Below are 57671 nucleotides of genomic sequence, written 5' to 3' on the forward strand. Positions count from 1 at the left end.
TCTATCGCAAGCGTCAAGCTCAATCCTTGCGCAAGCGAAACAAGCGCCAAACTCAGCGCTAAGTCTGCTAGGTTAATTTCAAACCTAAGACGAGAACCTCATTGGCTCGTGGTGAGAGATGAGCGAGTAAACCCAGCTTCGGCTGGGTTTTTTTCTGTCTTTTGGGGCCCCAGGATTTCTGCGAATCACGACATTAGAGCTTCATCACATTTCAGTAAGCCAAAGAAAATAATCGCAAAAAATTGAAAATTTCTTCTAAAGGATATTCATCGGTCGCCGTTAAAGGGACTGAGAGAAATGAGATGTACCTAAGTGAGGTGAGAGACACGACGGTACATTCACTAAAGCCTTAAGGAGATCAATTATGGCGATTAACGTTAATACTAACGTTTCTGCGATGACTGCACAGCGTTACCTAAACCAGGCAGCTGACGGTCAACAAAAATCAATGGAGCGTTTGTCTTCGGGTTATAAAATCAATAGCGCGAAAGACGATGCTGCAGGTCTACAGATTTCAAACCGTTTGAATGCACAAAGCCGTGGCCTAGACATGGCAGTGAAAAACGCAAACGACGGTATTTCTATTGCACAGGTTGCTGAAGGTGCAATGAATGAATCTACCAACATCCTACAACGTATGCGTGATCTTTCGCTTCAATCGGCGAACGGCTCTAACTCAAAAGCAGAACGTGTAGCGATCCAAGAAGAAGTAACAGCGCTAAACGACGAGCTAAACCGTATTGCTGAAACTACCTCTTTCGGTGGTAACAAGCTTCTAAACGGTACTTACGGTACTCAATCTTTCCAAATCGGTGCGGACTCAGGTGAAGCAGTGATGCTTTCTATGGGTAACCTACGCTCAGACACTTCAGCAATGGGTGGTAAGAGCTACGCAGCAGAAGAGGGTAAAGACGCATCTTGGACTGTTGGTGAGAAAACAGAGTTCAAAATGAGCTACACCAACAAGCAGGGTGAAGAGAAAGAGCTATCAATCAGCGCTAAGCAAGGCGATGATATTGAGCAGCTAGCGACATACATCAACGGTCAAAACGATGATGTAAAAGCCTCTGTTGGCGAAGATGGCAAACTACAAGTATTTGCTTCTTCTCAAAAAGTTGAAGGTGATGTTGAGTTTTCTGGCAACCTAGCAGACGAGATCGGCTTTGGTGGCCCGAAAGACGTAACAGTGAAAGACATCGATGTAACCACAGTAGCTGGCTCTCAAGAAGCAGTAGCGGTTATCGACGGTGCTCTTAAGTCCGTAGACAGCCAACGAGCTTCACTCGGTGCTTTCCAAAACCGCTTCAACCACGCAATCAGCAACCTAGACAACATTAACGAGAACGTTAACGCGTCTAAAAGCCGTATTAAAGATACTGATTACGCGAAGGAAACCACTGCGATGACTAAGTCGCAAATTCTTCAGCAAGCAAGTACTTCAATCCTGGCTCAAGCGAAGCAGTCTCCATCTGCAGCGCTAAGCTTGTTGGGCTAAGTGGTAAACCCAGCCTGAGGTCAACACCTTAGTGCTGGGGCACCAAAGCGATAGATTCTATCGTTAGCCCATAAGGTGGAAGGGAGATTGTAATGGATATATCCTCCTACGCATCGAACATCCAGCCTTACGGCACGCCAAATGGCACAAAGTTTGCAAATAAAAATGGCAATGATATAGGCACGTCTAGCCCAGCAAATTCAAATGGTGAGATTTCGCCGCAAAAAGCGAAAAACACCGAATACGACTTCTCTGTTCAAGCTGCGATCGAGATGGCTGAAAGCCGTCAAGAACTGAACAAAGAAGAACGTGAAAAATTGGTCGCACAAATGAATGAATTTGTCACGTCCATAAACAAAGGAGTCGCATTTCGAGTGGATGAAGAATCCGGACGAGATGTGGTGACGATTTATGAAGCCAATACCGGTGACGTGATTCGTCAAATTCCTGATGAAGAAATGCTAGTGGTATTGCGTCGCCTAGCTGAGCACACAGCCAACAGCGGGTTGTTGACTGAAAAAGTGTAAGTCGTTTTTAGAGGTGATTTGATGAGTTTAGGCCCTTTGGGGATGTCTGGCGGCATGGATATTAATTCCATGGTCAGCAAAATTGTGGATGCCGAACGCGTACCAAAGCAGCAACGCATCGACAACGAACGCACGACAATTAATGCCAGTATCAGTGCTTACGGACGACTCAGAGAATCATTGGATACGATGAAAAATCTCATGGCGAACTTTCGTCAGGAGAAAGCATTTGCCGTTCGCACTGTCGAAACGACCGATGACAATATCGTATCTGCCACGGCAACCACAGATGCTATCGCTGGCAAATATGCTATCGATGTGTTGCAGCTTGCTCAGAGCCATAAAGTCGCTTCTGACGTATTGCCAGAAGACGCAAAATTTGGCCCTGGTAAGCTGCAGATTTCGCTTGGTGATGAGCGTTTTAATATCGATGTTCGTTCCCGATCTAAGCTCATCGATGTCGTACGTGGCATCAATGGCGCTAAAGATAACCCTGGCGTTCGTGCATCTCTTATTAACGACGTCGAAGGTCCACGCCTTATCCTTGCTTCTAACCTCTCTGGTAAGGATCATCAAATCAGAGTCAGTGTGGAGGCAGAAAAAGGCAACCCTCTTAAATATTTCGAATACCAAACACTTGAAGACCGCGTCAACGCGCTTGAAGAAGCTCGTTCAGCGGCGGAAGATGTCTTAGGTCCTCTTAAATTTCCGGAACAACCAGCAGAAGAGCTGGATGCAAACGGCAATCCTCTACCTCCAGAAGAGCAAAAAGCGGCAGACGATGTACAAGATGATGCATCGCAAGCGCCAATCTCTGCGGCGGGTGCAGAAGCAGCCAAAGCTGGTCAAGAAGCCATTGATGAAGCCAACCGACGCGCGAGTTTACGCCCTGAAGACAGAATTCCAGGGTGGACAGAAACTGCGTCAGGTACTTTGTTGGACTCTTATGAAGAACCAGAGCTCGAACTCGACGAAAAGGCAATAGAGAAGGCACCAGATGTACCAGGCTGGAATAATGCCGCATCGGGCACCCTAACCGATTCTTACGTTACGACGAAAGAGGCTAAGCAGCTTCTTGAGCAAGAAAAAGCGGAAATCGAGCAAAAAATTGCGAGTGAAAAGCAAGCGTTAGACGAAAAAGTGGCACGTGGTGAACTTTCCGAAGCGCAAGCTAAGCAAATTCATCGCGCTAAACTTGATCCTCAAGAACGTGAGCGTCTGGAAAAAATTGATGAAGCAGAAGCGAAAATCGCAAAGGCACAATCTGCTTTTGAAGAATACCTTGGAATGACAGAAGTACAAGCAGGGCAAGATTCAGAAGTTCTGCTTGATGGCGTGGCAAAGCTATCTAGCCACAACAATGTGATTGAAGATGCGATCGAAGGTGTTGATTTAACACTAAAAGGCAAATCAGAACCGAATAAACCGCCTGCTGAAATTGGTGTCGAGTACGACCGTCAAAGTGTACGCAACGATATCGAAAACTTTGTGGCAGCGTATAACTCGTTTTATCAAACCTCCCAAGCGTTGGCGAGTGTGGATCCGGTAACTGGTCAAAAAGGGCCGTTGTCAGGTGACAGCACCGTACGCAGTGCAGATTCACGATTAAAATCGGTTTTTTCTACTCGAATCGATAAAGCACCTGAAAACCTAAAGTCCTTAACAGAATTTGGCATTACGACCACACGTCAAGGCACACTAGAAATCAACTATGACATGCTAGACCGCCAGTTGAACAATAACTTCAACGAGTTAGAAAAGTTCTTCGGTGGCAACACAGGTTTTGCTAAACGAGTAGAAGATGCGATTCACGGTATCACAGGTATTACAGGCAGTATTCGTACTCGAGAAAAAAGTCTCACAGAACAAAATTACCGTTTGAGTGACGATCAAGCGGCATTAGATCGCCGCATGGAAAGCCTAGAGAAGCGTACTCATGCGAAGTTTACCGCGATGCAAGATGCGACCGGTAAAATGCAGGGCCAGTTGGGCGCTTTGATGAGTGCGTTGGGTTAATAAATGCAAAAAGAACTCATGGAAATTAGTGATATAGATCAACTAATTACGCAAGAATTAGAAAAAATTGATTTTAATGCTGAAGAAATTCTTCGCTTGGTCGATATCAGGGAACGGTTATTGCAAAACCTGTTACCAATTATTCATCAAAATCCTTTGGTTAAGCAGGATGCAGAGTGGCAAGCATTGCTAACTCGTACCAAAAGAATTGTCGAGCTGATGCAATCGGAAACGTCAAAGGTCGGAAAAGAGCTCCATAAGTTTCGTTATGGCCAGCGTTCACTTCAGCAGTACAAAAAATTTATTTAAAAGAGGATTACTATGCGCGGTTCTTTGCAAGCATACAAAAAGGTATCAGTCGACAGCCAGCTTAGCGCGGCTTCTCCGCACAAAGTCATTCAAATGCTTATGGCTGGTGCGATTGAGCGCCTTATTCAAGGTAAAGCAGCCATGCAAGCAGGCAATATTCCAGCAAAAGGTGAGCGCTTAGGTAAAGCGTTAGACATCATTATCGCGCTACGCAGCTGTCTATCTATGGATGACGGTGGTGATATTGCTTCAAACTTAGATTCACTGTATGAGTTTATGATCACGCAAATTTCTGCTGCTAACCATCAAAATGAGCCTCAGCTGATCGACGACGTTATCGATATTATCCGTGAGATCAAGTCCGCTTGGGACCAAATCCCAACAGAGTTTCATAATCTTACCGCTGCTGAAGTTGGTATTTAATAGTCAAAACAATGCGTTAAGATACTAGACGAATATATTTGTCAATTGCGCAACGAGTTGTGTAGCAAAGTTTCTATCAAGCTCACACCTCTCCATTGCTTGGTTGCCTTATTTTTATATTCAAATAAAATAGAAGCCATTAGTAGCCCTAATGGCTTTTTTGTTGCTGATTTTCCTATTTTGTCTATCGTAAATTGAGTGTGGTGGTTCTGCCTTCTTTAGCACCCAATTGCGCAAATCAAGGTTTGGCCGCAACGCACCTAAAATAAAGGCAATCATTCTTACTTATGCATGGTTTGGCAAAGCTGCTTGTAATTGATGATGACGCATCAAGTCGTTTAAATTTAAGCAATATATTGGAATTTGTTGGAGAAAATTGCGAAGCGGTCAGTTCTGATCAGCTCAGCGATGTTGATTGGTCTAGCGTATGGTCGTGCTGTATTGTTGGTAATATTCCAGCAGGTCAAGCGGCGAGTACGGTTATCTCTCATTTAAACAGCGCTTACCACATCCCTCTTCTAGTCATGGGCCGTTTTCCTTTGCCTGTTGATGATCTTCCAAATTTTGTTGGTGAACTAGAGCTGCCGCTTAATTACCCACAGCTTAGTGAAGCGTTACGCCACTGCAAAGATTTTCTGGGGCGAAAAGGAGTGAATGTTGTTGCTAGTGCACGCAAAAACACGCTTTTTCGCAGCTTAGTTGGTCAAAGTAGAGGTATTCAAGAAGTTCGACACCTGATTGAGCAAGTATCAAACACGGAAGCAAACGTGTTGATCTTAGGTGAGTCCGGTACGGGTAAAGAAGTTGTTGCGCGTAACATCCACTATCACTCTTCATACCGCGATGGCGCATTTGTACCTATTAACTGTGGTGCAATACCGCCTGAGCTCCTAGAAAGCGAATTATTTGGTCACGAAAAAGGCGCGTTTACTGGTGCGTTAACTGCCCGTAAAGGTCGATTTGAGCTCGCAGATGGTGGCACTATCTTTCTTGATGAGATTGGCGATATGCCAATGTCGATGCAAGTAAAGTTGCTTCGTGTATTGCAAGAACGCTGCTTTGAACGTGTAGGTGGCAATAGTACCATCAAGGTAAATGTTCGAGTTGTGGCGGCGACACACCGTAATCTAGAAAATATGATTGAAGAAGGCACGTTCCGAGAAGACTTGTTCTATCGTCTGAACGTGTTTCCAATTGAGATGCCAGCGCTGAAAGAGCGCAAACAAGATATACCATTGCTGCTGCAAGAACTGATGACACGTTTAGAGGCGGAAGGCGGACAACCTATCTGCTTTACACCTCGTGCAATCAACTCACTGATGGAGCATAACTGGCCGGGCAACGTACGCGAGTTGGCTAATCTTGTTGAGCGAATGATTATTCTGTATCCAAATAGCTTGGTGGATGTAAACCATCTACCAACCAAATATCGCTACAGTGACATCCCAGAGTTCCAACCAGAGAGCAATCCATTTGTTTCGGTGGAAGAGCAAGAGCGTGATGTATTCCAAGATATCTTCTCTGAAGATTTTAGCTTTGAAGATCAAGACGACCTTGATCACAGCATGAACGCCCCGCAAGCGCTGCCACCGGAAGGGGTTAATTTGAAAGAGCTGCTGGCTGATTTAGAAGTTAATATGATCAGCCAAGCATTAGAAGCGCAGGGTGGCGTTGTTGCAAGAGCGGCCGACATGCTGGGTATGCGACGTACTACGCTGGTGGAAAAAATGCGTAAGTACAACTTACAGCGCTAGGTAAAGTGAAGTTTTAAGACGATATCTGAATAATCACTTGGGCTGGTTAACATCGCTTTTCTGGCATCCAAAACCGTTATCTCTGAGTGTCAACTTATTGTCGATGGCTTAACGTCCTGATAAATATAAAAAATAGCTTGGTACGCTAATTGCTTACCAAGCTATTTTAGTTTTAGCGGCGATATTTCGACAGGCAGTAATGGATAACAACACCAATCAATCCCATTTAGATTCCGTAGAGAATCAGGTTGAGCGCTACAAACAGGTGCTCGATGTGATGCCTGCTGGAGTGATTTTGCTCGATACGTACGGAGTAGTGCGTGAAGCAAATCCAGAAGCGCACCGAATTCTTGAGATTCCACTGGTTAACGAAAAATGGTTCAACGTTATCCAGGCGGTGTTTGACCCACGTGAAGATGATGGCCATGAAGTTTCCCTGCGGAATGGCCGTAAAGTTCGACTCGCCATCTCGGCGTCCACAACAGGTCAATTGATCCTGATTACCGATTTAACCGAAACCCGTTTACTTCAAGCTCGTGTCAGTGATTTACAGCGCTTATCGTCGTTAGGACGTATGGTTGCGTCGCTTGCTCACCAAGTAAGAACGCCGCTGTCGAGCGCTATGTTATATGCATCCAATTTGGGAGCGCCAAATCTTCCTCCAGCGACAAAAGATCGCTTCCAAACCAAATTAATGGATCGACTGCACGATTTGGAAAAGCAGGTTAATGATATGCTGCTTTTTGCTAAAGGTGGTGATAATAAAGTCATTAAGCCATTCACGATTGCCCAGTTGGTAGCGGAATATCAGCCGATGGTCGAAACCGCGCTAAAAAACAACAGTATTGATTACTGCCTAGAAGTGGAAGAAGAACAAACTGAGCTACTAGGCAATGCGAACGCCATTGCATCCGCATTAAGTAATCTGGTCATGAATGCGATTCAAATGTCTGGTAAAGAATCGCAAGTCGATATTTTTTTCCGCCCGGTAAATGGTGAGTTACGCATTTCTGTGCAAGACAGCGGACCGGGAGTGCCCGAAGAACTGCAAGCCAAAATCATGGAGCCATTTTTTACCACACGTTCTCAAGGAACTGGATTAGGGTTGGCAGTTGTTCAAATGGTTTGCCGTGCCCATGACGGTCGATTGGAACTTATTTCAGAGCAGGGTGATGGAGCCTGCTTCACCATGTGCATTCCGCTAGAGCGAGTGCAAACAGAAGCGCAATAAGCGGCTTTTGGTAATAACAATTTCTGGAGAATCATAATGGCGCAAAGCAAAGTGCTGATCGTAGAAGACGATGAAGGTCTTCGTGAAGCCCTAGTCGATACTCTGGCTCTGGCAGGGTATGAGTGGTTGGAAGCGGACTGTGCTGAAGATGCACTGTTAAAGCTGAAATCGAATACGGTTGATATCGTCGTTTCTGATGTGCAAATGGCGGGTATGGGTGGCTTAGCTCTGCTCAAAAGCATCAAGCAGAATTGGCCTAACTTACCAGTATTGCTAATGACGGCGTACGCCAATATTGAAGATGCCGTGTCGGCAATGAAAGACGGCGCGATTGACTACATGGCGAAACCATTTGCACCAGAAGTGTTGCTAAATATGGTCAGTCGTTATGCACCGATAAAAAGTGATGACAACGGTGACGCTATCGTTGCTGATGAGAAAAGTCTGAGCTTACTCGCGTTGGCCGATAAAGTGGCACGTACAGATGCGAATGTTATGGTGCTAGGTCCGAGTGGCTCAGGTAAAGAAGTGATGTCGCGTTATATTCACAACGCGTCAAATCGTAAAAATGGTCCTTTTGTCGCAATTAACTGTGCCGCGATTCCTGACAATATGCTCGAAGCAACACTGTTTGGCTATGAAAAGGGCGCATTTACTGGTGCTGTTCAGGCATGCCCAGGAAAGTTTGAACAAGCGCAAGGTGGCACAATCTTGCTTGATGAAATCAGCGAAATGGACTTGAACCTGCAAGCGAAGTTGTTGCGTGTTTTGCAAGAGCGAGAAGTAGAGCGCCTAGGCAGTCGCAAAAGCATCAAGTTAGATGTTCGTGTGTTAGCGACTAGTAACCGTGATCTTAAGCAATACGTGTCAGAAGGAAACTTCAGAGAGGACTTATATTACCGCCTGAATGTATTCCCAATTGCGTGGCCTGCACTTAAAGAACGTAAAGGCGATATTGCACCGCTTGCCAAGCATCTTGCTGAGCGTCATTGCAGCAAAATGGGCATGCCAGTGCCTCAATTCTCGACCGTTGCGTTAGAAAAACTATTGCAATACCCTTGGCCGGGTAATGTTCGTGAGTTGGATAACGTGGTTCAACGAGCGCTGATATTAAGTGAAAATGGCGACATCGATGCTGAGCACATTTTGCTTGAGGGCGTAGATTGGCAAGATGCCAATAGCTTACAACACGTGGTGCAAAATGCAGATATGGTCGTGCCCAATGTTAAGCCAGTTGCTCAAGCTGAGAGTGTCAGCCGCCCAGTAACTGGTGGAGAAGGCTTAGGCAGCGAGCTGCGCGATCAAGAATACGCCATTATTTTAGAGACTTTGGTTGAGTGTAATGGTCGACGCAAAGAAATGGCGGAGAAACTGGGTATAAGCCCTCGAACCTTGCGCTATAAGCTTGCCAAAATGCGTGATGCTGGTATAGATATCCCGAATTAACACAGACAACGGCCATAAGACGAAAAGTGTAAGTAAATTGATTGCTAATGTCTTATGGCACGTTAATTGCTTTGTCAATAATCAGTTTTGTTAATAGTCAATCTTTTGGCTTAGAGGTGCTAATGAAAATTGATGGTATTCAGGCAGAAATGCGCGCCATGATGGTAGAAGCAACCAATACGGCTCCTACTGCAAGTGGGGCGAAAGTTGGAGCGGATTTTAACGATCTCCTAACTAAAGCCATCAATAACGTGAACACACTTCAAAAAGCATCTGGTGATTTACAAACCCGTTTTGATCGTGGTGATGCCGATGTATCCCTTTCTGACGTTATGATCGCTCGTAACAAGTCTAGTGTCGCTTTTGATGCGACGGTTCAAATTCGCAATAAACTCGTTGAGGCATATAAAGACCTCATGAACATGCCAGTGTAATTTAGGTAATAAGTGTGGCAGACAAGTCTACAGATTTAACCGTCACTGAAGGCGGCTCAGATGGTGCACTGGTAGCAAGTTCCGATGTGGATGTGGAGAGTCAAAATCCAGATCTAGAGGAGCGCAGTGCGTCAAAATTCGATATGGCAGTGGGCGACCTCGATTTACTTCGTCAGGTTGTGCTTGTGCTGTCGATATCCATCTGTGTTGCATTGATCGTGATGCTGTTCTTTTGGGTCAAAGAACCGGAGATGCGCCCACTTGGTGCGTATGAGACCGAAGAATTGATCCCCGTTCTGGATTATCTGGACCAGCAGAAAATCAATTATAAGCTTGATGGCAATACTGTTTCTGTTGAATCGAGTGAGTACAACTCGATCAAACTTGGCATGGTTCGTTCCGGCGTTAACCAAGCTACAGAAGCAGGCGATGATATTTTGCTGCAAGACATGGGTTTTGGTGTTTCACAACGTCTCGAGCAAGAGCGTCTCAAACTCAGTCGAGAGCGCCAATTGGCTCAAGCAATTGAAGAAATGAAGCAAGTTCGCAAAGCACGAGTGTTATTGGCACTGCCAAAGCACAGCGTGTTTGTGCGTCATAACCAAGAAGCTTCTGCGTCGGTATTTTTGACATTGTCGACAGGCACGAACCTTAAGCAGCAAGAAGTGGATTCTATTGTCGACATGGTGGCTAGTGCCGTGCCGGGAATGAAAACTTCTCGAATTACCGTCACAGATCAGCATGGCCGCTTACTCAGCTCAGGCTCCCAAGATCCCGCTTCTGCGGCACGACGCAAAGAACAAGAATTAGAACGCAGCCAAGAGCAAGCGCTGCGCGAAAAAATTGATTCCGTACTATTACCGATTTTAGGTTATGGCAACTATACGGCGCAGGTTGATATACAAATGGATTTCAGTGCGGTTGAACAAACTCGCAAACGCTTTGATCCGAACACCCCTGCGACCCGCAGTGAGTACGCACTCGAAGATTACAATAACGGTAACATGGTAGCGGGTATTCCGGGTGCGTTGAGTAATCAGCCTCCAGCGGATGCCTCAATTCCGCAAGATGTGGCTCAAATGAAAGATGGTTCTGTCATGGGGCAGGGTTCAGTTCGTAAAGAGTCCACGCGTAACTTTGAGCTAGATACCACCATCAGCCACGAGCGAAAGCAGACCGGGACGGTGGCTCGTCAGACCGTTTCTGTTGCGATTAAAGACCGTCGTCAAGTTAACCCTGATACGGGTGAAGTGACTTATACCCCAATGTCCGAATCTGAAATCAATGCCATTCGCCAAGTATTAATTGGTACCGTCGGCTTTGATCAAGGTCGTGGCGATTTACTGAATGTATTGAGTGTAAAGTTTGCTGAGCCAGAGGCTGAGCAGCTAGAAGAACCACCAATTTGGGAGCACCCTAACTTCAGTGATTGGGTTCGTTGGTTCGCAAGTGCATTAGTGATTATTGTGGTTGTGTTGGTTCTGGTTCGCCCAGCAATGAAGAAATTGCTTAACCCTACCAGCGATGATGAAGACGAAATGTACGGACCAGACGGCTTGCCGATTGGTGCGGATGGTGAAACTAGCTTGATTGGCAGTGACATCGAAAGCAGCGAACTGTTCGAGTTTGGCTCAAGTATTGATTTGCCAAACCTTCATAAAGATGAAGATGTATTGAAAGCGGTTCGCGCTCTGGTTGCGAATGAACCTGAACTGGCTGCTCAAGTAGTGAAAAACTGGATGAATGACAATGGCTAACGATATCGTACCTCAAGATGACAACGCCGCGGGAATGCCAGTAGAGCTGGATGTTTCAACCATTACTGGCGAAGAAAAAGCGGCAATTTTGCTACTGAGCCTTAATGAACAAGATGCAGCTGGCATTATCCGTCACCTAGAACCAAAACAGGTTCAGCGTGTTGGTAGTGCGATGGCTCGCGCGAAGGATCTCAGCCAAGACAAGGTATCTGCTGTTCATCGTGCGTTTTTGGAGGATATCCAGAAATACACCAACATTGGTATGGGCAGCGAAGACTTTATGCGTAATGCACTGGTTGCCGCTCTTGGTGAAGACAAAGCCAACAACTTGGTTGACCAGATCCTACTTGGTACGGGATCAAAAGGCTTGGATTCTTTGAAATGGATGGACCCACGCCAAGTGGCGAGCATTATTGTCAATGAACACCCACAGATTCAAACTATCGTACTGTCTTATTTAGAAGCAGACCAATCTGCAGAGATTTTGTCTCAGTTCCCTGAGCGCGTGCGTTTGGATCTGATGATGCGTATTGCCAACCTTGAAGAAGTTCAGCCATCAGCATTGGCAGAGCTGAACGAAATCATGGAGAAACAGTTCGCGGGTCAAGCGGGTGCACAAGCAGCCAAAATTGGCGGCCTGAAAGCAGCAGCGGAGATCATGAACTACCTAGACAACAACGTCGAAGGTTTGTTGATGGAACAAATTCGCGATCAGGACGAAGACATGGCGACGCAAATCCAAGACCTAATGTTTGTCTTCGAAAACTTAGTCGAAGTGGACGACCAAGGTATTCAGAAGTTGCTGCGTGACGTACCACAAGACGTGTTGCAAAAAGCACTCAAAGGTGCAGATGACTCGTTACGTGAGAAAGTCTTCAAGAATATGTCTAAACGTGCTGCTGATATGATGCGTGATGATATAGAAGCGATGCCGCCAGTACGAGTGGCAGATGTAGAAGCCGCTCAGAAAGAAATCTTAGCAATTGCCCGTCGAATGGCGGATGCTGGTGAGCTCATGCTATCTGGCGGTGCTGACGAATTCTTATAATTTCTATTGCTTCGCAATTATCCTATTGCGGAGCACCCTCACTTCTTAATCGAACACACAATAGGTAACCCATGGCTGGCGATAGAAAACGTGGATTTATCCGTCCTGATGAAGATGATTCGATGATCGAACCTCAACGTTGGGGGCTGCCTGATTATGGCGAGCCTAAAGCCAAACAAGCAAAACAAACCGCGTTCAACTATGACCCGGGATGGGTGCCGAATTTTGATGAGCCTGAAGAAGAGCAGCCACTTGCGCTAACCGAAGAACAAATTGAACTGATTAAGCAAGGTGCTTATCAAGAAGGCTTACATCAAGGTCAGGAAGCTGGCTTTAAGCAAGGTTACGACAAAGGTAAAGAAGAAGGGTTGCAAGCCGGCCATGCTGAAGGTCTTGAGCTCGGAAAAGCTGAAGGGGTGACTGCAGGGCAAGAATACATTCAGCAGCAAGTTGAAACCTTTATGAACTTGGCCAATCAGTTTGCTCAACCTTTGGAGTTGATGAATGCTCAGGTTGAAAAGCAGCTGGTGGATATGGTGCTCTGCTTAGTCAAAGAAGTGGTGCACGTTGAAGTACAAACCAACCCTCAAATTATTTTAGATACAGTGAAGCAGTCGGTCGAAGCGCTACCAATATCAGGCCACCCTATTACCTTGCACCTGAATCCAGAAGATGTCGCGATTATTCGTTCAGCTTATGGTGAAGAAGACCTTAATTGTCGCAACTGGACGTTAGTTGCTGAGCCATCGCTCAATCGAGGTGACGTCCAGATTGAAGCCGGTGAATCAAGCATTAATTATCGCATGGAAGAACGCGTCAAAAGCGTATTGCACAGCTTTTGTGGCGCAAACCGTCATCAAGAGGGTGAGTAATCCATGCAAGCACTCGCTGACCGCTTAAAAAGCTACAAAGTTGAAGGCCTTACGACGCGCCCTGTCGCCTCTGGCAAACTGGTGCGTGTGGTTGGGTTAACGTTGGAAGCAACCGGCTGTCGCGCACCAATTGGCAGTTTATGCTTAGTGGAAACCATGTCAGGTCAGATGGAAGCTGAGGTTGTCGGCTTTTCAGGTGACGACCTATTTTTAATGCCAAGCGAACAAATTACGGGCATTTTACCTGGCGCGAGAGTCACCCCTTTAACCAGTGACGCTGGTTTGCCTGTCGGCATGGAGTTACTTGGGCGCGTGATAGACGGGGTTGGGAATCCACTTGATGGACTTGGCCCTTTGTATACCGATCACCGTGCCTCTTTTAATGCCGAGCCGATCAACCCGTTGGCTCGAAAACCAATTTCTGAACCGCTCGATGTTGGCCTAAAAGCCATCAATGGTTTGTTGACGGTTGGTAAAGGTCAGCGTATCGGTCTGTTTGCAGGTTCTGGTGTGGGTAAATCGGTCACGCTTGGCATGATGACGCGAGGCACCACCGCACAGGTTGTGGTCGTCGGCCTGATAGGTGAGCGTGGACGTGAAGTTAAAGAGTTCATCGAAGAGATCCTGGGTGAGGACGGTCGCCGCCGCTCAGTGGTGGTCGCGGCGCCTGCCGATGCTTCACCTCTAATGCGCTTAAAGGGGTGCCAAACGGCATTAACGATTGCTGAATACTTCCGGGACCAAGGGTTAGATGTTCTGCTATTGATGGACTCGTTGACTCGTTTTGCACAAGCACAGCGCGAAATCGCACTTTCTGTTGGTGAGCCGCCAGCGACGAAAGGCTACCCGCCTTCTGTATTTGCCAAGCTGCCAGCGCTGGTTGAGCGAGCGGGTAATGGAAGTGCCGAACAAGGCTCGATTACGGCGTTCTTTACCGTGTTGACCGAAGGGGATGATTTGCAAGATCCGATAGCGGACGCATCGCGAGCCATTCTTGATGGCCATATTGTACTTTCTCGTGAAATGGCGGATGCAGGCCATTATCCGGCGATTGATGTCGAGAAGTCGGTGAGCCGTGTTATGCCGCAAATCACGACCGAAGAGCACGTTCTGATGTCAAAAGCGGTGCGACAGGTCTTGTCTATTTGTCGCAAGAATCAAGATTTGGTCTCGATTGGAGCGTACAAACCGGGTACCGATCCTGCTATTGATGGCGCATTTACTTTGAAACCGAAGTTAGACGAATACTTGCAGCAGAGCATGAAAGAATCGGTGCCATACGATATGTGCGTCAATATGCTTAGAAACATTTTGGGTGGGTGATAGCGCATGAATAATGCGATGGAGTTTCTACTTGAGCAAACTAAGGATCGTGAAGACCAAGCTGTGCTTGCACTGAACAAAGCGCGTTCTGAACTCGAAGATTATTACCGTCAGGTTGAACAAATTGAAAAGTATCGGCTTGATTATTGCCAGCAACTCGTCGACCGTGGTCAGGCGGGCCTAACGGCAAGTCAATATGGACACTTAAATCGATTCCTTACCCAGCTAGATGAAACTTTATCTAAGCAAAAGCAAGCAGAAAGTCATTTCAAAGAGCAGGTTGAAAACTGTAAAGAATATTGGTTAACCGTGCGTAAAGAACGCAAATCCTATGAGTGGATGATAGACAAACGCGAAAAAGAGAAACAACTTGCTGAAGCTAAGCGCGAACAAAAGCAAATGGACGAGTTTTCCACCTTACTTTACAGTCGAAAACCACATCGTTTCTAAAGGTTATCGGTTCGATATTGCATTACGGTGTTGCAGCTGACTACATCTCTACCGATTCAAGTAAGGTAACTTTGATTGAGTCTTGTTCAATTAACTCAAACACCTTCGGTCGAATCTCGCGAACCCACCACTCGTTGTATGTTTTTTCGTAGAGAGCCTGGCGTGCTTGTTCATTGTCGAACTCTCTAAGCCAAACAAAATAGTCATGTCCATCATCACCAGTGTGGACGTAAGTATTCAGTACACGCATGCCTTGTGAACGTTGATAGGGCAACAGTTCTTCCTTCATCCAACTTAGCCACTGTTCTGTTTTGCCTGCTTTGATTCTATATTGGCGTAATTCTGTGATCTTCAAAGTGATTCCTTAATTGTTAAGCCAAGTGTCTGTTTACGCTTATCGTTTTTCAAAGTCAATCAAGTAGCTGTACATCATGTTAGGAACCAGGTTCTCGGATAGTACTGTTGATGTTTGTTCCATAAACATGCCATCTATTAGCTTGCCGAGAATTGGCTCAATATTGTGGTGTGATTTTTGCATTTTAGCTGTCAGTGTCGGGTCTTTTAGACCTTAGTTTGCCGCCAGTGTTGCTGTCTGTCAGCGATATACTCAGAGCCACGAGAACGAGAGTTTCTAAATGAGTGTGAATTTGTCCCATGTATCTGCGACTACCAAGACGCCAGTTTCTGATGTGTCCGCTAAAGCGTCCGCAGGGAGCACTGAAAGCAAGGGATTTTTAGAAACGTTAACCGATGCGTTTGCTGGTAAAGAAAAGCCCGAAAAAGTAGCAACAGAATCGACAGTGGTTGAAGAAAAAGAAAGAGCGGATGTAGGCAGTACTTCTTCTGCTAACGTCTCGGACGAATTGTTGGCGCAAGAAAGCCAAGAATCCGTCAGTGACGGGACCCATGATTTTGATGAAATATCAGCAAACAAACCGAATGCAACCTTAAGTGAAGAAGTAAGTTTACAAAAGGCGAGTAACACCACACCTTTGGAGCATGATGTTGAAGCTATTGAAAAAGCGAAATCAACATCAATTGATACGAGTAACCCATCAAATACAATGGACGTAAAAAGCACGATGGGCGAAGGACAACAGCTTCTTGGTCGAATTGAACAAGCGAATCAAACCCTGAATGCGAGTAATGCATCCATCGATAGTGGCAAAGTTTTGCCTCAGAGAGCGAATTTAGTACGTTCGTTCCACGAGCAAGCAACCGTTTCGGCAAACCTTGATGAGTTGGCTTTGAATGAAACGCCATCAGTTCATTCGCTTGAACAAGCACAGATGATCCCAGGGCAAGACTTAGAGCCAATTTTAGATAAGAATGGTCAACCTATCGATGTCGACAAACTTTCGCCTGAGTTTGCTGCTTGGCAAGAGCTAGCGAAACAAGCCAGCCATCCGATGGCTAAGAGCGCAGTCAGTGGTGAAGTAGCTAATGATCTGTCGCCGTTGTTAACAGACGTTGATGGTTCCAACATCGACGCGCTTCCACGAGTCTCCTTGGATGAACTTGAAGTTATAGATACTAAGTTGGCGCAAGGAAAACCACTGACTCAGCAAGAAGCTCAGATCATTGAAGGGTTGAAACAAGGAAGGATCACGGCGGATATTCCTGATCAAGACCTTGCCCAATTTGTTGCGCTCCCTAATGACATTAAACAGATTCTCGCAGAGCAACAAGTACAACATAATTTAACTCGCCAGGCTGGACCTATGGCAGTGTCTCAGCAAATCCAGCATGCAGCGGCTCAAGTACCCCAACCACAAGCTGCTAATAGTGGAGATAAAGTCGTATTATCTCCAACGCCCGATACGTTGATAGCCGCGCAAGTGCCGACGTCGCTTCAAGGTGTGAAAGACGGAGAGATTAGCCAGAAAGTGATGAACGCAGCATTGGCGACTGGTGCGCTAAAGGCGACTGTGGATAAACAAGATAAGTCGGACCTCCAACATGGCTTCGCTGGACAGCTTCAGGCTATGGCAGGTCAGCAAGGAATTAATGTGCAGCAACAAACGCGTATTGATGCTGCACAACAAGCTCAGCTTCCGTTGCAACTAACTAAAGAGCTAGCCAACGAGCAAGTTGCGGAAAAAGTGCAAATGATGATGTCGAAGAATCTGAAAAATCTCGATATTCGTCTTGATCCACCAGAGTTAGGTCGTATGCAAATTCGTATGACCATGAATAACGACGTTGCCAATGTACATTTTACAGTGAACAACCCGCAAGCTCGTGACATTATTGAACAGACGCTCCCTCGTTTGAGAGAAATGCTAGCGCAACAAGGTATGCAGCTGGCTGATTCTTCCGTCCAGCAACAAAACAGCGGGCAACAGCAAGGTAGGTATACTGCTGAACAACATGGTCAAAGCGCGCAAAGTGGCGGTTTTTCTGGACAGTCCGAAGAGGGTTTTGAATCTGATGTCAATCTGGATTTGAATGTCGCTTCAAAGCGTGATGGAATTAGTTTTTACGCATAAAAGGCCGTTTAACGGCAATGGCATACGGTTACCAAGCAACTCACTAAAACGTCTTGGTAACTCAAAAGAACAATAAGAGACAAGAATGGCAGAAGAACAGTTACAAGGGGCCGATGCGCCGAAAGGAAAAAGCAAGTTACTTATCATCATCATCGCTGTTGTAGTATTACTACTTGGTGGCGGGGCAGCGGCATTTTTTCTAATGGGCTCTGATGAACCTGCTCAGGCTGAATCGTCTCAACAGGCTCAAGTGAAGGCATCGGATGCTGCGCCCATCGCGTATGTGAATCTTCCTCAGGCATTTGTATTTAACGTTACTGGGGATAGCCGCGATAGGTTGGTTCAAATTAAAGCGCAGTTAATGGTTCGCGGTGCAGAAAATGAAGAGTTGGCGCGGTATCATTCGCCACTGATTGAAAGCTCTATGCTATCAACGTTTGCTTCCGCGACGGTTGATCAATTGCGCTCTCCTACAGGACGAGTGGAATTGCGCGATCGTGCTTCCGAAGATATCAAAGCAGCGCTGAATGCTGCGGTCGGTAAGCCAGTGATTGAAAAAGTACTGTTTACAGATTTTGTTATTCAATAGGTAAAACGTGACCGATCTATTAAGCCAAGACGAAATTGATGCGCTATTGCATGGGGTTGACGATGTTGATGACGTCGATGAACCGATAGAAAACGACACTGAGGGTGCCGTCAATTTTGATTTCTCGTCGCAAGACAGAATCGTACGTGGTCGAATGCCGACGCTCGAACTTATCAACGAGCGCTTTGCACGGCACATGCGTATTAGTCTGTTTAATATGCTGCGTAAAACGGCAGAGGTGTCGATCAATGGCGTGCAGATGATGAAGTTTGGTGAATACCAGAACACATTGTACGTGCCAACCAGTTTGAACATGGTGCGTTTTCGTCCGTTAAAAGGCACTGCGTTGATCACCATGGAGGCTCGTTTAGTCTTTATTCTGGTAGAAAACTTCTTTGGCGGTGATGGTCGATTCCACGCCAAAATCGAAGGCCGCGAATTTACCCCAACGGAACGCCGCATCATTCAGTTGTTACTGAAAATTGTATTTGAAGATTATAAAGAAGCGTGGTCGCCAGTGATGGGGGTAGAGTTCGAATATCTCGACTCTGAAGTAAACCCAAGCATGGCAAACATTGTCAGCCCGACAGAAGTGATTGTCGTGAGTTCATTCCATATAGAAGTTGACGGCGGTGGCGGCGATTTTCATGTCGTTATGCCTTACTCCATGGTTGAGCCTATCCGTGAACTATTGGATGCAGGTGTTCAGTCCGACAAGATGGAAACGGACGTTCGCTGGAGCTCAGCACTACGTGAAGAGATCATGGATTGTCCGGTTAACTTCCGCGTGAACTTGCTCGAAAAAGACATTTCTTTGCGTGATCTCATGGAGCTGCAACCGGGCGACATCATCCCGATTGAAATGCCAGAACATGCGACGATGTTTGTAGAAGACCTACCGACCTATCGCGTAAAAATGGGTCGTTCGGAAGACAAATTAGCGGTGCAAATTTCTGAGGAAATTGAGCGCCCACATGTCGTCAAAACAGATTTAGCTTTCTTAGGTAAAGACATCATGTCCGAGCTTGAGAATGAAGACGATATAGACCATTAAGATACCTTATTAAACAGACATGCTATGGCATGAGTAAGGCGTAACACAGGATAGAAAAATGGAACCAAGTGACGATCAAAAGCTAGCAGACGAATGGGCAGCCGCTCTTGGCGAAGACCCGTCTGCCCCTTCTGTAGACGTAGATGAAGTATTGGCTGCGCCACTGGAAGAGCTAAAAGACACTTCAAGCCCAATTAGCGAAGATGAGCGTCGTAAACTCGACACTATTATGGATATCCCGGTGACGATTTCGATGGAAGTCGGTCGTTCTCAAATTAGCATTCGGAACCTGTTGCAGCTTAACCAAGGTTCGGTTGTTGAGTTGGATCGTCTAGCCGGTGAGTCGCTCGACGTATTGGTTAACGGTACTTTGATTGCTCACGGCGAAGTCGTGGTCGTCAACGATAAGTTTGGTATCCGTTTGACGGATGTGATCAGCCAAACTGAACGAATTAAGAAGCTGCGTTAAGATGAGTCGTTCAATCAAAATGCGATTGAAGCAAATCACTGGAGCACTGAGCTTAATGCTAAGTGCTCCTTATGCATTTGCTGCCGCACCAAATAATCTGGATCTAGCGACGACACTTGGCTCGCTTGTGCTTGTAATCGGCGTGATTCTTTTGCTGGCTTGGTTGCTGAAACGTATGCAAGTGCCAGCGATGGGACAACAAAAGGGCTTGCGTATAGTGAGTCAGTTGCCAGTGGGTACAAAAGAAAGAATCGCAGTAGTTCAAGTGGGTGAAGAACAGTTTTTGGTTGGGATTACTAGCCAATCGATCCAAACTTTAGCCAAGTTAGATAAGCCACTGAAAGAGGAAGAGTTGGCGACCAATGCTTTTGCGACTCAATTTAGCCAGCTGATCAAAAAACATGACAAAGGGTAATCCAATTCGTTTGCTCCTGAGTACGTTGTTACTTTTTGTCGGCGTGCTGTTTTCTTCATTTACCTTTGCTGAAGCAGAGGAGTCAGCGCTGCCAGATAACTTAGCCGATGGAAGTAGTGTTACAGTTCAGGCTATGCAAAGTGATACTGGTGCTAGCCGTGCTATGTCCGTTTCTAGTGGCGGTGGTATTCCAGCATTCACCATGACCACGAACCCTGATGGCAGTGAAGACTACTCGGTTACACTACAAATTTTAGCGTTAATGACCATGCTTGGCTTCTTGCCTGCCATGGTGATTCTGATGACCTCGTTCACTCGAATTGTGGTGGTGATGTCGATATTGCGTCAGGCAATGGGTTTGCAACAAACGCCTTCTAATCAGGTTATTATTGGTATTGCGCTGTTTTTGACCTTTTTTGTTATGTCTCCTGTCCTGAACGAAATCAACGACAAAGCTGTTCAGCCTTATTTGAACGAGCAAGTCACGGCGCGAGAAGCGTTTGATGCTGCACAAGCGCCAATGAAAGCATTTATGCTTAAGCAGACCCGAATCAAAGACTTGGAGACGTTCGTAACCATGTCAGGAGAGCAAGTCGAGAATCCAGAAGATGTGTCGATGGCGGTGTTGATTCCGGCTTTTATCACCTCAGAGCTAAAAACTGCATTCCAAATTGGCTTTATGCTCTTCTTGCCGTTTTTGATTATTGACCTTGTAGTCGCTTCGGTACTGATGGCAATGGGTATGATGATGTTGTCACCAATGATTGTTTCGTTGCCGTTCAAGTTGATGTTGTTCGTATTGGTCGATGGTTGGAACTTGATACTCTCGACACTTGCGGGCAGCTTTGCCCTTTAGATAAGCGCAGATAGAGGATAAGACATGACACCAGAAATGTTTGTCGAGCTTTTCCGTGAAGCACTTTGGATGGTGCTTATCATGGTCTGCGCCATTATCATCCCAAGCTTGCTTATCGGCCTTGTAGTTGCGATTTTTCAAGCTGCGACATCCATCAACGAACAAACATTGAGCTTCTTACCGCGTTTGATTGTCACGCTTTTGGCCCTGATGCTGTTTGGGCATTGGATGACGCAAATGTTGATGGAATATTTCTATGGCTTGATTGAACGCTTACCTCAGGTGCTTTATTAGAGGCGCCTATGGAGTACCCCACTAGCGTTGTCTTAGATTGGATCGCAAACTACTTCTGGCCCTATGTTCGTATCTCATCCATGTTGATGGTGATGACAGTAACCGGGGCCCGATTTGTTTCGCCAAGAATCCGCCTTTACCTCGGTTTTGCCATCACTTTCGCTGTCATGCCAGCCATCCCCGCCGTACCTCAGGACATTGAGCTACTCTCGTTTCGTGGCTTCATGACCATTGCCGAGCAAATGATCATCGGCATAGCGATGGGTATGGTTACTCAATTTATGATTCAAACCTTTGTCCTACTTGGTCAAATATTGGGTATGCAATCAAGTTTGGGCTTTGCTTCTATGGTTGATCCCGCAAATGGTCAGAACACGCCATTGCTTGGCCAGTTATTCATGTTCTTAACGACAATGTTTTTCCTTGCCACCGATGGACACTTAAAAATGCTGCAATTGGTGGTGTTCAGTTTTAAAACTTTGCCGATTGGCTCCGGCTCGCTCAACGCGGTTGATTTCCGTGAAATGGCAGGCTGGCTTGGTATTATGTTCCAAACGGCATTGAGTATGTCTCTATCCGGCATTATTGCACTACTGACCATTAACTTGTCGTTTGGTGTAATGACCCGTGCCGCACCACAGCTGAATATCTTCTCGCTTGGTTTTGCTTTTGCTTTGATGGTGGGTCTATTACTTTGTTGGTACATACTGGCTGGTCTATACAGTCATTATGAAATGTTCTGGACAGTGGGTGAGGCGCAGATTTGTCGGCTTATTCGCTTGGAGTGCTAAGATTTGGCAGAATCAGACGGTCAGGAACGCACCGAAGAAGCCACGCCCCGACGGTTACAACAAGCCAGAGAAAAGGGGCAGCTCGCTCGATCTAAAGAGCTGGCATCAGCATCTGTGCTGATCGTTGGCGCCATTTCATTGATGTGGTTTGGCGAGGCGTTAGCACGTTCATTGTTTTCCATCATGAGCCGTTTATTTGATCTTCAACGAGAAGAGATTTTCGATACTGCAAAACTGTTTGATATCGCTTTGGGCGCGATGAGTGATTTGTTGTTCCCACTATTTTTGGTGTTAGCGACATTGTTTACCGCCGCCATGATTGGAGCAGCAGGTGTGGGAGGAATCAGTTTTTCTGCCCAAGCGGCCATGCCCAAGCTGTCGAAAATGAATCCGCTTAGCGGCTTAAAGCGAATGGTTGGAATGCAAAGCTGGGTAGAGTTGATCAAATCAATCCTTAAAGTGGTTCTGGTCACTGGTGTCGCCATCTATTTGATCCAAGCATCGCAGGCCGATCTGATTCAATTGAGCATGGATGTGTATCCGCAAAACATCTTCCATGCTTTAGATATTTTGCTGAACTTTATTTTGCTGATCAGTTGCTCGCTATTGATTGTGGTTGCCATCGATATTCCATTTCAAATCTGGCAGCACGCTGATCAGTTAAAAATGACGAAGCAAGAAGTCAAAGACGAATACAAAGAGACTGAAGGTAAGCCGGAAGTGAAAGGCCGTATTCGTATGTTGCAAAGGGAAGCGGCTCAACGTCGAATGATGGCGGATGTTCCTCAAGCTGATGTTATTGTTACTAACCCAGAGCACTTCTCGGTAGCGCTTCGTTATAAACAGAAGACAGACCGTGCGCCAGTCGTGATCGCTAAAGGTACTGACCACATGGCGATGAAGATTCGAGAAGTCGCCCGCGAGCATGACATTACGATTGTGCCCGCACCACCTTTGGCTCGTGCGTTGTACCACACGACAGAGCTCGAGCAAGAGATCCCCGATGGGTTATTTACTGCCGTCGCTCAGGTTTTGGCATTTGTATTCCAATTGAAGCAATACCGAAAACGAGGTGGACAGCGCCCGAAAATTCAAGATTATGATTTGCCAATCCCGCCCGAGCACCGTCATTGATACGAAAAGCGGTAAAGCCTTAAAAAAGCTCGTTTGATCAAAAGCTAAGCTCTATTTGAGTGTTTAGTCATTATTTTGGCGCTAATTATGGTACATAGATTGCTTAAAACGCTTTAATTATCAACCCTACCTAAACTTTTAGGCTAAAGCGGTCGCGTATTAATAGTAAGAGCTTACGTGACGCTTCAATCGATTGAGATCTCTCGCAGTATGAAGTTAAGCCTGCCGTTTGCAGATAAATTGCCACGAATCCCTCAGCGCGAAATGCCAGCTATTGGTGCTCCGGTGATGGTTTTGGCCACCCTAGCGATGGTGGTACTGCCGATTCCAGCATTTTTGCTGGATATGTTCTTCACCTTTAACATCGCGCTGTCGATGGTGGTGTTGTTAGTGACCGTTTACACACGTCGCCCTTTGGACTTCGCTGCTTTTCCAACGGTATTGCTGATCGCCACGTTGCTCCGCTTGGCTTTGAACGTTGCCTCGACTCGTGTCGTCTTACTGCATGGTCATGAAGGCGGTAATGCGGCAGGTAACGTAATTGAAGCGTTCGGTAACGTCGTTATTGGTGGTAACTACGCGGTCGGCCTAGTGGTTTTCCTCATCTTAATGATCATCAACTTTATGGTGGTGACCAAAGGTGCGGGTCGTATCTCTGAGGTAAGTGCTCGCTTTACGCTTGATGCGTTGCCGGGTAAGCAAATGGCGATTGATGCGGACTTGAATGCCGGATTGATAGACCAAGAGCAGGCAAGAGTTCGTCGTTTTGAAGTGACCAAAGAAGCGGATTTCTATGGCTCGATGGATGGTGCCTCGAAGTTCGTAAAAGGGGACGCGATTGCCGGTATTTTGATTCTGTTTATCAACATCGTCGGCGGTCTGTCGATCGGTATGGCGCAGTATGGATTGGGTTTCGGTGAAGCGATTGAAATCTATACCTTACTGACAATCGGTGATGGTTTGGTCGCACAAATCCCATCGCTATTGCTGTCGATTGCAGCGGCAATGATGGTGACACGCCAAAACACCGATGAAGACATGGGTGAACAACTGGTCTTCCAGATGTTCGACAACCCAAAAGCGCTGATGATTACTGCGGCTATTCTTGGTGTGATGGGCATCGTACCGGGCATGCCACACTTTGCGTTTTTGAGCCTGGCAGTCGCGGCCGGTGCAGCGGCATATTTCATCGACAAACGGCAGAAGCAGAAAGCGAAAGAGCCCGCTTTACCAGTAACAGCAGACGAAGGTACAGAACCTTCCTCACAGCGCGAACTGTCTTGGGATGACGTCCAGCCAGTCGATATTATTGGCTTGGAAGTCGGTTATCGCTTAATCCCTTTGGTGGACAGAGATCAAGGTGGGGAACTGTTAGAGCGGGTAAAAGGTGTGCGTAAAAAGTTATCGCAAGATTTTGGGTTCCTAATTCCAGCGGTTCATATTCGTGACAATCTTGAGCTGACCCCAAACAGTTACCGAATTACATTGATGGGGGTTGCGGTGGGCGAAGCAGAGATTCGTCCGGATCAAGAGCTAGCGATTAACCCAGGTCAGGTGTATGGCATGATTGATGGTGAGCCAACCATTGACCCTGCTTTTGGACTGGAAGCCGTATGGATCCGAGAAGATCAGCGTGAGCACGCGCAGGCTCTGGGTTATACGGTTGTTGATTCATCAACGGTATTAGCGACGCACCTAAGCCAGCTATTGACCAACAACGCATCACAGCTAATTGGCCATGAAGAAGTAGAGAATTTATTAGAAATGTTGGGACGCAGCGCGCCTAAGTTAGTCGAGAACTTTGTTCCTGACCAATTACCATTAGGTGTGGTGGTGAAAGTCCTACAAAACTTGTTAAACGAGGCCATTCCAATCCGCGATATTCGCACGATTGTTCAAACTTTGGCTGAGTACTCAAGTAAGAGTCAAGAAGCTGACATATTGACGGCAGCAGTTCGAATTAGTCTTAAACGTCTAATTGTTCAAGAAATCAATGGTATAGAGCCTGAGTTACCAGTGATTACTTTGGTACCCGAACTGGAACAAATATTGCATCAAACTATGCAAGCATCAGGAGGCGAATCCGCGGGGATTGAACCGGGACTCGCTGAGCGATTGCAGTCTTCACTAAGCCAAGCGACACAGGAACAAGAACTGAAAGGCGAACCTGCCGTTCTGCTTACTTCCGGTGTATTACGCTCGACGTTGGCTAAATTTGTGAAGAACACAATACCTAATCTCCGGGTACTGTCTTACCAAGAAATCCCGGATGAAAAACAGATCAGAATTGTGCAAGCCGTGGGTAACTGATCTCACGCATCATTAATGGATTCATAGTTTGAAAATAAAGCGATTTTTTGCCAAAGACATGAGAACGGCGCTGCTCCAAGTGAAAGAGGAGTTAGGCGCGGAAGCGGTGATCATGTCAAACAAGAAAGTGGCTGGTGGAGTAGCGATTGTTGCGGCGATAGATAGTGAATCTAATCCGTCTCAAGCAAGCGCAGCGTCACAGCAAAATCGCGGTGCTTCTCAAACGAATCGCTATAACGAACATCGTCAAATGTCATCGTCTTCTGCTGATCGTTACCAAGATCGTCATTTAGATGAAGATAAAATTAGCCTGAACAGTAATAACAGTAACAATGAAAAAACAGGCTCAATGACGCAGCGATTCGCTAATATGCTTAAGCAATATAGCGGTGGTGCAGCAGATGCTGACGACCACGTAGCGGAAAATGAAGATTCGCTCTCTGCTTTGCTGCAACGCCAAAATAAGCATCGCGACGGCTACAACCAAGAAAAGCCAGCGCCATATCAACCAGATTCACCTTTGGCGAAGCTAATCGCACAGGACAATCGATTTGAACGTCCGACGCCCAAGCTGGACCCGACGCGCTATGACCGACGTCGCCCAAGTGATGAGCGTGACGAATCGGCCGATGAGCTAGAAAGCATGCGCGAAGAGATGACGTCAATTCGTCGTCTGTTGGAGCACCAAGTTTCTGGCCTGATGTGGCAAGAAGTAGAACGCCGTGAGCCGCTAAGAGCGATGCTGATTAAGCGCTTAGAGCGAATGGGCGTTTCTCCGGAGTTAGCAGACCAGATGGCCTGTTATATCCCGGAAGATACAAAGCCAGCGCGAGCGTGGAAAGCGTTATTGTCGCTGGTGGCGGATCAAATCAATATTCCTAAACAGGACATTTTAAAACGTGGTGGCGTAGTCGCATTGTTGGGTCCGACGGGGGTTGGGAAAACAACAACCGTAGCGAAACTCGCAGCACGCGCAGCCATGGAATACGGTGCCGACAATGTGGCCCTTGTGACAACAGATACATATCGCATAGGTGCACATGAGCAACTCTCAATTTACGGAAGAATTATGGGTTGTCCCGTAAGAGTTGCTAAAGATTCTAACGAGTTAGCCGATGTTATATATCAGCTAAGAAACAGAAGACTGATTTTGGTCGATACGGCAGGGATGGGGCAACGAGATGTGAGGCTTTCCGAGCAGCTCGACACTCTAATGCAAGAGAGCGGGGAAGTGATTCACAGCTACCTTGTTTTGCCGGCTACCGCACAACGTCGTGTTCTACAAGAAACGCTGGATCACTTCCGACGTATACCACTTTCGGGTTGTATTATGACGAAGCTTGATGAGTCATTAAGCCTAGGCGAATTCATCAGTGTAGTGATTCAAAACGCAATGCCAGTAGCTTACATCGCTAATGGTCAGCGCGTACCAGAAGACATTGTGATAGCGCAACCAAAATATATGCTTGCGAAAGCAAATGAACTGTTAGAGAAGTCGACAGAGAACGAACCTCACTTTTGGAACAGTGACAGTGAAGGACTCTAAGGCGGCGGACTACTATGACTGAGAATATGATACACGATCAAGCAAGCGGCCTCCGTCGCTTAACACAACCATCGTTGACCAAAGTGATTGCTGTTACTGGCGGCAAAGGTGGTGTGGGGAAATCAAACGTAACACTGGGTCTGGCGATTTGTATGGCTCGCCAAGGCAAGAAGGTGATGGTTCTCGACGCTGATTTAGGTCTGGCCAATGTGGACGTGATGCTCGGAATTCGTGCAAAACGTAATCTAGGACATGTCTTAGCGGGTGAATGTGAGCTAAAAGATGCGATTGTCGAAGGGCCTTATGGTATAAAGATAATTCCTGCAACTTCTGGCACACAGAGCATGACAGAGCTTTCTCACGCTCAGCATGCCGGACTCATCCGAGCATTTGGTAGTCTTGAAGACGAAATGGATGTCCTGCTGATTGATACCGCTGCTGGTATCTCTGACATGGTAATCAGTTTTTCGCGAGCAGCTCAAGATGTGGTTGTAGTTGTGTGTGATGAACCGACGTCAATCACAGATGCCTATGCATTAATCAAGCTGTTGAGTAAAGAACACCAAGTTCAACGCTTTAAAGTTGTAGCAAATATGGTCAGAAGCTACCGTGAAGGGCGAGAATTGTTTGCAAAGTTGACACTAGTCACAGAGCGATTCTTGAATGTTAGCCTTGAACTCGTAGCATGTATTCCATTAGATGATAAAGTACGACAGGCTGTAAAAAGACAAAAAATTGTCGTTGATGCGTTCCCACGCTCGCCTGCCGCTTTAGCTATCAGCTCACTAGCAAACAAAGCGTTGACGTGGCCACTACCGAAAACACCAAGTGGACACTTGGAATTTTTTGTGGAAAGGTTGCTAAATCGTACCGAATTCGCAGAGGACCCTTTTGGTGAATAAAGCGATAACCTATGACCAACATGGCAAATTTAATAGCCAGCAGGCGTTCATTGAACGTTATTCAGTGTTGGTTAAGCGCATTGCTCACCACCTACTAGGCCGTTTACCGCCGAGTGTTCAGGTAGAGGATTTAATTCAGGCCGGCATGATCGGTCTTATCGAAGCTCAGCAGAACTATGATGGTTCTAAAGGTGCGAGCTTTGAAACTTATGCAGGTATCCGTATTCGTGGCGCAATGTTAGATGACATGCGTAAAGGCGATTGGGTACCGCGTTCTGTTCATAAAAATAATCGAGAGATTAACCAAGCGATTGCGGAGCTGGAAGGCGAATTAAATCGAGATCCTACTGATTCTGAAGTAGCCACGCATCTCGGTATGACACTGGATCAATATCATAGTGCTCTTACCGATATCAACTGCTCAAAATTAGTCGGTATTGAAGATTTAGGCGTTTCTGATGATGTGATTTCACCGGCGGATGAAACCGATGACAGCAACCCATTCAAAGGGGTAGTTGATGAATCATTTCGAAAAGCACTGGTTGAATCAATAAAACAGCTTCCAGAGCGTGAAGCTTTGGTTCTTTCGCTTTATTATGATGAAGAACTCAATTTGAAAGAAATTGGCGATGTGTTAGGCGTAAGCGAATCTCGCGTAAGTCAAATACTGAGTCAAGCGATGCAACGTTTACGTACCAAGCTCAGTGCGTGGACACAAAATGACTAAAAACACTGATTTTACGATTCAGTGGAGGCAATTTTGAATAAAAACATGAAGATCCTTATTGTTGATGATTTCTCAACAATGCGCCGTATTGTTAAAAACCTGCTTCGTGACTTGGGTTTCAATAACACTCAAGAAGCGGACGATGGTTTAACCGCATTACCAATGCTGAAAAAAGGTGACTTCGATTTTGTTGTAACTGACTGGAACATGCCAGGTATGCAAGGCATCGATTTGCTTAAACACATCCGCGCGGATGCAGAACTTAAGCATCTGCCAGTTCTAATGATCACGGCTGAAGCGAAGCGTGAGCAGATCATTGAAGCTGCTCAAGCAGGTGTAAACGGCTACATTGTTAAGCCATTTACTGCTGCAACATTAAAAGAAAAATTAGATAAAATTTTCGAGCGTTTATAACTCTCTCTTTCTCTTTGTTATTCGAGTCATTCATACCAATTATTAAATACCTATTAAATGACTCGTTTAGCGTTTTCAAAGTGATAAGAAGAACTAAACGTAAAAGGGTCTATTCAGAATGATCTCACTAGAGCAGGCGAAGTCACTCGTTCAAATGCTAGAAAACGGGGAACAAGACCAAGCCAATATGCTTGTTGCCTCGATCTACGAAGGTGCCGATAACCCAATGCTGCAAGAAATTGGAGCGTTAACTCGAGACCTTCACGAATCACTCAAGCAGTTCAGTCTCGATCAGCGCATGACCGAAATTGCGAAAGACGAAATCCCTAACGCTAGGGATCGTCTCAATTATGTGATCGAGAAGACAGAGCTTGCAGCCAACAAAACAATGGATGCGGTCGACTGCTGCCTTCCTATCGCTGACAACCTGCATGATTGCCTTCTAAAAGTTCGTCCTCAATGGAATGAACTCATGCACGGGCGCATAGAATTAAGCGAATTTAAAGCACTGTGCCACCGAATCGACGGGCTATTAGTGCAAGTCGAAGGTGACAGCACTGAATTGCGCGGCCAGTTGACCGAAATTCTCATGGCGCAAGACTTCCAAGACCTAACTGGCCAAATCATTCGCCGCGTAATTACGTTGGTTAATGAAGTAGAAGGCCGCTTAGTGGAAATCCTAACCGTATTCTCTGGAAATAAACTCGAAGAACACATTCAAGTTTTGTCAGAACCGGCAGATAAAAAGAATACACAAACAAGCGAAGCCGAAGGCCCGATTCTTCATCCAGAACTGAGAGAAGATGCGGTTTCATCGCAGGACGAAGTCGATGACTTGTTGTCCAGTCTTGGATTTTAAAGGTAACGTATGAGCTACGATTTAGACGAAGATATTCTTCAGGACTTTCTCATTGAGGCTGGGGAAATTCTCGAGCTGCTTTCTGAGCAGTTGGTTGAATTGGAAAATAACCCAGAAGACAAAGACTTACTTAATGCTATTTTCCGCGGGTTTCATACCGTAAAAGGCGGTGCCGGCTTCCTTTCATTGGCAGAGCTAGTCGATACTTGTCATGGTGCGGAGAACGTGTTCGACGTTTTACGAAACGGTCAACGCACGGTAACGCAAAACTTAATGGATACGATGCTAAAAGCCTTGGATACGGTTAATACCCAGTTCCAGGCTGTTCAAGATCGTGAGCCGTTAGAAGCTGCGGACCCTGAGCTTCTTGAAGAACTTCATCGTCTATGCAAACCTGAGTCAGAAGATGAAGTAGCGGCAAGCGTAATTGAAGAACCAGTGGCTACTCCAGAACCTATTATTCCCGAGCCTATCATCGAAGAACCTGCTGCACCGTCAGCACCATCAAGTGTCGGCTCTGTTGATGAAATTACCCAAGACGAATTCGAAAAGCTACTGGATGAGCTTCATGGTAAAGGTTCAGCGCCAGGCGCCTCAATGTCTGCGACATCTACAACGCCATCTGAACCGCCTCAATCGAGTGCACCATCAGTTGAAAGTGGTGATATCACTGATGATGAGTTTGAGCGTTTACTCGATGAACTGCACGGTGTAGGAAAAAGCCCTTCTACGGCAGAGGCTGCTGCATCTGCATCCGTACCAGTAGAGCCACCTAAAGCGGCAGAACCTTCCGCTCCACTGGCATCTTCATCAAATCAAGACAGTGACTTAATGACGGACGAAGAGTTCGAAAAGTTACTCGATGAGCTACATGGTTCAGGTAAAGGTCCAACGCTAGAAGAATTGGATATGGCAACGAAGCCTGCTTCAGCAAACGTAGAGCAAAGCTCTGCGAAACCCGAGCCTGTTGCTAAGCCAGCACCCGTTCAAGCAGTGCCAGCACCAAAGCCAGAATCTAAACCAGTCGCGGTAAAAGAAGAAGTCAAAGCACCAGCGGTTAAAAAACCTCAGGCTGAAGCAACCGTTCGTGTTGATACCTCGACGCTTGATACCATCATGAACATGGTGGGTGAGCTCGTATTGGTTCGAAACCGCCTATTAAGCCTTGGTTTGAATAGCGACAACGAAGAGATGTCCAAAGCGGTCGCTAACCTTGATGTGGTAACTGCGGATCTACAAGGCGCGGTAATGAAAACGCGTATGCAGCCAATTAAGAAAGTGTTTGGCCGTTTCCCGCGCGTTGTCCGTGACTTGGCTCGTAACCTAAATAAAGACATCGTGCTAGAAATGCGCGGTGAAGAAACCGATCTCGATAAAAACCTTGTAGAAGCATTGGCCGATCCGTTGATTCACTTGGTGCGTAATTCGGTTGATCACGGTATTGAAATGCCAGACGCACGCGCGAAGGCAGGCAAATCACGCACAGGTAAAGTGATTTTGTCAGCATCGCAAGAAGGGGACCATATTGAACTATCCATCGTAGATGATGGTGGCGGTATGGACCCGAACAAACTGCGTGGCATCGCGGTGAAGCGTGGCATGATGGATGAAGATGCGGCGGCACGTTTAACAGATAAAGAGTGCTTCAACCTCATCTTCGCACCTGGCTTCTCAAGTAAAGATAAAATTTCTGACATCTCTGGTCGTGGTGTGGGTATGGACGTGGTTAAGACGGCGATCAATACCTTAAACGGTTCAATCGATATCGATTCTGAGCTAGGCAAGGGCACTAAGATTACGATCAAAGTACCACTAACGTTAGCGATTTTACCGACTCTGATGGTTGGTGTTGGCGGTCATCCTTTTGCTCTACCACTGGCTTCGGTGAGTGAAATTTTCCACTTGGATCTTAGTCGTACAAACGTGGTAGATGGTCAGCTGACGATTATTGTGCGTGAGAAATCTATCCCACTATTTTACTTACAAAACTGGTTGGCATCTAAATCGCAAAACGTCCAAGAGCGTACTGGTCACGGTCACGTGGTGATTGTACAGATTGGTAACCAGCGCGTTGGTTTTGTTGTGGATACGCTTATTGGTCAAGAAGAAGTGGTTATTAAGCCACTCGATAATCTATTACAGGGCACTCCAGGTATGGCTGGTGCGACAATTACTAGCGATGGCCATATTGCATTAATTCTAGATGTGCCTGATTTACTTAAGCGATATGCTGCGGCTTCACGCCTTTAAGCAAAGCTGACGTTATTAAAAGGAATAAGATGGCGATTAAAGTACTAGTCGTTGATGATTCGAGTTTTTTCCGACGTCGCGTGAGCGAAATCATCAACTCAGAATCGCGCCTAGAAGTGATTGACGTTGCGGTAAATGGTAGAGAGGCGGTTGAGAAAGCTAAATCTCTCAAACCTGACGTCATTACGATGGATATTGAAATGCCAGTGATGGATGGCATTACAGCTGTACGTGAAATTATGGCCGCTGCTCCAACGCCAATTCTAATGTTTTCGTCCCTGACCCACGACGGGGCGAAAGCTACGCTTGATGCGCTAGATGCGGGCGCATTGGACTTCTTACCGAAAAAGTTTGAGGACATTGCGCGTAACCGTGAAGAAGCGGTGTCATTACTTCAACAGCGTGTGATTCAGATTGCCTCGAAGCGCGCTTTCATGCGTCGACCTATCGCTCGCCCAACAGCGAGTACCAGCACGACTACTCGACCATTAGGTTCAAGAACGGCTTCACCTGTGACTCCAACACCAACTCGACCTGCTGCGACAAAGTACCGTGCTTCTGGTAAGAAGTATCAACTGACGGCAATTGGCACATCAACAGGTGGCCCCGTTGCTCTACAAAAAATTCTGACGCGTTTGCCGATGAACTATCCGCATCCGATTGTATTGATTCAACACATGCCAGCAACGTTTACTGCTGCGTTTGCCAGTCGTTTGAACACCTTGTGTAAGATTCAAGTGAAAGAAGCACAAGATGGCGATGTGTTACAGCCCGGTGTGGCATACCTTGCACCAGGTGGGAAACAAATGATGGTGGATGGACGAGCGGGCGCTGCTCGTCTTCGCATTATTGATGGCGGCGATCGCATGAACTACAAACCATGTGTGGATGTGACTTTTGGTTCTGCCGCAAAAGTATATGGCGACAAAGTGCTCTCTTTAGTGTTGACAGGCATGGGTGCAGACGGTCGTGAGGGCGCTCGCATGTTGAAGTCTTCAGGCTCAACAATTTGGGCACAAGATGAAGAAAGTTGTGTTGTTTATGGCATGCCCCAAGCGGTTGCTAAAGCAGGCATTTCTTCAGAAGATTTACCGCTTGACCGCATTGCTGAACGCATGTTGGTGGAAGTTGGCCTAGCTTAGGATTCATCATGATTGTTTGGAGTGTAGCTAACCAGAAAGGAGGCGTGGGTAAAACCACCTCAACAGTGACATTGGCGGGCTTATTGAGCCAGAAAGGCCATCGAGTATTGATGGTTGATACTGACCCTCACGCCTCACTGACTACTTATCTCGGTTATGATCCTGATGCAGTAACTTCGAGCCTATTTGATTTATTCCAGTTGAAGACGTTTTCTCGTGAGACGGTTAAGCCGTTGATTTTAGAAACAGAGCTGGAAGGAATGGATATCATTCCCGCGCATATGTCCCTTGCCACGCTTGATCGCGTAATGGGTAATCGCAGTGGTATGGGATTAATCTTAAAACGGGCGCTGCAAACTGTCTCACAAGACTATGACTATGTGTTGATTGACTGTCCGCCAATCCTTGGCGTGATGATGGTGAACGCGTTGGCAGCCAGTGACCGAATTTTGATTCCTGTTCAAACAGAGTTTTTGGCGATGAAAGGTCTAGAGCGCATGATGCGTACGCTAACCATTATGCAAAAATCTCGCCCGGGCGGTTTCAAAGTGACTATCGTCCCAACCATGTACGATAAGCGCACGAAAGCGTCATTGCAGACATTGATGCAACTGAAAAAAGATTACCCAAATCAAGTGTGGACCTCAGCGGTGCCTATAGATACCAAGTTCCGCGATGCCAGTTTAAAGCACTTGCCAGCTTCGCACTTTGCATCTGGTAGCCGTGGTGTGTTTGCCTATAAACAGCTACTGATTTACCTGGAGAGGTTGGCGTTCGATGAGCAGTAATGATGTGCTGTCCAGTGAACAAGCACTTGATGACTACTTTAATGCATTACTGGATGATGAAACTGAAATAACGACTCTTGAGGAAGACCTTGACCTGTTGGCTCAAGAGGTATCATCTGCAGAGCCAGAGCCAGAGCCAGAGCCAGAGCCAGAGCCAGAGCCAGAGCCAGAGCCAGAGCCAGAATTGCAGCTACAATACTCGGAGCCAGAAACGTACCAGTTTCAAGAAACATATCCGCCAGAGTTGGAAGCTCCAAACCTGGAAGATGTTCAAAGGCTATTAAGTCAGCTTGAAGCAAGCAACCCAGTGGCTGAGTTGGATATTGATAGTATTCTTGAACAAAATACGATTGATATTGCAGCAGAGATAAAAGCGGCTGAGCCTGAGGTACAAACCTTTAGTGAGGTGCCTGAGCTTCAGGGTGTTGAGGAAATACAGGACTGGGTGACTGATGAGCCAGTTTTTGAGGAAGCGCAACCAGAGGTGGATGAACCTCACGCAGTGATCGAACAAAGTATCAATATAGAATCGAACGTCGATACTGAACTCGAAACACAAGCAGATTCCGATATACCAACGGTCTGGGAAAGCACGAAGCGAAGTGAGGACTTCCAAGTTCTTTACTTTGATGTGAATGGTGTCACGTTTGCTGTACCTCTTGATGAGTTAGGTGGTATTCATCGCATTAGCGAGCTTAACCATTTGATAGGAAAACCCGCCTGGTATTTGGGGCTACAAACAAATCGCGAGCAGCAGTTTGATGTCGTCGATACCGCGAAATGGGTGATGGCAGATAAGCTTCGTGATGATAGCTATAAAGATAACTACCAATATGTCGTCATGCTTGGTGAGAGCATGTGGGGGTTGGCCAGTAACCAATTAATGGGGACTGAAACGCTTAATATCGACAAGGTTCGCTGGCGTGAGCAGGCGGGTAAACGCCCTTGGCTAGCGGGCATGGTAAAAGAAAAAATGTGTGCCTTAATTCATGTCCAGGCGCTCATTGACATGCTAAACGCCGGTTTAGATGTCAAATCACTGAATTAGATTTAAGTCGGGAACGACATTAACGAGGATTAACTATGTCTCAAGCTTTTGAAGTAGAAGTGAAGAAAGATGCATCGAATGACGAAGTTCTTCAGTGGGTGACGTTCCAGCTAGAAGAAGAAACGTACGGCATCAACGTAATGCAAGTTCGTGAAGTACTTCGTTATACTGAAATTGCCCCTGTTCCAGGTGCACCAGATTATGTACTTGGTATCATCAACCTACGCGGTAATGTAGTTACTGTTATCGATACACGTTCACGTTTTGGCCTGATGGAAGGCGAAGTCACTGACAACACTCGTATTATTGTGATCGAGTCTGAGCGTCAAGTGATTGGTATCTTAGTAGATAGCGTGGCAGAAGTTGTTTATCTGCGTTCTTCTGAAATTGATACGACGCCTTCAGTTGGTACCGACGAGAGTGCGAAGTTCATCCAGGGTGTGAGCAACCGTGACGGCAAGCTTCTTATCCTTGTGGATTTGAACAAGCTGCTAACAGATGATGAGTGGGACGAGATGGCTCACCTTTAATGGCTGAATGATGATGGCTGAAGAGACTCTTTTATCTGCTCCATTCCTTGCGGGTGGCGTCGCTTTTATCGTGTTAGTATTGGTTGTTTTGCAACTGCAGATTCGCTCGGGGTTACAAAAGCAGTTAGACCAACAACGAGCTCAATCTCGACACGCAGATAAAGAAGTGCAAAAGTTGAGTAAGCAGTTACTCGAAGTGCGCTCGGTTGTCGTTGGTCTTGGGCAAAAAGTGACGGAGCAACAGGACATTATTCAGCACTTAAACGAGAGAATTCGCGAACTCGAACACGCTGATACTGATGGTCGCTTGTACAGTCGCGCTTCTAAAATGGTACAGCTTGGCGCTGATATCAACGAGTTGATTGAAGAGTGCGAACTACCAAAAGCCGAAGCTGAGTTGATGCTTTCACTGCAGAAGAAACTGGCGGGGAAAGAGAAGATTCCACCATTAAGTGGTCAGCCATCAGATGACGCAGAATATCCAGCGCGTGGACGTCGTCGACGCTAAAGGTTATCAAGCGATAAAAAAGAGGCGTTATTACGCCTCTTTTTTTGTTTTTAGCCGCTAATGCTCTTCTTAAATACAACCCTAGATAACCTTCAGTCGATCTTGCTCTTAGTTCTGGCCTCTCAAATTCAAAATGAGCGCTTATAACTACTTATAGTTAATTTTATTAAAGTGTGATGATTAATTAACAAAAATACATGAACTTACATGTAACCTAGCCCTCTTATCCTGTTTTGTCATAACTAAGCTGTGCTAATATAGCGGCTCGTTCATTTTTTAGTTGAAGCTCTATGTTAGAAGTGTCTAACCTGACAGCAATCCGTGATGAAAGGGTTCTGTTTGAAAACCTGCAGTTTGAAATTAAGCCTGGTGAATTGGTCCAGATCGAAGGGCGTAATGGTACTGGTAAAACTACATTGCTACGGATTGTGACAGGGTTAGGTGATAGAGAAGAAGGTGTCATTAAATGGAAAGGCGAAGAGGTTGAAAAATCTCGTGATGTTTTCCATCAAGATCTGCTTTTCTTAGGACATCAAACAGGAGTGAAACGAGAGCTTACCGCATTAGAAAACTTACGTTTTTATCAATCTATTCAAAATAATCGCTCTTCAGACGAAGAAATCTTTATCGCTTTGACTCAAGTAGGATTAGCTGGTCGAGAAGATGTGCCTGTAGCACAACTTTCCGCAGGTCAGCAACGACGAGTCGCATTGGCAAGGTTATGGCTCAGTAAGCAAATTTTATGGATTTTAGATGAGCCGTTGACTGCCATTGATAAGCAAGGCGTCAAGGTGCTTGAATCTTTGTTCGCAAGTCATGCTGATAATGGCGGTATTGTTGTGTTGACGACGCATCAAGATATGTTTGCGGACAGCCCGAAACTTAGAAAAATAAAGCTGGGTGACTGATATGATTTCCTCGATGACCACCATCATTCGTCGTGAGCTCCTAATCGCATTTCGCCGTCAGGCAGACATTCTGAACCCGTTGTGGTTCTTTATTATTGTCATTACTCTCTTTCCTCTGAGTATTGGACCAGAACCTAATTTGTTAGCACGTATTGCAGCGGGCATCGTTTGGGTTGCCGCATTGCTGTCCGCCTTATTATCATTAGAGCGTCTATTTCGTGATGATTTTCAAGACGGTGCACTAGAACAAATGATGCTAATGCCGATTCCATTGCAACTTGTAGTGGTTTCAAAGGTCATAGCACATTGGTTGTTAACAGGGTTACCTCTGATTTTAATTAGCCCATTATTGGCGGTTTTACTTTCGCTCGACTTCAATACTTGGCTATCGGTTGTATTAACCTTGATGATCGGTACACCAACACTAAGTTTTATTGGCGCCATTGGTGTGGCGTTGACTGTTGGGTTGCAAAAGGGTGGCGTTCTTTTGAGTTTGCTTATTCTTCCGCTCTACATCCCAATTTTGATTTTCGCAACATCGGCAATTGATGCTGCCGCACTCGGTATGGCGTATAACGGTCAACTAGCGATTTTAGGTGCGATGCTAATGGGGGCGATGACATTAACGCCTTTTGCCATCAGTGCCGCATTACGAGTTAGTGTTAACTAACTCAATAAAGTGCCAATGAAGCGGCGCTTGATCAAAGAATTATTATTAAAGCACTGCTACGGTCTCAACCCTTTAGACAGTGTCCCTGAAGTAAGAGTGAGAACAAAACATGTGGAAATGGCTACATCCTTATGCCAAGCCAGAAGCAGCTTATCGTTTGAGTGGTAAGTTTCTGCCTTGGTTTTCTGTATTGGCCCTCGTATGCTTATCGGTTGGTACGGTTTGGGGGCTTGCATTTGCGCCTTCAGATTACCAACAAGGTGACAGTTTCCGAATCATCTACATTCATGTCCCATCAGCTATTTGGTCTATGGGCGTTTATATGTCGATGGCGATCGCTGCATTTATTGGCCTAGTATGGCAAGTTCGCCTATCTGATATGGCGGCACTTGCGATGGCTCCGATTGGTGCAGTATTTACTTTTATTGCTCTACTTACAGGTGCTGTTTGGGGCAAGCCTATGTGGGGCACTTGGTGGGTATGGGATGCCCGTCTTACATCTGAATTGATTCTGCTATTTCTCTACCTTGGTGTGATTGCGCTCTACCATGCGTTTGACGATCAAAAAACCGCTGCAAAAGCCGCTGGTATCTTAGCGATCGTAGGCGTAGTAAACCTACCTATAATTCACTTTTCCGTGGAATGGTGGAACACGCTTCATCAAGGTGCGACGATCACGAAATTTGAGCAACCTTCTATTTCATCCGACATGCTTTGGCCGTTATTGCTGAACATCTTTGGCTTTGCGTTCTTCTTTGGTGCCGTGACGATGGTCCGTTTTCGTAACGAAATCATCAGTAAAGAAAGTCACCGCCCCTGGGTGCGCAAACTCGCAACAGAACAAACTCAGTGAGGTAACTGATTATGCATTTTGAATCTCTGAGCGACTTTTTTGCCATGGGTGGCTACGCATCATACGTATGGAGTGCGTTTGGTATTACTTTCTTATCCATGCTGATTCTTCTGATCACTAGCCTTCGCCGCGGTGATGCATTATTGAAAGAAGTGAAAGCAAAAATTGACCGTCAAGCTCGTATCGACGCAGCGAAGAACATGGAGAACACCTTATGAACCCGAGACGTAAAAAGAGGCTAGGTATTGTACTAGCGATCTTTATCGGTATTAGTGCCACCATTGGTTTGATACTTTATGCGCTTAACCAAAATATGGACCTTTTCTACACTCCAACGGAATTGGTTAATGGTAAGCCAGATGGCACCAAGCCAGAAGTAGGCCAGCGTCTGCGTATCGGTGGAATGGTGGTTGTGGGCTCAGTTCGTCGAGATCCTAATTCTTTGAAAGTGAGTTTTGACCTGCACGATGTCGGTCCGAAAGTGACGATTACCTATGACGGTATTCTTCCTGACTTGTTCCGTGAAGGGCAGGGTATTGTTGCTCAAGGTGTACTGAAAGATGCCACGACAGTTGAGGCATTTGAGGTCCTAGCGAAGCACGATGAAGAATACATGCCACCAGAAATTGCAGAAGCGATGAAGAAAACGCATGAACCGCTTCAATACAGCACCGAACAGAAACAAGGAAGCGGCCAATGATTGCTGAAATCGGTCACTTTGCTCTCATTCTTTCGCTTGCAATGGCTGTGCTGTTGAGCGTATTGCCATTGTGGGGAGCATCGAATAATAACACCATGCTCATGAACACAGCGCGACCGCTATCTTGGTCTATGTTCCTGATGCTGTTGTTCTCTTTCGCCATTTTATGCTGGGGATTTTATACCAACGACTTCACGTTACAGTATGTAGCGAGCAACTCGAATAGTCAGCTTCCTTGGTACTACCGTTTAACCGCAGTATGGGGTGCACACGAAGGTTCACTGTTGCTATGGGTGTTAATCCAAGCAGCTTGGACTGTCGCTGTAGCGACGTTTAGTCGTGGTATGCCGCAAGAGTCGGTTGCACGTGTACTTGCTGTTATGGGCATGATCTCAGTGGGTTTCCTACTGTTTATCATCCTAACGTCAAATCCATTCCTACGTACGTTACCGTTCTTCCCGGTTGACGGACGTGACTTGAACCCTCTGCTTCAAGACCCTGGTTTAATTGTTCACCCGCCAATGCTTTACATGGGCTATGTTGGTTTCTCGGTTGCGTTCTCTTTTGCGATCGCATCCCTAATGACCGGACGCCTTGACACGGCTTGGGCTCGTTGGTCTCGTCCTTGGACAACCGCAGCATGGGTATTTTTAACACTTGGTATCGCACTAGGTTCTTGGTGGGCTTACTACGAACTTGGCTGGGGTGGCTGGTGGTTCTGGGACCCAGTAGAAAACGCATCATTCATGCCTTGGTTAGCGGGTACCGCATTAATGCACTCTCTTGCCGTGACAGAAAAACGCGGCACATTTAAAGCGTGGACGGTACTATTGGCAATCTCTGCATTTTCGTTGAGTTTGTTGGGCACCTTCTTAGTCCGTTCCGGTATTTTAGTATCGGTGCACGCGTTCGCGTCTGACCCGTCGCGCGGTATGTTTATTCTAGGCTTCCTCGTTTTCGTTATCGGCGGCTCTTTATTGCTGTTTGCCGTAAAAGGGGCAGCAGTGCGTGTACGAGGTAACTTCGACTTAGTCTCACGTGAAAATGCGCTCTTAGCCAACAATGTATTACTTATCGCCGCTCTTGTTGTGGTGTTAGTGGGGACACTGTTGCCGCTCGTACACAAGCAGCTTGGTTTGGGGTCGGTCTCTATAGGTGCGCCATTCTTTGACATGCTATTTGCGTGGTTAATGATGCCATTTGCTTTTCTGCTTGGTATTGGTCCTCTTATTCGTTGGAAGCGAGACAATTTATCTAAACTTGTGAAACCAATGCTCGTTTCAGGTGTGCTTGCTTTCGCCTTGGCCGCGCTATGCGTGTACCTGTTTGCCGATTTCTTCTCAACCATGGCTTACATTGGTTGGGTGATGGCGATTTGGATTATTGCGATGCATGGCTTTGAACTGTACGAGCGCGCAACGCACCGTCATAGCTTTAGTGAAGGTGTTCGCAAGCTGCAACGTAGCCACTGGGCAATGATGTTGGGTCATGTTGGTCTGGCGGTATCTGTTATCGGTATTGCGATGGTACAGAACTACAGCATCGAGCGTGATGTACGTTTAGCACCTGGCGAACACTTCCAAATTCAAGGCTATGATTTCTACTTCTCAGGCTTGCGTGATAAAGATGGTCCAAACTACGATGGCTACATCGCAGACTTTGAGATCACACACAATGGCAAATACGTGAATACGCTTCACGCAGAGAAGCGCTTCTACCGTACGGCTAAGTCTATGATGACTGAAGCAGCCATTGACCGTGGTATTAGCCGCGACTTATACATTGCAATGGGTGAACGTTTAGACGACAACCGATCTTGGGCTGTTCGTATTTACTATAAACCGTTCGTTCGTTGGATTTGGGCTGGCTCTTTGATTATGGCATTAGGCGGCGCACTAGCGATTTCTGATAAACGCTACCGCTTCCGTAAATCGCCGAAGAAAAATGCGAAGTCAAAAGAGCAGGAGGCATAACATGAATAAGAAAATCTTATTTATTCCGCTTGTCGCTTTCATGATTCTAGCGGGCATTTTCGCAACCCAATTAATGCGTAACCAAGAGGGCGATGATCCAACTAAATTGGAGTCGGTTTTGGTTGGCAAGCCAGTTCCTGAGTTTCATTTAGAAGACCTGGCTGAGCCTGGAAAACAGTACGACCAATCAATTTTTAAAGGTGAACCGTTGCTCTTGAACGTTTGGGCAACGTGGTGCCCAACGTGTTATGCAGAGCATAAATACCTAAACGAATTGGCGGGTAAGGGCGTTAAGATCATCGGTATGAATTACAAAGATGATCGTAATAAAGCAATAGGTTGGCTGAATGATCTCGGCAACCCGTACTTGATCAGCCTATTTGATGGCAGTGGTATGCTTGGCCTTGACCTTGGCGTTTATGGTGCTCCAGAAACATTCATTATTGATGCAAATGGTGTGATTCGCTATCGCCATGTAGGGGATGTAAACCCACGTAATTGGTCAGAAACACTGGAGCCGCTTTACAACAAATTGGTTGAGGAGGCGAAGCAATGAGAAAGCTAATTCTTGCCGTTTTTGCTGCGATGACATTATCTCTTGCTGCTCATGCGGCCATTGAAGTGTACGAGTTTGATAATTTGGAACAAGAACAGCAGTTCAAAGAGTTAAGCCATACGCTCCGTTGCCCTAAATGTCAGAACAACACGATCTCGGATTCTAACGCTGAACTTGCTCAGGACTTACGCCATAAGGTGTACGAAATGACCAAAGAAGGTAAGTCCAAAGATGAGATTGTTGATTACATGATCGCCCGTTACGGTAACTTCGTGACTTACAACCCACCATTTACGGTCGCGACTGCGATTTTGTGGCTAGGGCCACTCGCTGTAGTACTGGGTGGTTTTGGTTTGATTGTGCTGCGTAGCCGTAAATCTAAAGTTAAGGCAAAAGCGAGCAGTGACGAGCAATGGGATGAGCAAAAAGAAGCTCGTTTAAAAGCATTGCTTGAAGAAGAGAACAACGGAGATAAGAAGTAATGACACTATTTTGGATTTCCACCGTTGTTCTCACGCTTATTGCTTGTGCGCTGGTGGCTTTGCCGCTGCTTAAACAAAAAGCGAACAATGATGATGTGTTACGCGATGAGCTTAACAAGGCATTTTATAAAGACCGACTATCTGAGCTTGCAGAAGAAACTGACGAAGGTCTAGTTGAAAGTGAAGACGAACTGATTTCTGATCTAAAGCAATCACTGCTTGACGATATCCCTGGTGATAAAGCGCAAAAAGAAACTAAGGTTTCTCCAATCGCGGTTTTAGTTCCATCGGTAATTCTGACGGTGGTGCTGAGCTATGGTTTGTATTATAAATTTGGCGCGTCAGACGATATTGTTCAATGGCAAGAAGTGTCTGCAAATCTACCTGAGTTATCGAAAAAGCTGATGTCGGCTTCTTCTGAGCCGCTGAGTGACGATGAAATGGCGGATTTGACCCTTGCCCTTCGAACTCGCTTACATTACCAGCCGGAAGACTCGACAGGTTGGTTACTGCTAGGTCGTATTGCGTTAGCAAATCGTGATGTCACCACAGCTATCGATGCGATGGAAAAATCGTACCGCCTAGAGCCAAAAGATCCTGATGTGATGTTGGGTTATGCACAAGCTCTGATGCTGTCTCAAGAGGAAATGGATCAAGCGACGGCTCGCTCATTACTCGGCAAGCTGATGCAGCAAGACTATGTCGATCTGCGTGTGTTTTCTTTGTTAGCGTTCGATGCGTTTGAGCGTCAAGACTTCCCGGCAGCCATCAAGTACTGGGGAATCATGCAGCAAATGATTGGTCCAGAAGATAGTCGCTACGAGATGTTGTCACGCAGTATTGAGAGTGCTCGTAAGCAAATGGGCGAAGCGGTTTTACCGGATAAGAGTGTAGCTGTGACAATTAATGTGGCACCAAATGCTCAGTTGGATCCAAACGCAGTTCTGATTGTGTCAGTACATCGTTCAGATGGCTCTCCAATGCCTGTGGCTGCTGCTCGTTATCCGCTAGGTACTTTCCCTCGCACAGTCGTATTAGATGATGGCAATGCCATGATGCAAGGGCAAAAGTTATCTTCACTCGATAAGCTAATCGTCCGTGTGCGTGTAGATTCTGACGGTAACGTAGCAACGCGTGATCAAGATTGGCACGGAGAAAGTGACGTCGTTGAATTTGGCGCACCAGTAGAAGTGACCATTGATCAGCAGTATTAATTGTTAACATCTGTCTCTGAAACATGACAACGAGGTAGAGTCAGTTGCCTTTAGTGGTATGACTCTAAACGATCGAGTAGAATACCGAAGGCCAGCGATTGCTGGCCTTTATTTATTCCCATATCTGAGTCATCTTTACTATGTATCCTGCTCAACATACGTACAATGGTTAATCGGGGTGACTTAGGTACATTAATAGTCGTTATGGAAAATAAAATGTATAACAAGGGTAAATCTACCTTCTTGTTGCTGTTAGCCGTTGGACTGGTTGGCTGTTCAAGTGCGCCTGATGAAGCAGTAACAGGACAAGAAACAAATCAAACGACTTCTGATGTGTATGACCCGTTGGAAGGCTTTAACCGAACCATGTGGGAACTCAACTACGAATATTTAGATCCGTATTTGGTTCGTCCTGTATCACTTGCGTATGTAGAATACACGCCAGTTCCTATTCGTTCTGGTATCGCTAACTTCTTATCGAACTTAGATGAGCCAGCAAGCATGGTTAATAACTTAATCATGGGTAATGGTACGAAAGCCGTGGACCACTTTAACCGTTTTTGGATTAACTCGACGTTCGGTATTTTCGGTTTATTCGATATTGCAAGTGCCGCGGGTATTACGAAGTACGACGAGAAAGCGTTCAGTGATGCAGTAGGCCACTATGGTGTTGGAAATGGTCCTTACTTCATGGTTCCAGGTTATGGTCCGTATACCTTACGTGAAGTGACAGATACCGTAGATAGTACGTATTTACCCCTCTCTTATCTCAACTTCTGGGCGAGTTTGGGAAAGTGGGCGTTTGAAGGAATGGAGAAGCGTGCTTTATTAGTACCGCAAGAAGCGCAGCTAGACTCGTCGCCGGATCCATATATTCTAACTCGCGATGTTTATATCCAGCGTCAAAACTTTAAAGCAGAAGTTGAAACGGTAGAAGAAGTTAACATCGAAGAAGAAGAGTATTTAGATGAATATCTAGAAGACTTTTAAGCGTTGTTCTTCACAATAGAGAAATGAAAAAAGGCTTAGCTGATGCTAAGCCTTTTTTGTATTTTGCAGCTTGGTTAGAAACGGTAGTTTGCTTGAACACCGATTAGCCAAACATTACCCGTAGTTTCGCCTACAAATTGGCCACCGACTTGTTCTGCAGTGTCGTCTGACTTGTAACCACGAGACTCAACGATTGGTGCGTCTTTCGCAAAAATATAGGTGAAGCCAGCGTCTAGGCTGAAGTCTTTCGTCCAATCGTACGTTGCGCCAATACTTAGCCAAGTGCGGTCAGTTTCTGGAATAGTGATCGTACGGTTTTTGTCGCTTACCGCTGAAGTATCGTATGCAATACCAGTGCGTAGCGCTAGCTTAGGATCAAGCTGGTAAGTGGCACCAACAGCAAAGCGATAGTTGTCTTCCCAGTTTTCTACTTTAACCATATGCGTGCCAGCAGTATCTAGACGTGCTTCCAATTTCTCGAAAGAGCTCCAATCCGTCCAGTTAACGCTTGCGTGTAATGCAAGTTGGTCTGTTACTTGGTGGAAGCTTGCCAACTCAGCTGTTGCAGGCAGGTTTAGATACATGTAGCCGTTGTCGCGTTCAGAAGTACCGAAGCCAAAACCAAGACCTTCAGCATGGCCTTCAAGCTTCAGTTCAACTTCAGATTTGTACGCGAATCCGATACGGTTATTTTCATTGATCTGCCATGCTGTACCAACTTGCCAGCCCCAAGCGGTATCGTCACCTTCCATGTATTTTAGAGCGGTACCTTGAGGAACACTGATTGGTTGATTAGTTTCAGGGTTTAACCCTACAACGTTATTCTTAGGAGCTGCTGCGCCAAAGCTGCCTTCGCCGATGATGTAACGGATACCACCACCAACGCTGATCGATTCATTGACTTTGTAAGCTGCGTTTAAGTTCGCTTCCATTGTCGTTACGCTTGCTTCATTACCGAAGTGCGAGGCACCAAAGCCTTTACCTAAATCGGTTTCCATGCCGTAGTTGGTGCCAAATGCCAAACCAATCGCGAATTTCTCATTATATTGGTGTGATAGGTAGAAGTTTGGAATGATTGCATCATGTGCGAAGTCATCTGAAGATGCAGAAGAAGTGCTACCGTGGAAGTTTACATCACCTTCAATATCAATATTTGGGTTCACATAGATTGCACCAACGGACACTTGAGTGCCTTCCAAATAAGTTAGCATTGCTGGGTTACGCCATTGTGCACTTGCGTTGTCAGCCATTGCAGCTTCACCAGCATATGCTCGACCTAGGCCTGTCGCAGAATATTCAGCAAGTTGGAAACCTGCTGCGTTAGCCATGCCCGTTGTGCCAAGTAGGCTTAATGCCACTGCTGTTGATAGAAGAGTCTTGTTGGTTTTCATTCGAATGTTCGCTGATTTGTTTATAACGTGGGACGAAAGTTTAAAGGTAGAGTTTTTACTTTAGAAATGAAAATCCAGCGCAAGTGGTCATTTGGAATATTATCCTTTCAAATGTTATTTGTGCGGTTTAATAATCTAACTGTGAAAGGCTTGTAAACGGAATTCAGCGAACAGCTGTGCGTCCTAATTGTGAGATTTAGATACACGTGTTCACTCAAATTGAGTGGGCAATAAATCGCAGATATGAAAAAAGGCTGGAAATCCAGCCTTTTATATAAAGTATTTTTCTACTAACTAACAGCGAAGTGTTTAGAAGCTACGGCTGTATTGTAAGCCGAATAGAATTGCATCAGCATGAGTTGTTGCTGTTACACCGGTAGAAAGACCAGGAGCTAATTGAGTATTCTCATTAACTTTTACATCTTCACCTAACAAGTACGTGAAGCCAAAATCGATGTTTGAGCTATTATCAATATGGTAAGAGAAACCTGTGGAGAACCACTGGCGATCTGAGTCTGGTACCGAGATAGACGTTACTTTATCTTGAGCGCTTGTGTCGTACATGTAACCAGCACGAAGTGTCCAGTTGTTGTTTAGGTAGTAAGTACCACCAATTGCGTAGTGCCAGCCATCTTGCCATTGATAGTCTTTCGAGTAACCACCTTTAAGTAAACCCTGATTTAGGTTCTCAAAATCAATTTGGTCGAAATCTTTCCAACCGATGTATTGGATGCTGTAGTGTACAGCAAACTTAGTGTCTTGGATTTTGTGGAAACCAGAAAATTCGGCCATATCTGGTAGAGGTAGCGTGATTTCCTGACCTTTGTCGTCTTTCGCCGTAAATTCAGGGCTGTAACGATACGCTAGACCAAAACGGTTGTTTTCATCTAGTTCGTACACAGTACCAACGTTAAAACCAACAGCCCAACCATCAGCTTTATCTACGTCCAGAATTTTTTGACCGCCAACCCCTGGGACTGAAGAGCTAGTTGTACGCTTCATTGTGCCTTGGCCGTAGATTAAATCTAAACCAGCACCAAAGCTCCATTGTTCGTTTAAACGGTAAGAACCCGCCAATCCAAAGTTGAAGCTTTTTACATCCGTAAGACCACCGTACTCGGTTGCGGTGTAGTTATCTGAAAATTCAGTTTTAGTGCCGAAATTAGAGTATGCGTTTACGCCCCATGCAAACTTGTCATTTACTGGAACGATTAGGTGAATGTTTGGAGCTATTGACGTATCACCCACATCATCAGTGTCAGCAACATTTACAGTACTGGAGCCCAAAGGAGTATTAACGTTATATTTCGCATCTTTCACTTCAATCATTGAAGTAATGCTTTCGAAACCTAGCGACAGTTCCATTTTATCAAACAGAGCCATTGCTGCTGGGTTACGAGCCATTACTGCTGCATTATCTGCGATTACTGCATCACCAGCAAATGCACGGCCGATGCCAGTTGCTGATTGAGCGTTGATTTGGAAACCCGCTGCCATCGATTGACCTGAGGCAAAAGCTACCGTTACTGCTAGGAGAGTCTTTTTAAACAGACGCGTGTTCTGAGTCATTTGTTTTTCCTTATTAGATTCGTCTCTTTGGACGATAAATTGAGCTTTTGCTCAGTGGCGCAGATAGTAGTATCAATAGTTGCTTGGACAAATCCGACCATTGGATAAAATTGAATAAAAATTGCAGAAATGATGTCTAAAAGACGGGAAATTGCATTTAAAATGCATAATTTAGAGTTTAAGCTCTAAATGCGATAGGGGTGGTGAATGTTTTGTGTTCTATTTATACAAAAATGCCGCTAAATAAGATCATTTAGCGGCATTTAACCTTTTGAAGGCTGGAAATCGTCGAAGTTGTTACATTGGCTTAATCATTGATGCAAGAGTCGTAGCGATCGCATCAATATTTTCACCTTCTTCCCCGACTAAAATCAGGCTTGAACTCCCGACGGGCTGAACGATTCCGGTCATGCCATCCTTACTAAAGTCGGTACTTTGTTCGCTTGGAATACCAGTAATAAATAACGTTACTTTACCTTTTGGACCTTGGAACACCATATGCACCGCATTGGATTCGCCAAAACCGCAGTGGTTTAGGTAGTAAACGTGATATGGAAAGTTTTCACTAAACTGGTAATGAAATGGCGACATTTTCGCATTAATTTGCGAGCTCGGTACATCCTCATCAAGATGACGAACAAACGGTTCTTCATGAATAACGTGTTTCATCGCGGTATCCGCTAAACTGGCTTGTGCTGGAGACACCAAAACATTTCCCCAGTTTACTTGGCCAACTAATAATCCTGCGGTGAACGCAATAGAAGCGGCAAGTGCCATTGCTTTGCGGACAAAGTTTGGTCTGACGACCTTCTCTTCATCAAGTGCACTCGACGTCTGGCTAAATAAAATCTTATCTGCGAGATCTTCGGGTACATCCACATTCATGGCTTGTTTAATTTTTACATCGAGATCCAAAACGTCATCAACAAACTTATTGTTGGCGTCGCTACCAGCTAAAGCTTGCAGAATCTCTTCATCCTTTTGTTTTGGATCCGACAAAATACGACGACGAAATTCTAAATCATCCATTCTTTTGTCCTCTCTTGGTATCTTGAGAATCCAACATCTCTTTAAGTTGATTACGAGCGCGAAATAGTCGAGTCATCACTGTGTTTTTATTTAAATCAAGAATGTCGCCAATTTCTTCTCCACTGAAACCACCGACAACTTGGAGAAATAAAGGCTCACGATATTCAACATCGAGCTTCATGATCTGTGCCTGCAGCCATTCTTGCTGATGATGTGAGTCATCGCTGACTTTAGCATCATTGCCGTAATCATCGATATCAACTAAATCAAATTGTTTACGTTCGAAGCGGCGCGCATTTTCTCGTCTCAATATTGTGATGAGCCAAGACTTGGCAGCTTTTTCGTCTTGGAGGCTATCGAGTGACTTCCAAGCTCTAAGACAGGTTTCCTGAACTAGATCTTCCGCGACCGCTTTATCTTTGCACAACCAATATGCGTAGCGGTACAAGTCACGATGATACCCTCGGACGAGCGCTTCGTATTTTCTTTGCTTGTCCATATCAGAGTTGACCGGACTGTTGGAATTTTTCTTTCCAAACATTTTTAATATGGCCACAGGAGCCTCCATCCTCGCTCTGTGAGTTTCTTATTTGTTCTGAGCATGACTTTACTTGCTTCATCGCTTAGCGGTTTTGGTTGCAGGATTTGTCATGCAACCCCTTTGACACAATAAGCCATGTGGTTACCTAAAAGTGTATACGCAAATGTCAGATATCATCGAACACGAATTGATATATATTGTTAACAATATCATCATTAGTAATCAATGGCTTGGATAAGTTCACTCGATGGAGCATTAAAAGGGACTTCTGATGGTGGATTCTTGAATTATTTTGAATCAATAATCGCTCTAGGTGAGCTTAAAACTCGTAAAATCACTATAAAATTGATCTATTTCAAAATATCAAGCAGTGAAGGGGTTATAGTACACCTTGTCATCTCGTTAGTCATTGCGACTAACATGTTGAGCAAGATGACACTTCCTTTTGAAGGCTGACTTTACTTTCTCCTAATCAGGAAACTGATTACTTTTCAATTGGCGTAAGTTAATTGTTTTATAGATATTCCGACCACACAGTTATGTGTGGTTTTTTTTTGCTTCGATTTTACTTTCCGTATACCTCTTACCGTTTTAACTCTCTATAGTTAACCATTAGTAATCGCATAAGAATCAAAGAAGTAGAGTAATTGAACTACTTGCTTCACGTTTATTTAAACGCACGTTTGATAAATTTAACAAATTCATTACAATGCATCAGGTCAGACCTCTTGTATTTAAGGAGAAACAATGGGCAAGCAGGAAGTAAAAACACGCAATGGTGAGCGTGTCGCTATTGTCGCGGGGCTTCGAACTCCCTTTGCTCGTCAAAGCACGGAATTTAGCCAAGTGCCAGCGGTCGATTTAGGGAAAATGGTAGTAAGCGAAATGCTTGCTCGAACAGATATTGATCCGAAGCTAATCGAACAAGTGGTATTTGGACAAGTAGTACAAATGCCTGAAGCGCCAAACATCGCACGAGAAATCGTGTTAGGCACTGGTATGAACATCCATACTGATGCATACAGTGTGACTCGAGCGTGTGCGACGAGTTTTCAAGCGGCGGTTAATGTCGCAGAAAGCATCATGGCGGGAACCATCGATATTGGTATTGCTGGCGGTGCAGACTCTTCTTCCGTCCTGCCTATTGGCGTATCAAAGAAACTGGCCGCTAATCTGCTTGCTCTTAGTAAGACAAAAACAATGGGTCAGAAGCTTAGTATCCTCAAAAACTTGAGCTTTAAAGACCTGATGCCAGTGCCACCAGCAGTAGCAGAGTACTCTACGGGTTTATCCATGGGACAAACTGCAGAGCAAATGGCTAAAACACATGGTATTTCTCGCGCAGAACAGGATGCGCTTGCACATCGTTCTCATACGCTGGCTTCTCAGGCTTGGAAAGAAGGAAAAATCCAAGATGAAGTGATGACGGCTTTCCCTGAACCATACAAAAAATGGATTTCGGAAGACAACAATATCCGTCATGACTCAACGGTTGAGGGATACGCGAAATTGCGACCTGCGTTTGATCGTCAGTATGGCAGTGTTACGGCAGCGAACAGTACGCCATTGACTGATGGTGGTGCGGCAGTGATGTTGATGCGAGAAGGTAAAGCGAAAGAGCTCGGAATGGAGATCCTTGGTTACATCCGAGGTTATGCATTCTCTGCTATCGGCGTGGAAAAGGACATGCTGATGGGGCCGACTTATGCCACAGCGAAAGTGCTTGAAAATACAGGCTTGGAACTGTCAGACCTGACGTTGATCGACATGCACGAGGCCTTTGCTGCTCAAGCATTGGCGAATGTGAAGATGTTTGCTTCCGATAAGTTTGCTCAAGAAAACCTTGGTCGCTCAAAAGCGATTGGTGAAATTGACATGGATAAGTTCAACGTGCTTGGCGGATCAATTGCTTATGGTCACCCATTTGCTGCGACTGGTGCGCGTATGATGACGCAAACCCTACGAGAGCTAAAACGCCGTGGCGGTGGTATTGCATTGAATACTGCATGTGCTGCTGGTGGTCTTGGTGCGGCAATGATTCTGGAGGTTGAGTAATGAGCGAGCAAAAAGCATTTAGTCTAAAGGTTGATGAGCAAAATATTGCTTGGTTAGCCATCGATGTTCCTAATGAAAAAATGAATACGCTGCAGGCGGCTTTTGCTGACGAAATGAAAGAAATTTTTGCTCAGCTAAAAGACTCCAGTGGTATTAAAGGGATGATCATCCACTCCCTAAAACCGGACAATTTTGTTGCGGGTGCTGATGTTCGAATGCTAGAAGCATGCACCACAGCAAGTGAAGCGGAAGCCTTAGCAAGGCAAGGTCAGGAGTTGTTCCAGCAGCTATCGGACCTACCTTATCCTGTCGTTGCGGCTATTCATGGCCCATGTTTGGGCGGTGGTTTAGAACTGGCTCTTGCATGTGATTATCGTGTTTGTACGGATTCTGACAAAACGCGTTTAGGTCTGCCAGAAGTACAACTTGGTTTATTGCCAGGTTCTGGTGGTACTCAGCGTCTGCCACGTTTGATTGGCCTGTTACCGTCGTTGGACTTGATCCTGACGGGTAAACAACTTCGTGCGAAGAAAGCTAAAAAATTGGGCGTTGTGGACGCCTGTGTGCCTGACACCATTTTGCTCGACGTAGCAAAACAGTTTATCGACAAAGGTAAAAACAAGGGCACGAAAAAGCTATCGACGAAAGAAAAGGTGATGTCTGGTAGCGGGCTAGGGCGCAAGTTTGTATTTGAGCAAGCTGCGAAGAAAACGAATCAAAAAACTCGCGGTAACTATCCAGCAACGGTTGCAATTCTAGAAGTTATTCAACATGGCTTAGAGAAAGGCTTCGCTAAAGGTCAAGAACTTGAAGCGAAGCGCTTCGGTGAGCTTGTGATGAGCTCAGAGTCAAAAGCGCTCCGTTCGATCTTCTTTGCCACAACAGAAATGAAGAAAGAAAATGGCACGGATGCGAAACCAGCACCAGTTCATAAAGTTGGTGTGCTTGGTGGTGGTCTGATGGGCGCCGGAATCAGCCATGTGTCTGTTGCAAAAGCAAAAGTACCTGTTCGCATCAAAGACGTTAGCAACGATGGCGTTTTAAACGCGCTCAACTACAACTACAAGTTATTTGAGAAACAGCGCAAACGTCGCATTCTATCCAAGGCCGATCTGCAAGCGAAAATGCTGCAACTGTCTGGTGGTGTCGATTTTACCAGTTTTAATCATATTGATGTCGTAATTGAAGCCGTTTTTGAAGACTTAGATCTTAAGCAAAAAATGGTGGCGGACATTGAAGCGAACGCTAAGACAGAAACTATCTTTGCGACCAATACTTCTTCGTTGCCTATCCACAAAATTGCAGAAAAAGCAGAGCGTCCAGAAAACGTAGTTGGTTTGCATTACTTCAGCCCAGTAGAAAAAATGCCTTTGGTGGAAGTGATTCCGCATGAAACGACGTCAGATGAAACCGTTTCAACAGTTGTTGCACTTGCTAAGAAGCAAGGTAAAACCCCGATCGTAGTGAAAGACAAAGCGGGCTTTTACGTGAACCGCATTCTTGCTCCATACATGAACGAAGCGGCGCATATTTTGTTGGCTAACGAACCGATCGAAAAGATTGATACGGCGTTGCTTGATTTTGGTTTCCCTGTTGGCCCGATTACCTTGTTGGATGAAGTTGGTGTCGACATTGGCGCGAAAATTATGCCGATCCTGGTTAATGAGTTAGGTGACCGATTCAAAGGGCCGGATGTGTTTGATATCTTGTTAAATGATGGACGTAAAGGACGCAAGAGTGGTAAGGGGTTTTACACTTACAAGGGCAAGAAGAAAGATGTCGACAAATCGGTTTACAAACTGCTTAAGCTCGACCCTGAATCTAAGCTAAGCGATAACGATATTGCGTTGCGCTGTGTGCTGCCAATGCTGAATGAAGCGGTACGTTGTTTGGATGATGGTATCATTCGCTCGCCACGTGACGGCGATATTGGCGCGATATTTGGTATTGGTTTCCCACCGTTCTTGGGTGGTCCGTTCCGTTACATGGACCAATTTGGCATTAAAGAGCTCGTAGAGAAAATGAATGAGTTTGCATCGAAATATGGCGATCGTTACGCGCCGTGTGATGGTTTGCTTACTCGAGCTGGTGAAGGGACAACGTTTTATTAAACGTTGCTTCGGTAGAGAAAAAGGCTTGCCAGTGGCAAGCCTTTTTCATAAATAAGAAATGGTTACTTCTTCTTGTCTTTCTTATCTTTATTGTGGCCTTTACCAGGGTTGTCGTCCCCATGAACGCTGCTATTACCTTTTTTGTCTTTATCATTCCACTGTTTTGAAGAGCAATCATCTGATTTGATGGATACATTGTCTCCGCTAAGGCGCACACAGTCGTCACTTAGTTCGAAACCATCGCCTTTGACTGAGATTTCAGCGTGAGCAGATGCCAATGGCAGTATAAGAGCCACAAGTAAAAGTGCTTTTTTCATGATTACCTCATTAAGTTATTTTTAGTGCGGTAATTAGAGCATAAGCCGCAATGGCGCAATTTCAATTTTCTGCCAATTATGGTGCCGATTCAATCTATGAGACCGACAGCCTCATAGGTTTGTAGGTTCATTCTAGTAATCGACAATTTTATTTCTGCGCAACTAGATCACCCCAAGCCGCAATCTTTTGGCCGAAGTTGGAACTCTTCAATCGATCCTATTTCTTGTCCTAGATGGATGCGCGGAGCCTCCGAATGCGCTTGACCTTGAGAGTGCATGATCAAACGATTTGCAGTACGAGGTTTCAATTCGTTCACAACGAAGCGAATCATGTCTGCGCGCGTCAGCTTCTTCAACTCCGCCAGTACCTTGTCACGTTGGTTAAACTCAGTGTCCTTATTTCCTATCGCAACCCAAAGACGTTGAGCCCGTCCTCGAAGTGTGGTGTCCGGCGTTGCTATTTGGTTCCACAAGCCGCGCTTACTGCTGTGCCATTGGTAATCGTTTAACTCTAACAGCACCATATAAAAGGCATTTAAAAACTCATCGATTGAGGTAACCAGCTCGGCAGGTGCTGCATTAGGTGACTGCACATACAGTACAATACCAGGGTGACGATTTAGCGGCATATTGCCAGTGCCTACCATGTAACCTAATTGCTGCTTGGTACGGATTTCGTGGAAAAACGTTGCCGACATAAGGTGATTGGCCAATGAGTATAGCGCGATACTGCGAGGCTCAATATCCTCGCACTGGTGGTAAATAACGACCGCGGAATCTTGCTGGTTACAATGCACCTCACGTTGAAAACTGCCATTTTTACCTAGCATAATGAGAGGACGAAGTGCCTCTTCATAACGTTGCTCGTTAACTCTTAGAGCATCCTTTAAGGTCGTTGCCATGTCATGGGCTTGCTGGCGTTGCCAGTCTCCGTAAACAAACATTTCAACGTGCAGTTCTGCAAGAATGGATTCTACGAATATCGAGAGTTCATCGACTTCGATTTCTTCTAGCGCTTCGACTAAGGTTGCGAAAGGCGGGTTATTGGGTTGAAGTAACCCAGTAAGTGCGTTAAACAGCTGCGAAATAGGGCGATCTTGTGAAGCATTTCTCCAGTTTCGTAACAGTTGTTGTTTGATGGTTTCAAAGCGAGCAGGGCTGAAATCTCGAGAAGCAAAACGGTGCAGAATCATTTCTAGCAACTGAGGCAGCTTTTGACTGAACCCTGAGAGGGTTAAGGTCACGCCACCTTGGTGAGCGTACATGTTGTAACCCATCCCTGCGATTTCTGCTTGATAGGTTTCTTTTGCTAGCGAATCGAGGAACATCTCTACACATAAGCGCGTTTTGACGATGTTCTTTGGTGATGCAACGGCATGAGAGCTGTCGATAGCGACATAAACGACACCTTTAGGCACGCGAAATTCGTCATCTTGCAAATGCCACAGCCGAAACCCTTCGAGATCCTCAATCAACTCTGGCAGCGAATCACCATTTTCGAGTGGCATGGGGTCGAGGTCGTAGCAAATATAAGGGTTCTTTTTCGGTAAGACGAATTGCCAGCTTGGGTCGATTTGTTGATAGAAACGACGTTGGTCTTCACTAAAAGGTGTGACGGAGTACGGGGTAAAGTACCATTCGGCAGTACGGTTGTATTCCAGGCCTTTAGCAATCAAAGTGACGCGTACATTATCGATGGTTAAGTATCGCAGCAATGAGCGCTGTAACTCCTCATCGTAGCCCGCCATTTTGTAGTCACCATAAACCGTGTCTTCCGGTTGATAGTGCTGCATGTTGATCACCAGATGGCTGACGAGATCCATTGGGCGCGATGGCTCTTGGAAGCGAAAAGCCGATTCTAATACCGCTTGTTTTTCGAGATAGCGCCATTCATCTAACCCGTCTTGTTTGATCATCGAGAGGTATTGAAAAACTGCTTGAACGATATCATCAACATGATCTAAGCCGTTTGGCGTCAGGGTGCAGCTTACGGTAAAGTCTCGGTAGTTACTGCCACTCGCGCCGCCGCCCGCTGAGAGAGAAGTAATCCAGCCTTTTTCTTTGAGTTGAAGCATCAAACTGCCTTCTCCTTCATAACCCAACAGGTGAGCAAAGTAGGAGAGTGGCTTCACGCTATAATGCGCATCCATTCCCGGCATGGGGAATGTGAGAATCAGTTTACGGAACTCTTTGAGCGGCTCGACTTGAACCAAAATGCCCGTGCTTTCCTCAGTGCCGATCGGTACATCAATCGATTTTCCACGAAGATGGTGATTTGGGATGTCGGCAAACATGGCTTCTACCCAAGCTTGCTGTTCATCGAGCGGCTGTGGCCCAAATAGAGTCAGTGTCATCAAATCGGCGGAATACTGAGAGTGGTGAAACTCCACAATTTCGTCGCGGATGGATTTACCATCTCGGTCGCCAAGAGTATCTAAGTTTCCGACAGAGAATTTTGAAAACGGGTGCTCTGGGTTGATGACTTCTTTGTTAACTTGATACAGGCGACGAGAATCATCATTGAGTTTGAGCTTGTATTCGGAGTCGACAGCCTGGCGTTCTTTGTCTAATGCTTCTTCGTTAAACAAAGGTGCGGTAAAAAATTGGCTAAATCGATCTAAGGCACTTTCAAAGGCATTTGGAGCAATATTGAAAAAGAAACAAGTGTGCTCTGTACCAGTCCAAGCGTTGTTTGTTCCACCGTGTTGGCTAATATAGCTTTGAAACTCGCCCACTTTAGGGTATTTTTCCGTACCCAAAAAAAGCATGTGTTCTAAATAGTGTGCCAGACCTTGGCGATCGTTTGGGTCGTCGAAGTGTCCAACGTTCACTGCCAGAGCAGCTGCCGACTGTTGAGCTGTATCGGAATGAATCAGCAGTACACGCAGTTCATTGCTCAAGGTAATGTAGCGGTATTGATTTGAATCGTTAGGACTTAGATGCACGATGCGTCTCCAGATTTCGCATTACAGTAATTTAGGCTCCCCTCGCGGGGGGCGCAAAGTTTGCGTTTCGACAAATACTGCTTGCCGTATTTTTGTTATTCGTAGACTTCTGCACAGGCCCATCGCGTTTGCGTATGGGGAAGAACTGTTTGAGTGAATGCTCTGAACTCATTGCACAGTTAAATAGTGTGATGAACTGAGTACATTCTTTTAATAGATTGTTAAGAAAGTCGCTATCTTTAACAAGCGAATTGGTATAATGAACAGATAATTATATCAGTATTTTTGTTTCGTCATTGTTAAAGTTAGCCCCGTCTATCTAATAAAGATAGCAGTCAACCTTTTGGTAGCGTTAGCTATCCCTAGGAAATAACATGAAAATATTCATCATGCGTCACGGTGAAGCCGAGCATTTTGCAGATTCAGACGCAGCACGACAATTGACCCCAAGAGGCAGAGTCGAATCAGAAGCGGTTGCTAGAGCCTGTAAAGAACAGGGTTTTGCGCAATTCGATAAAGTGTTGGTGAGTCCGTACATTAGAGCTCAACAAACTTGGCAAGAGATCAGTGCGTATTTCTCTGCAAAAAGCATTGAAACTTGTGAAGATATTACACCTTATGGCCAGTCCGAGCATGTCTTCGATTTCGCAAGTGCGTTAATCGAAGTCGAACAATTGGACTCGCTTTTGTTCGTATCGCATTTGCCTTTGGTCGGTTATCTGACTTCAGAGTTTGTAAAAGACATGACACCTCCGATGTTTCCTACATCAGGCCTAGTGTGCATTGAATATGATTTACAAACACAAAATGGTGAAGTGCTATGGCATATTACGCCATAAGTGTCTAAACCAAAATAAGCGTTTGCAAATTAGAGACCGAATAAGAAAGGCAGGAGATCCCTGCCTTTTCGTTTCGTCGTGTCTACAGCAAGCTTGTTACTTTTCAGGAATTGAAAGCAACACTAACAACGCACCATCACCACCAAATTCTAGTGGCGCTTGGTGAAAAGCCATAACGTCAGGATGCTGTGCTAACCAAAGTGGGGCTTTCTGTTTCAGGATGTGTTTCCCAATACCATGTTGCACACACGCACAATGAATCTCGTTTTTGATGCAATAGGCTATCATCGCACCAAGCTCGCGTTTTGCTTCTTGCTGTGTCATGCCG

Annotated in this window: 57 protein-coding genes (1 of these 57 running past the window's edge); 48 read left to right on the plus strand and 9 right to left on the minus strand. The window is 45.7% G+C overall.

The features are described from left to right. The first annotated feature begins 364 nt into the window (after positions 1 to 364). The 14 genes from R7M92_RS17795 (at position 365) to fliJ (ending at position 15085) form a co-directional block, all read left to right on the plus strand. Positions 365 to 1495, plus strand: coding sequence for a flagellin (locus R7M92_RS17795; protein ID WP_005380449.1), 1131 nt, complete (start codon positions 365 to 367; stop codon positions 1493 to 1495). 92 nt (positions 1496 to 1587) lie between these two features. After that, complete coding sequence (gene flaG / locus R7M92_RS17800; protein WP_005384493.1) at positions 1588 to 2022, plus strand: flagellar protein FlaG; 435 nt, start codon at positions 1588 to 1590, stop codon at positions 2020 to 2022. Between the two features lie 21 nt (positions 2023 to 2043). After that, on the plus strand, positions 2044 to 4038 hold the full coding sequence (gene fliD, locus R7M92_RS17805; RefSeq protein WP_154205107.1) for a flagellar filament capping protein FliD: 1995 nt from the start codon (positions 2044 to 2046) through the stop codon (positions 4036 to 4038). A 3-nt stretch (positions 4039 to 4041) separates the two neighbouring features. Further along, complete coding sequence (locus tag R7M92_RS17810; protein WP_005380456.1) at positions 4042 to 4347, plus strand: flagellar protein FliT; 306 nt, start codon at positions 4042 to 4044, stop codon at positions 4345 to 4347. Positions 4348 to 4359: 12 nt separating this feature from the next. Beyond that, positions 4360 to 4770, plus strand: a complete 411-nt coding sequence (fliS, locus tag R7M92_RS17815) for a flagellar export chaperone FliS (protein ID WP_005380457.1) — start codon at positions 4360 to 4362, stop codon at positions 4768 to 4770. Between the two features lie 287 nt (positions 4771 to 5057). Beyond that, the gene (locus R7M92_RS17820) at positions 5058 to 6524 is read left to right on the plus strand and encodes a sigma-54 dependent transcriptional regulator (RefSeq protein WP_005384490.1); all 1467 of its coding nucleotides are present in this window, start codon (positions 5058 to 5060) and stop codon (positions 6522 to 6524) included. 199 nt (positions 6525 to 6723) lie between these two features. Further along, positions 6724 to 7755: a sensor histidine kinase gene (locus R7M92_RS17825; RefSeq protein ID WP_005380459.1), complete on the plus strand. Its 1032-nt coding sequence runs from the start codon at positions 6724 to 6726 to the stop codon at positions 7753 to 7755. 36 nt (positions 7756 to 7791) lie between these two features. Then, positions 7792 to 9201, plus strand: a complete 1410-nt coding sequence (locus tag R7M92_RS17830; RefSeq protein WP_005380460.1) for a sigma-54-dependent transcriptional regulator — start codon at positions 7792 to 7794, stop codon at positions 9199 to 9201. Between the two features lie 122 nt (positions 9202 to 9323). Further along, positions 9324 to 9635, plus strand: a complete 312-nt coding sequence (gene fliE / locus R7M92_RS17835) for a flagellar hook-basal body complex protein FliE (RefSeq protein ID WP_005384482.1) — start codon at positions 9324 to 9326, stop codon at positions 9633 to 9635. A 14-nt stretch (positions 9636 to 9649) separates the two neighbouring features. Continuing rightward, the gene (gene fliF, locus R7M92_RS17840; protein ID WP_005380462.1) at positions 9650 to 11392 is read left to right on the plus strand and encodes a flagellar basal-body MS-ring/collar protein FliF; all 1743 of its coding nucleotides are present in this window, start codon (positions 9650 to 9652) and stop codon (positions 11390 to 11392) included. After that, the gene (gene fliG, locus R7M92_RS17845; RefSeq protein ID WP_005380470.1) at positions 11385 to 12440 is read left to right on the plus strand and encodes a flagellar motor switch protein FliG; all 1056 of its coding nucleotides are present in this window, start codon (positions 11385 to 11387) and stop codon (positions 12438 to 12440) included. Before fliF ends, fliG begins: the two co-directional genes overlap by 8 nt. Before the next feature lie 71 nt (positions 12441 to 12511). Continuing rightward, positions 12512 to 13312 (plus strand): flagellar assembly protein FliH, encoded by an 801-nt coding sequence (fliH, locus tag R7M92_RS17850; RefSeq protein WP_005394317.1) that lies wholly within the window; start codon positions 12512 to 12514, stop codon positions 13310 to 13312. A 3-nt stretch (positions 13313 to 13315) separates the two neighbouring features. Continuing rightward, positions 13316 to 14635: a flagellar protein export ATPase FliI gene (gene fliI, locus R7M92_RS17855; protein ID WP_213894395.1), complete on the plus strand. Its 1320-nt coding sequence runs from the start codon at positions 13316 to 13318 to the stop codon at positions 14633 to 14635. 6 nt (positions 14636 to 14641) lie between these two features. Beyond that, complete coding sequence (fliJ, locus tag R7M92_RS17860) at positions 14642 to 15085, plus strand: flagellar export protein FliJ (RefSeq protein WP_005380474.1); 444 nt, start codon at positions 14642 to 14644, stop codon at positions 15083 to 15085. A gap of 40 nt (positions 15086 to 15125) precedes the next feature. Here fliJ and R7M92_RS17865 read toward each other — a convergent pair whose 3' ends face one another. Continuing rightward, on the minus strand, positions 15126 to 15440 hold the full coding sequence (locus tag R7M92_RS17865) for an NIPSNAP family protein (RefSeq protein WP_017635953.1): 315 nt from the start codon (positions 15438 to 15440) through the stop codon (positions 15126 to 15128). Positions 15441 to 15479: 39 nt separating this feature from the next. Further along, positions 15480 to 15623: a hypothetical protein gene (locus R7M92_RS17870; RefSeq protein WP_005394314.1), complete on the minus strand. Its 144-nt coding sequence runs from the start codon at positions 15621 to 15623 to the stop codon at positions 15480 to 15482. 97 nt (positions 15624 to 15720) lie between these two features. On the opposite strand from R7M92_RS17870, the gene R7M92_RS17875 reads away from it, so the two are divergent. The 31 genes from R7M92_RS17875 (at position 15721) to R7M92_RS18025 (ending at position 44546) form a co-directional block, all read left to right on the plus strand. Continuing rightward, a complete protein-coding gene (locus R7M92_RS17875; protein ID WP_213894393.1) occupies positions 15721 to 17574 on the plus strand; it encodes a flagellar hook-length control protein FliK in 1854 nt (617 codons plus the stop codon). Positions 17575 to 17659: 85 nt separating this feature from the next. Further along, entirely contained in the window at positions 17660 to 18163 is a 504-nt protein-coding gene (gene fliL, locus R7M92_RS17880; protein WP_005380477.1) for a flagellar basal body-associated protein FliL, read from the plus strand. A gap of 7 nt (positions 18164 to 18170) precedes the next feature. After that, positions 18171 to 19217 carry a flagellar motor switch protein FliM gene (gene fliM, locus R7M92_RS17885; protein WP_017635951.1) on the plus strand — a complete coding sequence of 349 codons (1047 nt, stop codon included), beginning with the start codon at positions 18171 to 18173 and terminating at the stop codon, positions 19215 to 19217. 58 nt (positions 19218 to 19275) lie between these two features. Further along, a complete protein-coding gene (fliN, locus tag R7M92_RS17890) occupies positions 19276 to 19686 on the plus strand; it encodes a flagellar motor switch protein FliN (RefSeq protein WP_005380479.1) in 411 nt (136 codons plus the stop codon). A gap of 1 nt (position 19687) precedes the next feature. After that, complete coding sequence (gene fliO, locus R7M92_RS17895) at positions 19688 to 20101, plus strand: flagellar biosynthetic protein FliO (protein WP_005380480.1); 414 nt, start codon at positions 19688 to 19690, stop codon at positions 20099 to 20101. Continuing rightward, positions 20088 to 20957, plus strand: coding sequence for a flagellar type III secretion system pore protein FliP (fliP, locus tag R7M92_RS17900; protein ID WP_005380487.1), 870 nt, complete (start codon positions 20088 to 20090; stop codon positions 20955 to 20957). Before fliO ends, fliP begins: the two co-directional genes overlap by 14 nt. Positions 20958 to 20981: 24 nt before the next feature. Further along, entirely contained in the window at positions 20982 to 21251 is a 270-nt protein-coding gene (gene fliQ, locus R7M92_RS17905) for a flagellar biosynthesis protein FliQ (RefSeq protein ID WP_005380488.1), read from the plus strand. Positions 21252 to 21259: 8 nt separating this feature from the next. After that, positions 21260 to 22042, plus strand: a complete 783-nt coding sequence (fliR, locus tag R7M92_RS17910) for a flagellar biosynthetic protein FliR (protein ID WP_225473389.1) — start codon at positions 21260 to 21262, stop codon at positions 22040 to 22042. A 3-nt stretch (positions 22043 to 22045) separates the two neighbouring features. Beyond that, on the plus strand, positions 22046 to 23176 hold the full coding sequence (gene flhB / locus R7M92_RS17915) for a flagellar biosynthesis protein FlhB (protein ID WP_225473388.1): 1131 nt from the start codon (positions 22046 to 22048) through the stop codon (positions 23174 to 23176). A 210-nt stretch (positions 23177 to 23386) separates the two neighbouring features. Further along, positions 23387 to 25486: a flagellar biosynthesis protein FlhA gene (gene flhA / locus R7M92_RS17920; protein ID WP_318133943.1), complete on the plus strand. Its 2100-nt coding sequence runs from the start codon at positions 23387 to 23389 to the stop codon at positions 25484 to 25486. A 28-nt stretch (positions 25487 to 25514) separates the two neighbouring features. Further along, positions 25515 to 27032, plus strand: a complete 1518-nt coding sequence (gene flhF, locus R7M92_RS17925) for a flagellar biosynthesis protein FlhF (RefSeq protein WP_025767171.1) — start codon at positions 25515 to 25517, stop codon at positions 27030 to 27032. Between the two features lie 14 nt (positions 27033 to 27046). Further along, the gene (locus tag R7M92_RS17930) at positions 27047 to 27934 is read left to right on the plus strand and encodes a MinD/ParA family protein (protein WP_005380498.1); all 888 of its coding nucleotides are present in this window, start codon (positions 27047 to 27049) and stop codon (positions 27932 to 27934) included. Next, on the plus strand, positions 27927 to 28661 hold the full coding sequence (locus tag R7M92_RS17935; protein WP_005380499.1) for an RNA polymerase sigma factor FliA: 735 nt from the start codon (positions 27927 to 27929) through the stop codon (positions 28659 to 28661). The genes R7M92_RS17930 and R7M92_RS17935 overlap by 8 nt, the downstream gene beginning before the upstream one ends. Before the next feature lie 45 nt (positions 28662 to 28706). Continuing rightward, positions 28707 to 29075, plus strand: coding sequence for a chemotaxis response regulator CheY (gene cheY, locus R7M92_RS17940; protein ID WP_017635949.1), 369 nt, complete (start codon positions 28707 to 28709; stop codon positions 29073 to 29075). A gap of 118 nt (positions 29076 to 29193) precedes the next feature. Next, positions 29194 to 29934 carry a protein phosphatase CheZ gene (locus R7M92_RS17945; protein WP_005380502.1) on the plus strand — a complete coding sequence of 247 codons (741 nt, stop codon included), beginning with the start codon at positions 29194 to 29196 and terminating at the stop codon, positions 29932 to 29934. 9 nt (positions 29935 to 29943) lie between these two features. Then, on the plus strand, positions 29944 to 32184 hold the full coding sequence (locus R7M92_RS17950) for a chemotaxis protein CheA (protein ID WP_318076478.1): 2241 nt from the start codon (positions 29944 to 29946) through the stop codon (positions 32182 to 32184). A 29-nt stretch (positions 32185 to 32213) separates the two neighbouring features. Continuing rightward, complete coding sequence (locus tag R7M92_RS17955; protein WP_005384458.1) at positions 32214 to 33326, plus strand: protein-glutamate methylesterase/protein-glutamine glutaminase; 1113 nt, start codon at positions 32214 to 32216, stop codon at positions 33324 to 33326. Positions 33327 to 33334: 8 nt separating this feature from the next. Continuing rightward, entirely contained in the window at positions 33335 to 34114 is a 780-nt protein-coding gene (locus R7M92_RS17960) for a ParA family protein (protein WP_005380505.1), read from the plus strand. Continuing rightward, on the plus strand, positions 34104 to 35162 hold the full coding sequence (locus tag R7M92_RS17965; RefSeq protein ID WP_318133924.1) for a chemotaxis protein CheW: 1059 nt from the start codon (positions 34104 to 34106) through the stop codon (positions 35160 to 35162). The genes R7M92_RS17960 and R7M92_RS17965 overlap by 11 nt, the downstream gene beginning before the upstream one ends. Before the next feature lie 35 nt (positions 35163 to 35197). Beyond that, a complete protein-coding gene (locus R7M92_RS17970) occupies positions 35198 to 35692 on the plus strand; it encodes a chemotaxis protein CheW (protein ID WP_005380507.1) in 495 nt (164 codons plus the stop codon). Positions 35693 to 35705: 13 nt separating this feature from the next. After that, positions 35706 to 36200 (plus strand): DUF2802 domain-containing protein, encoded by a 495-nt coding sequence (locus tag R7M92_RS17975; protein ID WP_262659128.1) that lies wholly within the window; start codon positions 35706 to 35708, stop codon positions 36198 to 36200. A gap of 290 nt (positions 36201 to 36490) precedes the next feature. Continuing rightward, positions 36491 to 37108: a cytochrome c biogenesis heme-transporting ATPase CcmA gene (ccmA, locus tag R7M92_RS17980; RefSeq protein ID WP_005380511.1), complete on the plus strand. Its 618-nt coding sequence runs from the start codon at positions 36491 to 36493 to the stop codon at positions 37106 to 37108. 1 nt (position 37109) lies between these two features. Further along, on the plus strand, positions 37110 to 37778 hold the full coding sequence (ccmB, locus tag R7M92_RS17985) for a heme exporter protein CcmB (protein WP_005380512.1): 669 nt from the start codon (positions 37110 to 37112) through the stop codon (positions 37776 to 37778). A gap of 109 nt (positions 37779 to 37887) precedes the next feature. Then, complete coding sequence (locus R7M92_RS17990; protein WP_005380513.1) at positions 37888 to 38631, plus strand: heme ABC transporter permease; 744 nt, start codon at positions 37888 to 37890, stop codon at positions 38629 to 38631. Positions 38632 to 38642: 11 nt separating this feature from the next. Beyond that, positions 38643 to 38849, plus strand: a complete 207-nt coding sequence (gene ccmD, locus R7M92_RS17995; protein WP_005380515.1) for a heme exporter protein CcmD — start codon at positions 38643 to 38645, stop codon at positions 38847 to 38849. Next, positions 38846 to 39331, plus strand: coding sequence for a cytochrome c maturation protein CcmE (ccmE, locus tag R7M92_RS18000; RefSeq protein ID WP_005380516.1), 486 nt, complete (start codon positions 38846 to 38848; stop codon positions 39329 to 39331). The genes ccmD and ccmE overlap by 4 nt, the downstream gene beginning before the upstream one ends. After that, positions 39328 to 41304, plus strand: a complete 1977-nt coding sequence (locus tag R7M92_RS18005) for a heme lyase CcmF/NrfE family subunit (RefSeq protein ID WP_064354224.1) — start codon at positions 39328 to 39330, stop codon at positions 41302 to 41304. Before ccmE ends, R7M92_RS18005 begins: the two co-directional genes overlap by 4 nt. A gap of 1 nt (position 41305) precedes the next feature. After that, the gene (locus tag R7M92_RS18010; protein WP_005380518.1) at positions 41306 to 41860 is read left to right on the plus strand and encodes a DsbE family thiol:disulfide interchange protein; all 555 of its coding nucleotides are present in this window, start codon (positions 41306 to 41308) and stop codon (positions 41858 to 41860) included. Further along, on the plus strand, positions 41857 to 42342 hold the full coding sequence (locus R7M92_RS18015) for a cytochrome c-type biogenesis protein (protein WP_005380519.1): 486 nt from the start codon (positions 41857 to 41859) through the stop codon (positions 42340 to 42342). The genes R7M92_RS18010 and R7M92_RS18015 overlap by 4 nt, the downstream gene beginning before the upstream one ends. Continuing rightward, complete coding sequence (ccmI, locus tag R7M92_RS18020; protein WP_064354223.1) at positions 42342 to 43556, plus strand: c-type cytochrome biogenesis protein CcmI; 1215 nt, start codon at positions 42342 to 42344, stop codon at positions 43554 to 43556. The genes R7M92_RS18015 and ccmI overlap by 1 nt, the downstream gene beginning before the upstream one ends. A gap of 216 nt (positions 43557 to 43772) precedes the next feature. After that, positions 43773 to 44546, plus strand: coding sequence for a VacJ family lipoprotein (locus R7M92_RS18025; protein ID WP_005380523.1), 774 nt, complete (start codon positions 43773 to 43775; stop codon positions 44544 to 44546). Between the two features lie 74 nt (positions 44547 to 44620). Here R7M92_RS18025 and R7M92_RS18030 read toward each other — a convergent pair whose 3' ends face one another. From R7M92_RS18030 to R7M92_RS18045, 4 genes are all read right to left on the minus strand, one after another. Next, entirely contained in the window at positions 44621 to 45937 is a 1317-nt protein-coding gene (locus R7M92_RS18030; protein ID WP_047104363.1) for an outer membrane protein transport protein, read from the minus strand. A 309-nt stretch (positions 45938 to 46246) separates the two neighbouring features. After that, positions 46247 to 47506 carry an outer membrane protein transport protein gene (locus R7M92_RS18035; protein ID WP_064354222.1) on the minus strand — a complete coding sequence of 420 codons (1260 nt, stop codon included), beginning with the start codon at positions 47504 to 47506 and terminating at the stop codon, positions 46247 to 46249. A 297-nt stretch (positions 47507 to 47803) separates the two neighbouring features. Next, positions 47804 to 48535 carry a DUF3379 domain-containing protein gene (locus R7M92_RS18040; RefSeq protein ID WP_017635939.1) on the minus strand — a complete coding sequence of 244 codons (732 nt, stop codon included), beginning with the start codon at positions 48533 to 48535 and terminating at the stop codon, positions 47804 to 47806. Further along, complete coding sequence (locus R7M92_RS18045; RefSeq protein ID WP_005380528.1) at positions 48528 to 49103, minus strand: sigma-70 family RNA polymerase sigma factor; 576 nt, start codon at positions 49101 to 49103, stop codon at positions 48528 to 48530. Before R7M92_RS18045 ends, R7M92_RS18040 begins: the two co-directional genes overlap by 8 nt. A 720-nt stretch (positions 49104 to 49823) precedes the next feature. Between R7M92_RS18045 and fadI the strand changes: the two genes are divergently transcribed. Next, complete coding sequence (gene fadI, locus R7M92_RS18050) at positions 49824 to 51131, plus strand: acetyl-CoA C-acyltransferase FadI (protein WP_005384447.1); 1308 nt, start codon at positions 49824 to 49826, stop codon at positions 51129 to 51131. Beyond that, positions 51131 to 53242 (plus strand): fatty acid oxidation complex subunit alpha FadJ, encoded by a 2112-nt coding sequence (gene fadJ, locus R7M92_RS18055; RefSeq protein WP_005384446.1) that lies wholly within the window; start codon positions 51131 to 51133, stop codon positions 53240 to 53242. Before fadI ends, fadJ begins: the two co-directional genes overlap by 1 nt. A 62-nt stretch (positions 53243 to 53304) precedes the next feature. Here fadJ and R7M92_RS18060 read toward each other — a convergent pair whose 3' ends face one another. Beyond that, positions 53305 to 53559, minus strand: a complete 255-nt coding sequence (locus R7M92_RS18060) for a hypothetical protein (RefSeq protein WP_005384444.1) — start codon at positions 53557 to 53559, stop codon at positions 53305 to 53307. 167 nt (positions 53560 to 53726) lie between these two features. Beyond that, positions 53727 to 56504 (minus strand): insulinase family protein, encoded by a 2778-nt coding sequence (locus R7M92_RS18065; RefSeq protein WP_318133926.1) that lies wholly within the window; start codon positions 56502 to 56504, stop codon positions 53727 to 53729. 374 nt (positions 56505 to 56878) lie between these two features. On the opposite strand from R7M92_RS18065, the gene sixA reads away from it, so the two are divergent. Further along, complete coding sequence (gene sixA / locus R7M92_RS18070) at positions 56879 to 57343, plus strand: phosphohistidine phosphatase SixA (protein WP_005380537.1); 465 nt, start codon at positions 56879 to 56881, stop codon at positions 57341 to 57343. Positions 57344 to 57439: 96 nt separating this feature from the next. On the opposite strand, the gene smrB is transcribed toward sixA, so the two are convergent. After that, on the minus strand, positions 57440 to 57671 hold the final stretch of the coding sequence (gene smrB, locus R7M92_RS18075; RefSeq protein ID WP_318133928.1) for an endonuclease SmrB. 299 nt of this gene lie beyond the right edge of the window; only the last 232 of its 531 coding nucleotides appear in the window; its start codon lies off the right edge, out of view; it ends in the stop codon at positions 57440 to 57442.

The organism is Vibrio sp. Vb2880 (assembly GCF_033337975.1).
GTDB lineage: Bacteria > Pseudomonadota > Gammaproteobacteria > Enterobacterales > Vibrionaceae > Vibrio > Vibrio alginolyticus.

Bases quoted from the DNA above. Each gene is read 5' to 3' on its own strand.
- fadI (WP_005384447.1), top strand. From the start codon at position 49,824: ATGGGCAAGCAGGAAGTAAAAACACGCAATGGTGAGCGTGTCGCTATT.
- R7M92_RS17955 (WP_005384458.1), top strand. From the start codon at position 32,214: ATGGCGATTAAAGTACTAGTCGTTGATGATTCGAGTTTTTTCCGACGT.
- R7M92_RS17870 (WP_005394314.1), bottom strand. From the start codon at position 15,623: ATGCAAAAATCACACCACAATATTGAGCCAATTCTCGGCAAGCTAATA.
- R7M92_RS17945 (WP_005380502.1), top strand. From the start codon at position 29,194: ATGATCTCACTAGAGCAGGCGAAGTCACTCGTTCAAATGCTAGAAAAC.
- ccmB (WP_005380512.1), top strand. From the start codon at position 37,110: ATGATTTCCTCGATGACCACCATCATTCGTCGTGAGCTCCTAATCGCA.
- ccmD (WP_005380515.1), top strand. From the start codon at position 38,643: ATGCATTTTGAATCTCTGAGCGACTTTTTTGCCATGGGTGGCTACGCA.
- R7M92_RS17795 (WP_005380449.1), top strand. From the start codon at position 365: ATGGCGATTAACGTTAATACTAACGTTTCTGCGATGACTGCACAGCGT.
- fliL (WP_005380477.1), top strand. From the start codon at position 17,660: ATGGCAGAAGAACAGTTACAAGGGGCCGATGCGCCGAAAGGAAAAAGC.
- fliP (WP_005380487.1), top strand. From the start codon at position 20,088: ATGACAAAGGGTAATCCAATTCGTTTGCTCCTGAGTACGTTGTTACTT.
- ccmA (WP_005380511.1), top strand. From the start codon at position 36,491: ATGTTAGAAGTGTCTAACCTGACAGCAATCCGTGATGAAAGGGTTCTG.
- cheY (WP_017635949.1), top strand. From the start codon at position 28,707: ATGAAGATCCTTATTGTTGATGATTTCTCAACAATGCGCCGTATTGTT.
- R7M92_RS17875 (WP_213894393.1), top strand. From the start codon at position 15,721: ATGAGTGTGAATTTGTCCCATGTATCTGCGACTACCAAGACGCCAGTT.
- R7M92_RS17950 (WP_318076478.1), top strand. From the start codon at position 29,944: ATGAGCTACGATTTAGACGAAGATATTCTTCAGGACTTTCTCATTGAG.
- R7M92_RS17810 (WP_005380456.1), top strand. From the start codon at position 4,042: ATGCAAAAAGAACTCATGGAAATTAGTGATATAGATCAACTAATTACG.
- R7M92_RS17970 (WP_005380507.1), top strand. From the start codon at position 35,198: ATGTCTCAAGCTTTTGAAGTAGAAGTGAAGAAAGATGCATCGAATGAC.
- fliG (WP_005380470.1), top strand. From the start codon at position 11,385: ATGGCTAACGATATCGTACCTCAAGATGACAACGCCGCGGGAATGCCA.
- fliR (WP_225473389.1), top strand. From the start codon at position 21,260: ATGGAGTACCCCACTAGCGTTGTCTTAGATTGGATCGCAAACTACTTC.
- flhA (WP_318133943.1), top strand. From the start codon at position 23,387: ATGAAGTTAAGCCTGCCGTTTGCAGATAAATTGCCACGAATCCCTCAG.
- fliE (WP_005384482.1), top strand. From the start codon at position 9,324: ATGAAAATTGATGGTATTCAGGCAGAAATGCGCGCCATGATGGTAGAA.
- R7M92_RS18015 (WP_005380519.1), top strand. From the start codon at position 41,857: ATGAGAAAGCTAATTCTTGCCGTTTTTGCTGCGATGACATTATCTCTT.
- R7M92_RS17820 (WP_005384490.1), top strand. From the start codon at position 5,058: ATGCATGGTTTGGCAAAGCTGCTTGTAATTGATGATGACGCATCAAGT.
- R7M92_RS18060 (WP_005384444.1), bottom strand. From the start codon at position 53,559: ATGAAAAAAGCACTTTTACTTGTGGCTCTTATACTGCCATTGGCATCT.
- flaG (WP_005384493.1), top strand. From the start codon at position 1,588: ATGGATATATCCTCCTACGCATCGAACATCCAGCCTTACGGCACGCCA.
- fliH (WP_005394317.1), top strand. From the start codon at position 12,512: ATGGCTGGCGATAGAAAACGTGGATTTATCCGTCCTGATGAAGATGAT.
- R7M92_RS18035 (WP_064354222.1), bottom strand. From the start codon at position 47,506: ATGACTCAGAACACGCGTCTGTTTAAAAAGACTCTCCTAGCAGTAACG.
- R7M92_RS18025 (WP_005380523.1), top strand. From the start codon at position 43,773: ATGTATAACAAGGGTAAATCTACCTTCTTGTTGCTGTTAGCCGTTGGA.
- sixA (WP_005380537.1), top strand. From the start codon at position 56,879: ATGAAAATATTCATCATGCGTCACGGTGAAGCCGAGCATTTTGCAGAT.
- fliJ (WP_005380474.1), top strand. From the start codon at position 14,642: ATGAATAATGCGATGGAGTTTCTACTTGAGCAAACTAAGGATCGTGAA.
- R7M92_RS18005 (WP_064354224.1), top strand. From the start codon at position 39,328: ATGATTGCTGAAATCGGTCACTTTGCTCTCATTCTTTCGCTTGCAATG.
- R7M92_RS17825 (WP_005380459.1), top strand. From the start codon at position 6,724: ATGGATAACAACACCAATCAATCCCATTTAGATTCCGTAGAGAATCAG.
- fliS (WP_005380457.1), top strand. From the start codon at position 4,360: ATGCGCGGTTCTTTGCAAGCATACAAAAAGGTATCAGTCGACAGCCAG.
- R7M92_RS17960 (WP_005380505.1), top strand. From the start codon at position 33,335: ATGATTGTTTGGAGTGTAGCTAACCAGAAAGGAGGCGTGGGTAAAACC.
- R7M92_RS18030 (WP_047104363.1), bottom strand. From the start codon at position 45,937: ATGAAAACCAACAAGACTCTTCTATCAACAGCAGTGGCATTAAGCCTA.
- ccmE (WP_005380516.1), top strand. From the start codon at position 38,846: ATGAACCCGAGACGTAAAAAGAGGCTAGGTATTGTACTAGCGATCTTT.
- fliQ (WP_005380488.1), top strand. From the start codon at position 20,982: ATGACACCAGAAATGTTTGTCGAGCTTTTCCGTGAAGCACTTTGGATG.
- fadJ (WP_005384446.1), top strand. From the start codon at position 51,131: ATGAGCGAGCAAAAAGCATTTAGTCTAAAGGTTGATGAGCAAAATATT.
- R7M92_RS18045 (WP_005380528.1), bottom strand. From the start codon at position 49,103: ATGGAGGCTCCTGTGGCCATATTAAAAATGTTTGGAAAGAAAAATTCC.
- R7M92_RS18040 (WP_017635939.1), bottom strand. From the start codon at position 48,535: ATGGATGATTTAGAATTTCGTCGTCGTATTTTGTCGGATCCAAAACAA.
- R7M92_RS18010 (WP_005380518.1), top strand. From the start codon at position 41,306: ATGAATAAGAAAATCTTATTTATTCCGCTTGTCGCTTTCATGATTCTA.
- fliN (WP_005380479.1), top strand. From the start codon at position 19,276: ATGGAACCAAGTGACGATCAAAAGCTAGCAGACGAATGGGCAGCCGCT.
- R7M92_RS17830 (WP_005380460.1), top strand. From the start codon at position 7,792: ATGGCGCAAAGCAAAGTGCTGATCGTAGAAGACGATGAAGGTCTTCGT.
- R7M92_RS17930 (WP_005380498.1), top strand. From the start codon at position 27,047: ATGACTGAGAATATGATACACGATCAAGCAAGCGGCCTCCGTCGCTTA.
- R7M92_RS17990 (WP_005380513.1), top strand. From the start codon at position 37,888: ATGTGGAAATGGCTACATCCTTATGCCAAGCCAGAAGCAGCTTATCGT.
- fliO (WP_005380480.1), top strand. From the start codon at position 19,688: ATGAGTCGTTCAATCAAAATGCGATTGAAGCAAATCACTGGAGCACTG.
- R7M92_RS17965 (WP_318133924.1), top strand. From the start codon at position 34,104: ATGAGCAGTAATGATGTGCTGTCCAGTGAACAAGCACTTGATGACTAC.
- fliD (WP_154205107.1), top strand. From the start codon at position 2,044: ATGAGTTTAGGCCCTTTGGGGATGTCTGGCGGCATGGATATTAATTCC.
- ccmI (WP_064354223.1), top strand. From the start codon at position 42,342: ATGACACTATTTTGGATTTCCACCGTTGTTCTCACGCTTATTGCTTGT.
- R7M92_RS17975 (WP_262659128.1), top strand. From the start codon at position 35,706: ATGGCTGAAGAGACTCTTTTATCTGCTCCATTCCTTGCGGGTGGCGTC.
- fliI (WP_213894395.1), top strand. From the start codon at position 13,316: ATGCAAGCACTCGCTGACCGCTTAAAAAGCTACAAAGTTGAAGGCCTT.